Annotated in this window: 57 protein-coding genes and 1 tRNA gene (1 of these 58 running past the window's edge); 44 read left to right on the top strand and 14 right to left on the bottom strand. The window is 64.5% G+C overall.

What is annotated here, in order from left to right; genetic code table 11:
* Positions 1 to 87: 87 nt before the first annotated feature.
* A complete protein-coding gene (locus tag IF809_RS09105; protein WP_462837475.1) occupies positions 88 to 2,466 on the bottom strand; it encodes a lytic transglycosylase domain-containing protein in 2,379 nt (792 codons plus the stop codon).
* A gap of 296 nt (positions 2,467 to 2,762) precedes the next feature.
* Here IF809_RS09105 and dapA point away from each other — a divergent pair, with 296 nt between their 5' ends.
* The 4 genes from dapA (at position 2,763) to IF809_RS09125 (ending at position 5,254) form a co-directional block, all read left to right on the top strand.
* The gene (gene dapA / locus IF809_RS09110; protein ID WP_453983516.1) at positions 2,763 to 3,653 is read left to right on the top strand and encodes a 4-hydroxy-tetrahydrodipicolinate synthase; all 891 of its coding nucleotides are present in this window, start codon (positions 2,763 to 2,765) and stop codon (positions 3,651 to 3,653) included.
* A 27-nt stretch (positions 3,654 to 3,680) separates the two neighbouring features.
* Complete coding sequence (gene mscL / locus IF809_RS09115; RefSeq protein WP_453983517.1) at positions 3,681 to 4,121, top strand: large conductance mechanosensitive channel protein MscL; 441 nt, start codon at positions 3,681 to 3,683, stop codon at positions 4,119 to 4,121.
* Positions 4,122 to 4,194: 73 nt separating this feature from the next.
* Entirely contained in the window at positions 4,195 to 4,668 is a 474-nt protein-coding gene (smpB, locus tag IF809_RS09120) for an SsrA-binding protein SmpB (protein WP_024341117.1), read from the top strand.
* Between the two features lie 4 nt (positions 4,669 to 4,672).
* Positions 4,673 to 5,254, top strand: a complete 582-nt coding sequence (locus tag IF809_RS09125) for a peroxiredoxin (protein ID WP_462837419.1) — start codon at positions 4,673 to 4,675, stop codon at positions 5,252 to 5,254.
* Between the two features lie 8 nt (positions 5,255 to 5,262).
* Here the strand turns inward: IF809_RS09125 and IF809_RS09130 are convergent, their stop codons facing one another.
* On the bottom strand, positions 5,263 to 5,937 hold the full coding sequence (locus IF809_RS09130) for a uracil-DNA glycosylase (protein ID WP_453983519.1): 675 nt from the start codon (positions 5,935 to 5,937) through the stop codon (positions 5,263 to 5,265).
* The gene (locus tag IF809_RS09135; protein ID WP_018644573.1) at positions 5,918 to 6,565 is read right to left on the bottom strand and encodes a LabA-like NYN domain-containing protein; all 648 of its coding nucleotides are present in this window, start codon (positions 6,563 to 6,565) and stop codon (positions 5,918 to 5,920) included. Before IF809_RS09135 ends, IF809_RS09130 begins: the two co-directional genes overlap by 20 nt.
* Positions 6,566 to 6,894: 329 nt before the next feature.
* Here IF809_RS09135 and rpoZ point away from each other — a divergent pair, with 329 nt between their 5' ends.
* The 13 genes from rpoZ to IF809_RS09200 all read left to right on the top strand — a co-directional run bounded on the left by rpoZ (position 6,895) and on the right by IF809_RS09200 (position 20,585).
* Positions 6,895 to 7,287 carry a DNA-directed RNA polymerase subunit omega gene (rpoZ, locus tag IF809_RS09140; RefSeq protein ID WP_007603391.1) on the top strand — a complete coding sequence of 131 codons (393 nt, stop codon included), beginning with the start codon at positions 6,895 to 6,897 and terminating at the stop codon, positions 7,285 to 7,287.
* Between the two features lie 210 nt (positions 7,288 to 7,497).
* A complete protein-coding gene (locus tag IF809_RS09145) occupies positions 7,498 to 9,783 on the top strand; it encodes a RelA/SpoT family protein (protein ID WP_128966642.1) in 2,286 nt (761 codons plus the stop codon).
* Positions 9,784 to 9,827: 44 nt separating this feature from the next.
* Positions 9,828 to 10,580, top strand: a complete 753-nt coding sequence (locus IF809_RS09150; protein ID WP_128966641.1) for a pyridoxine 5'-phosphate synthase — start codon at positions 9,828 to 9,830, stop codon at positions 10,578 to 10,580.
* Positions 10,577 to 10,996: a holo-ACP synthase gene (gene acpS / locus IF809_RS09155; RefSeq protein WP_128966640.1), complete on the top strand. Its 420-nt coding sequence runs from the start codon at positions 10,577 to 10,579 to the stop codon at positions 10,994 to 10,996. The genes IF809_RS09150 and acpS overlap by 4 nt, the downstream gene beginning before the upstream one ends.
* 248 nt (positions 10,997 to 11,244) lie before the next feature.
* Positions 11,245 to 12,009: a signal peptidase I gene (gene lepB / locus IF809_RS09160; RefSeq protein WP_128966639.1), complete on the top strand. Its 765-nt coding sequence runs from the start codon at positions 11,245 to 11,247 to the stop codon at positions 12,007 to 12,009.
* Positions 12,006 to 12,905, top strand: a complete 900-nt coding sequence (gene rnc, locus IF809_RS09165; RefSeq protein WP_128966638.1) for a ribonuclease III — start codon at positions 12,006 to 12,008, stop codon at positions 12,903 to 12,905. Before lepB ends, rnc begins: the two co-directional genes overlap by 4 nt.
* Positions 12,895 to 13,821: a GTPase Era gene (era, locus tag IF809_RS09170; protein WP_462837420.1), complete on the top strand. Its 927-nt coding sequence runs from the start codon at positions 12,895 to 12,897 to the stop codon at positions 13,819 to 13,821. The genes rnc and era overlap by 11 nt, the downstream gene beginning before the upstream one ends.
* A gap of 21 nt (positions 13,822 to 13,842) precedes the next feature.
* A complete protein-coding gene (locus tag IF809_RS09175) occupies positions 13,843 to 14,223 on the top strand; it encodes a hypothetical protein (RefSeq protein WP_128966636.1) in 381 nt (126 codons plus the stop codon).
* Positions 14,224 to 14,393: 170 nt separating this feature from the next.
* Entirely contained in the window at positions 14,394 to 15,146 is a 753-nt protein-coding gene (recO, locus tag IF809_RS09180) for a DNA repair protein RecO (RefSeq protein WP_128966635.1), read from the top strand.
* A gap of 126 nt (positions 15,147 to 15,272) precedes the next feature.
* Entirely contained in the window at positions 15,273 to 15,551 is a 279-nt protein-coding gene (locus IF809_RS09185) for a hypothetical protein (protein ID WP_462837421.1), read from the top strand.
* A 60-nt stretch (positions 15,552 to 15,611) separates the two neighbouring features.
* Positions 15,612 to 17,870, top strand: coding sequence for a DNA topoisomerase IV subunit A (gene parC, locus IF809_RS09190; RefSeq protein WP_128966633.1), 2,259 nt, complete (start codon positions 15,612 to 15,614; stop codon positions 17,868 to 17,870).
* A gap of 209 nt (positions 17,871 to 18,079) precedes the next feature.
* On the top strand, positions 18,080 to 19,624 hold the full coding sequence (locus tag IF809_RS09195) for a GMC family oxidoreductase (protein WP_462837476.1): 1,545 nt from the start codon (positions 18,080 to 18,082) through the stop codon (positions 19,622 to 19,624).
* Between the two features lie 127 nt (positions 19,625 to 19,751).
* Positions 19,752 to 20,585 carry an N-acyl homoserine lactonase family protein gene (locus IF809_RS09200; RefSeq protein WP_462837422.1) on the top strand — a complete coding sequence of 278 codons (834 nt, stop codon included), beginning with the start codon at positions 19,752 to 19,754 and terminating at the stop codon, positions 20,583 to 20,585.
* Positions 20,586 to 20,592: 7 nt separating this feature from the next.
* Here IF809_RS09200 and IF809_RS09205 read toward each other — a convergent pair whose 3' ends face one another.
* Positions 20,593 to 20,784 (bottom strand): hypothetical protein, encoded by a 192-nt coding sequence (locus tag IF809_RS09205; RefSeq protein ID WP_128966632.1) that lies wholly within the window; start codon positions 20,782 to 20,784, stop codon positions 20,593 to 20,595.
* Between the two features lie 31 nt (positions 20,785 to 20,815).
* Entirely contained in the window at positions 20,816 to 21,973 is a 1,158-nt protein-coding gene (locus IF809_RS09210) for an MFS transporter (RefSeq protein WP_462837423.1), read from the bottom strand.
* 151 nt (positions 21,974 to 22,124) lie between these two features.
* Between IF809_RS09210 and IF809_RS09215 the strand changes: the two genes are divergently transcribed.
* Complete coding sequence (locus IF809_RS09215; RefSeq protein ID WP_462837424.1) at positions 22,125 to 23,384, top strand: adenylate/guanylate cyclase domain-containing protein; 1,260 nt, start codon at positions 22,125 to 22,127, stop codon at positions 23,382 to 23,384.
* A 117-nt stretch (positions 23,385 to 23,501) separates the two neighbouring features.
* On the opposite strand, the gene IF809_RS09220 is transcribed toward IF809_RS09215, so the two are convergent.
* Entirely contained in the window at positions 23,502 to 24,746 is a 1,245-nt protein-coding gene (locus tag IF809_RS09220; RefSeq protein ID WP_462837425.1) for an MFS transporter, read from the bottom strand.
* A 168-nt stretch (positions 24,747 to 24,914) separates the two neighbouring features.
* On the opposite strand from IF809_RS09220, the gene IF809_RS09225 reads away from it, so the two are divergent.
* Positions 24,915 to 26,291 (top strand): Nramp family divalent metal transporter, encoded by a 1,377-nt coding sequence (locus IF809_RS09225; protein WP_462837426.1) that lies wholly within the window; start codon positions 24,915 to 24,917, stop codon positions 26,289 to 26,291.
* A 5-nt stretch (positions 26,292 to 26,296) separates the two neighbouring features.
* Here IF809_RS09225 and IF809_RS09230 read toward each other — a convergent pair whose 3' ends face one another.
* From IF809_RS09230 to hemB, 3 genes are all read right to left on the bottom strand, one after another.
* Complete coding sequence (locus IF809_RS09230) at positions 26,297 to 27,073, bottom strand: arginyltransferase (RefSeq protein ID WP_128966627.1); 777 nt, start codon at positions 27,071 to 27,073, stop codon at positions 26,297 to 26,299.
* Positions 27,074 to 27,192: 119 nt separating this feature from the next.
* On the bottom strand, positions 27,193 to 27,732 hold the full coding sequence (locus tag IF809_RS09235) for an RDD family protein (RefSeq protein ID WP_453997408.1): 540 nt from the start codon (positions 27,730 to 27,732) through the stop codon (positions 27,193 to 27,195).
* A 125-nt stretch (positions 27,733 to 27,857) separates the two neighbouring features.
* The gene (gene hemB, locus IF809_RS09240; RefSeq protein WP_462837427.1) at positions 27,858 to 28,919 is read right to left on the bottom strand and encodes a porphobilinogen synthase; all 1,062 of its coding nucleotides are present in this window, start codon (positions 28,917 to 28,919) and stop codon (positions 27,858 to 27,860) included.
* Between the two features lie 123 nt (positions 28,920 to 29,042).
* On the opposite strand from hemB, the gene IF809_RS09245 reads away from it, so the two are divergent.
* From IF809_RS09245 to IF809_RS09305, 13 genes are all read left to right on the top strand, one after another.
* On the top strand, positions 29,043 to 29,546 hold the full coding sequence (locus IF809_RS09245) for a DUF6163 family protein (RefSeq protein ID WP_128966624.1): 504 nt from the start codon (positions 29,043 to 29,045) through the stop codon (positions 29,544 to 29,546).
* A gap of 525 nt (positions 29,547 to 30,071) precedes the next feature.
* Positions 30,072 to 30,590 carry a transcriptional regulator LdtR gene (gene ldtR, locus IF809_RS09250; protein WP_128966623.1) on the top strand — a complete coding sequence of 173 codons (519 nt, stop codon included), beginning with the start codon at positions 30,072 to 30,074 and terminating at the stop codon, positions 30,588 to 30,590.
* Positions 30,591 to 30,788: 198 nt separating this feature from the next.
* Complete coding sequence (locus IF809_RS09255; RefSeq protein WP_128966622.1) at positions 30,789 to 31,025, top strand: hypothetical protein; 237 nt, start codon at positions 30,789 to 30,791, stop codon at positions 31,023 to 31,025.
* Positions 31,026 to 31,062: 37 nt separating this feature from the next.
* A complete protein-coding gene (locus IF809_RS09260) occupies positions 31,063 to 31,284 on the top strand; it encodes a hypothetical protein (protein WP_128966621.1) in 222 nt (73 codons plus the stop codon).
* Between the two features lie 297 nt (positions 31,285 to 31,581).
* Positions 31,582 to 32,880: a serine hydroxymethyltransferase gene (gene glyA, locus IF809_RS09265; protein WP_453983537.1), complete on the top strand. Its 1,299-nt coding sequence runs from the start codon at positions 31,582 to 31,584 to the stop codon at positions 32,878 to 32,880.
* Positions 32,881 to 32,908: 28 nt separating this feature from the next.
* Positions 32,909 to 33,391, top strand: a complete 483-nt coding sequence (gene nrdR / locus IF809_RS09270) for a transcriptional regulator NrdR (protein WP_011087793.1) — start codon at positions 32,909 to 32,911, stop codon at positions 33,389 to 33,391.
* Positions 33,388 to 34,536 carry a bifunctional diaminohydroxyphosphoribosylaminopyrimidine deaminase/5-amino-6-(5-phosphoribosylamino)uracil reductase RibD gene (gene ribD, locus IF809_RS09275; RefSeq protein WP_462837428.1) on the top strand — a complete coding sequence of 383 codons (1,149 nt, stop codon included), beginning with the start codon at positions 33,388 to 33,390 and terminating at the stop codon, positions 34,534 to 34,536. The genes nrdR and ribD overlap by 4 nt, the downstream gene beginning before the upstream one ends.
* A 1-nt stretch (position 34,537) precedes the next feature.
* The gene (locus IF809_RS09280) at positions 34,538 to 35,149 is read left to right on the top strand and encodes a riboflavin synthase (protein ID WP_128966618.1); all 612 of its coding nucleotides are present in this window, start codon (positions 34,538 to 34,540) and stop codon (positions 35,147 to 35,149) included.
* A gap of 62 nt (positions 35,150 to 35,211) precedes the next feature.
* Positions 35,212 to 35,703 (top strand): 6,7-dimethyl-8-ribityllumazine synthase, encoded by a 492-nt coding sequence (gene ribH, locus IF809_RS09285; protein ID WP_128966617.1) that lies wholly within the window; start codon positions 35,212 to 35,214, stop codon positions 35,701 to 35,703.
* A 3-nt stretch (positions 35,704 to 35,706) separates the two neighbouring features.
* Positions 35,707 to 36,198 carry a transcription antitermination factor NusB gene (nusB, locus tag IF809_RS09290; protein ID WP_128966616.1) on the top strand — a complete coding sequence of 164 codons (492 nt, stop codon included), beginning with the start codon at positions 35,707 to 35,709 and terminating at the stop codon, positions 36,196 to 36,198.
* A 195-nt stretch (positions 36,199 to 36,393) separates the two neighbouring features.
* Complete coding sequence (thiL, locus tag IF809_RS09295) at positions 36,394 to 37,392, top strand: thiamine-phosphate kinase (RefSeq protein ID WP_128966615.1); 999 nt, start codon at positions 36,394 to 36,396, stop codon at positions 37,390 to 37,392.
* A gap of 114 nt (positions 37,393 to 37,506) precedes the next feature.
* Positions 37,507 to 38,115: a hypothetical protein gene (locus IF809_RS09300; RefSeq protein ID WP_128966614.1), complete on the top strand. Its 609-nt coding sequence runs from the start codon at positions 37,507 to 37,509 to the stop codon at positions 38,113 to 38,115.
* A 224-nt stretch (positions 38,116 to 38,339) separates the two neighbouring features.
* Positions 38,340 to 40,460 carry a sodium-translocating pyrophosphatase gene (locus IF809_RS09305; RefSeq protein ID WP_128966613.1) on the top strand — a complete coding sequence of 707 codons (2,121 nt, stop codon included), beginning with the start codon at positions 38,340 to 38,342 and terminating at the stop codon, positions 40,458 to 40,460.
* A 176-nt stretch (positions 40,461 to 40,636) separates the two neighbouring features.
* Here the strand turns inward: IF809_RS09305 and IF809_RS09310 are convergent, their stop codons facing one another.
* Entirely contained in the window at positions 40,637 to 41,638 is a 1,002-nt protein-coding gene (locus IF809_RS09310) for a Bug family tripartite tricarboxylate transporter substrate binding protein (protein WP_128966612.1), read from the bottom strand.
* A 115-nt stretch (positions 41,639 to 41,753) separates the two neighbouring features.
* Entirely contained in the window at positions 41,754 to 42,239 is a 486-nt protein-coding gene (locus IF809_RS09315) for an outer membrane protein assembly factor BamE (protein WP_164938729.1), read from the bottom strand.
* A gap of 98 nt (positions 42,240 to 42,337) precedes the next feature.
* Between IF809_RS09315 and IF809_RS09320 the strand changes: the two genes are divergently transcribed.
* The 7 genes from IF809_RS09320 (at position 42,338) to IF809_RS09350 (ending at position 47,087) form a co-directional block, all read left to right on the top strand.
* Positions 42,338 to 42,889: a ubiquinol-cytochrome C chaperone family protein gene (locus IF809_RS09320; protein ID WP_462837429.1), complete on the top strand. Its 552-nt coding sequence runs from the start codon at positions 42,338 to 42,340 to the stop codon at positions 42,887 to 42,889.
* Complete coding sequence (locus IF809_RS09325) at positions 42,886 to 43,467, top strand: YceD family protein (protein ID WP_128966609.1); 582 nt, start codon at positions 42,886 to 42,888, stop codon at positions 43,465 to 43,467. Before IF809_RS09320 ends, IF809_RS09325 begins: the two co-directional genes overlap by 4 nt.
* 298 nt (positions 43,468 to 43,765) lie before the next feature.
* Entirely contained in the window at positions 43,766 to 44,827 is a 1,062-nt protein-coding gene (gene plsX, locus IF809_RS09330) for a phosphate acyltransferase PlsX (RefSeq protein ID WP_128966608.1), read from the top strand.
* Positions 44,824 to 45,804 (top strand): beta-ketoacyl-ACP synthase III, encoded by a 981-nt coding sequence (locus IF809_RS09335; protein ID WP_462837430.1) that lies wholly within the window; start codon positions 44,824 to 44,826, stop codon positions 45,802 to 45,804. Before plsX ends, IF809_RS09335 begins: the two co-directional genes overlap by 4 nt.
* A gap of 134 nt (positions 45,805 to 45,938) precedes the next feature.
* Complete coding sequence (locus IF809_RS09340) at positions 45,939 to 46,280, top strand: integration host factor subunit alpha (protein ID WP_177248186.1); 342 nt, start codon at positions 45,939 to 45,941, stop codon at positions 46,278 to 46,280.
* Between the two features lie 24 nt (positions 46,281 to 46,304).
* Complete coding sequence (locus tag IF809_RS09345; protein ID WP_462837431.1) at positions 46,305 to 46,883, top strand: MerR family transcriptional regulator; 579 nt, start codon at positions 46,305 to 46,307, stop codon at positions 46,881 to 46,883.
* Between the two features lie 126 nt (positions 46,884 to 47,009).
* A tRNA-Pro gene (locus tag IF809_RS09350) sits at positions 47,010 to 47,087 on the top strand.
* Between the two features lie 98 nt (positions 47,088 to 47,185).
* Here the strand turns inward: IF809_RS09350 and IF809_RS09355 are convergent.
* Positions 47,186 to 48,100 (bottom strand): TetR/AcrR family transcriptional regulator, encoded by a 915-nt coding sequence (locus IF809_RS09355; protein ID WP_244659352.1) that lies wholly within the window; start codon positions 48,098 to 48,100, stop codon positions 47,186 to 47,188.
* Between IF809_RS09355 and IF809_RS09360 the strand changes: the two genes are divergently transcribed.
* A complete protein-coding gene (locus IF809_RS09360; protein ID WP_462837432.1) occupies positions 48,101 to 48,901 on the top strand; it encodes an alpha/beta fold hydrolase in 801 nt (266 codons plus the stop codon).
* Between the two features lie 138 nt (positions 48,902 to 49,039).
* On the opposite strand, the gene IF809_RS09365 is transcribed toward IF809_RS09360, so the two are convergent.
* Positions 49,040 to 49,279, bottom strand: coding sequence for a hypothetical protein (locus tag IF809_RS09365; protein ID WP_128966603.1), 240 nt, complete (start codon positions 49,277 to 49,279; stop codon positions 49,040 to 49,042).
* Between the two features lie 323 nt (positions 49,280 to 49,602).
* Here IF809_RS09365 and IF809_RS09370 point away from each other — a divergent pair, with 323 nt between their 5' ends.
* The 3 genes from IF809_RS09370 to IF809_RS09380 all read left to right on the top strand — a co-directional run bounded on the left by IF809_RS09370 (position 49,603) and on the right by IF809_RS09380 (position 52,983).
* Complete coding sequence (locus IF809_RS09370; RefSeq protein WP_462837433.1) at positions 49,603 to 50,511, top strand: dihydrodipicolinate synthase family protein; 909 nt, start codon at positions 49,603 to 49,605, stop codon at positions 50,509 to 50,511.
* A gap of 135 nt (positions 50,512 to 50,646) precedes the next feature.
* Positions 50,647 to 51,618: an SDR family NAD(P)-dependent oxidoreductase gene (locus tag IF809_RS09375; protein WP_128966601.1), complete on the top strand. Its 972-nt coding sequence runs from the start codon at positions 50,647 to 50,649 to the stop codon at positions 51,616 to 51,618.
* 249 nt (positions 51,619 to 51,867) lie between these two features.
* Positions 51,868 to 52,983, top strand: coding sequence for an alpha/beta hydrolase family protein (locus IF809_RS09380; RefSeq protein WP_128966600.1), 1,116 nt, complete (start codon positions 51,868 to 51,870; stop codon positions 52,981 to 52,983).
* 31 nt (positions 52,984 to 53,014) lie between these two features.
* Here IF809_RS09380 and IF809_RS09385 read toward each other — a convergent pair whose 3' ends face one another.
* On the bottom strand, positions 53,015 to 53,521 hold the full coding sequence (locus IF809_RS09385; RefSeq protein ID WP_164938728.1) for a MarR family winged helix-turn-helix transcriptional regulator: 507 nt from the start codon (positions 53,519 to 53,521) through the stop codon (positions 53,015 to 53,017).
* 409 nt (positions 53,522 to 53,930) lie between these two features.
* On the opposite strand from IF809_RS09385, the gene IF809_RS09390 reads away from it, so the two are divergent.
* Positions 53,931 to 55,433, top strand: the 5' portion of a protein-coding gene (locus IF809_RS09390) for a porin (RefSeq protein ID WP_462837434.1). 54 nt of this gene lie beyond the right edge of the window; only the first 1,503 of its 1,557 coding nucleotides appear in the window; it begins with the start codon at positions 53,931 to 53,933; the stop codon falls past the right edge of the window.

A 55,433-nucleotide genomic window follows, 5' to 3' on the forward strand; every position in this document is an offset into this window, starting at 1 on the left:
GCCTACAGCGGGTAAACGTCGTATCCCCCAATCCATGCTATTTGGGTAGACGAAGCGCAGGAGCCCCTCTCTGGAGATGTCGATGCCCTATTCCACGCTGCCGGCGCCGCGGCGCAGATCGGCTTCGATCTGAAGTCGCGTGCCGCCGCCGAAGCGGGCGCGGTAGACCTGAAGGTTCTCCATGATCCGCTGCACGTAATTGCGCGTCTCCGAGAAGGGGATCAGCTCCACCCAATCGACTGCGTCGACTTTCGGATCGCGTGGATCGCCGTAGCGGTCGATCCATTTCTTCACGCTGCCACGGCCGGCATTGTAGGCGGCGAACGTCATGATGTAGGAGCCGCGATAATCCTCGAGCAGGCCGCCGAGCTCGGCCGCGCCGAGCGTGGCGTTGTAGGACGAGTCGTTCTTCAGCCGCGATAGGTCATAGGTCGCGCCGTGCCGCTTGCAGACATAGCGCGCGGCGTCGGGCGTCACCTGCATCAGGCCATAAGCCTGCGCCGGCGAGACCACGGCCGGGTTAAACGCGCTTTCCTGCCGCGCGATGGCGTAGACGATGCTGCGCTCGACCTCGGGGCCGATCTGCGAGAACTGCGGAATGCCGTTGACGGGGTAGGCGTAGAAATCAAACGGCAGGCCGCGATTGAGCGCGGCCTTGCCGACCAGCAGCATGCCGCGCGCGTCGCTGTAGCGCTGGGTCAGCTCGCCGAGGCCGGCCAAGGCTTCGGGATCGCCGTTCTCGCCCATGTCGGCGAGCATGGGAACGGCGAGCTCGCGCTCGTCGAGCTCATAGAGCAGATGCGCGGCGCGCACGATCTCCAGCCGCTCGGCGCCGCGGCTGCGGGGCTGGCTATTCAGCTCGATCTGCGGCAGGCCGAGCTTGGCGCGCGCGAGCTGGCCGTAATAGCTGGTCGACTGCTCGGCAGCGCGGGCATAGGCATTGCGCGCTTCCTGCTGGCGACCGGCAGCCTCCGCCGCACGGCCCTGCCAATAACCGGCGCGCGCCAGCGTGGTCGGATTGACGCTGCCGACGCCGATGCGGGCGAAATGCTGCGCGGCGGCCGCGGGATCATTGAGGAAGCGCAGCGCGATCCAGCCCGCGGTGAACTCCTGCTCGGTCTTGTAGATGTCGCGCGAGGGCAGGGCCGCATCGCGCGCGATCAGATAGGCGCTGCGGAAATCCTCGGTGTCGATCATCTTGCGCGCCAGAAGGCGTCGCTCGATCCACCATTCGTCGAGATTGTAGAGCCTATTCGGGTCCTTCGGGGCGGACAGCATCAGCTGGGCGGCTTCGGGAAACTTCTCTTCGCGGCGCAGAAGCTGGATCCTGCTGAAGATGAAGCCTGGATCGCTGTGCAACTCGCCCGGCACCTGTTCGAGCAGCGCGCGCGTGTTAGGTGCCTTCCGGAAGGACGCGATGCGGGCCTTGGCGAGCGCGACATAGCCGGCGCCGAGCCGCTTTGCCGCGCGTAGCGCTGCCTCGTGCTCGCTGCCGTAAAGCAGCGTGTCCATCCGCGCCTTCTGATCGCCCGGCGTCAGCAGGGCGCCGAACTGATCGAGCGCGTTGTTCTCGGTCTCCTCGGACATGGGATCGCTGCGCCAGGCCTCGCGCACCAGCCGCTCGGCGTTGGCGCGGTCGCCGCGCGCCAGCATCGCCTTGGCGAGCGCGAAGCGGCCCTTGGCCGAAACCGGGGATTCGTTCTCGAACCACGACCAGGCGACGGAATCGTCGCGCCGATCGTCCCACATCGCGGCTTCAAGCCGCCGGCGCAGGAAGGTCTGCGACGGCCAGCTCGGATTGGCGGACAGGAAAGCGCGGTAACGCTCGACGCTCGCGCCATTATCCTCGCTGCGCAGGATGATCCATTCCGCGAGTTTTCGCGCGACCGGATCGGAAATGGAATCCGCGTAGCTGGTGGCGTCGGCCGGCTTGCGCTTGCGTACGAGTTCGATGACGTTTTCGAGCGTGTCCTTGTCGGCTTGCGACGTCGACGAGGTCGCAGCGATCGCGGCCGGTGTGACGGGCTTGCGCGGCGCGGCGTGCTGGCGGGTCGCAGGCGCCAACACGGGCGTTGCGGCCGGCCTGGCGGGGGGCGGCGCAGAGGGGCTGACGGTCGCCGTCACCGCAGGCGCGGCGTGGGACGGAGCATTGGCGGCTGGCCGGGACTTTGGCGTGGCGGCTGCCGCGGGCTTCGGCTTATCCTTTGCGGCCTCCTTGCCGGCAGGCTTCTTCGCCGCATCCTTGGCCGGGGCCGGAGCGGCTCCCTTGCTTGCGCCCTTGGTGGTTTCCTTGCCGGTTTCCTTGCCCGTGCCCTTGGCGACCTCCTTGGCCGATCCCTTTGTCGCGTCCTTTGCGGGCGGCTTCGGTGCGGGCTTCGCGGTTCCCTTGTTCGCTTGCTTCCCGGTGTCCTCGGTTGTCTCGCCGGACTTGGCCAAGGCGACGCAGCCGATCGACATCCCGGCCATCAGGCACAGGGCCAGACCGGCGGATCGCCATGCGGCACGAGGAAAGCTGGTCACGGCGGTTCGTCGCCCCGAATCAGTCAATTGGCTCAAGACCTATCTGTACAAGATCTGGCTGTATTTGATTGAATATGCGGACAAAATACCAACAGCCGCTTACCTTCGCCGGGTTTGCACCATCACCACGGCAAAATCGCGGCTTAAACGGTGCGTCACACGGAAGCGGGTCTTTTACGGGCGGAATAGACCCGATATGAAGGGGGCTTGCTCAAAGAGATAGCCGCGTACGGAGGAAGTCCATGGCAGCCAAGACGAAATTCCGGGGATCGTTCACCGCCTTGGTCACGCCGTTCAAGAACGGCTCGCTTGACGAGGCGGCGTTCCGGTCGCTGGTCAACTGGCAAATCTCCGAGGGCACTAACGGCCTGGTCCCGGTCGGCACCACCGGCGAGAGCCCAACGCTCAGCCATGACGAGCACAAGAAGGTCGTCGAATGGTGCATCGAGGAGGCCAAGGGCCGTGTGCCCGTGATCGCCGGCGCCGGCTCCAACTCGACCAAGGAAGCGATCGAACTCGCCCAGCACGCCGAGAAGGCAGGCGCGAACGCGGTTCTGGTGGTGACGCCCTACTACAACAAGCCAACCCAAGAGGGCATGTACCAGCACTTCAAGGCGATCAACGATGCGATCGGCATTCCGATCATCATCTACAACATTCCGCCACGCTCGGTGATCGACATGTCGGTCGACACCATGAAGCGGCTGTGGGAGCTGAAGAACATCGCCGGCGTCAAGGACGCCACCGCCAGCATGGTGCGCGTGTCGCAGCAGCGCGCGGCGATGGGCGAGGATTTCAACCAGCTCTCGGGCGAAGACGCCACCATCATCGGCTACATGGCGCATGGCGGCCATGGCTGCATCTCGGTGACCTCCAATGTCGCGCCGCGCCTGTGCGCGGAGTTCCACGCCGCGTGGGCGAAGGGCGACACCAAGGCGGCGCTCGCGATCCACGACAAGCTGATGCCGCTGCACAACAACCTCTTCATCGAGAGCAATCCGGCGCCGATCAAGTACGCGATGTCGCTGCTCGGCAAGATGGACGAGACGCTGCGGCTGCCGATGGTTCCGGTGTCGGAGCCGACCCGCGTGGCCGTGCGCAGCGCGATGGTTCACGCCGGCCTGGTCAACTGATGAACTAGGCAATCAGGGGAGCCGTTCATGAGCGTCGAGGAAAAAGGCACGCGGATGCTCAGGGAGTTCCGCGAGTTCGCGATGAAGGGCAATGTCGTCGACCTCGCGGTCGGCGTCATCATCGGCGCTGCCTTCGGTGCCATCGTCACGTCGCTGGTCGGCGACATCATCATGCCGATCATCGGTGCCGCGACCGGCGGCCTCGACTTCTCGAATTACTTCCTCCCCTTGTCGAAGGCGGTCACCGCCACCAACTTAGCGGATGCGAAAAAGCAAGGTGCAGTGCTTGCTTACGGCAACTTCCTGACGCTAACGATTAACTTCATCATCATCGCCTTCGTGCTGTTCCTGGTGATCCGCGCGATGAACACCTTGAAGCGCAAGGAAGAGACCAAGCCCGCGGAGCCGCCGAAGCCTTCGGAGGAGGTGGTGCTGCTGACCGAGATCCGCGATCTCCTCAAGAAGTGACGCGCGCGCTTGATCCAATCTGTTAGCGTCGCTTTGTATCTCGATTAGGTATTGCTATCAGGTTTTGAGGGTCATGGCCGATAAGAACGAACGTCCGATCAAGGTCATGGCGGAAAATCGCAAGGCCCGCTTCAACTACGCCATCGAGGATACGATCGAGGCGGGCATTGCCCTGACGGGCACCGAAGTGAAGTCGATCCGCAACGGCAAGAGCACGATTGCGGAATCCTACGCCGACTCCAAGAACGGTGAGATCTGGCTGATCAATGCCACCATTCCCGAATACCTCCAGGGCAACCGCTTCAATCATGAGCCCAAGCGGCCGCGAAAGCTGCTGCTGCACCGCCGCCAGATCAACAAGCTGATGGGTGCGGTCGACCGCGAAGGCATGACGCTGATCCCGCTCAAGCTGTATTTCAACGAGCGCGGCCGGGCCAAATTGCAGCTCGCGGTTGCAAAGGGCAAGAAGCTGCACGACAAGCGCGAGAGCGAGAAGAAGCGCGATTGGAGCCGGGAGAAGGGCCGGCTGATGCGGGCGAGGGGGTAGCGGGATGACTCAGAAGAACCTGCTCGAGGTCGATTGGAGCCAGATTCCCGCGCCCGCTGACGATGGCGGCGCCGCGCATCTGAAAGGTTCGATGCTGCCGGCGATTACCCTGATCGCGACCGATGACACCTCAGTCGATCTATCAACGCTTCGGGGGCGCACCGTGGTGTTCGCCTATCCGCGTACCGGTGAGCCCGGCAAGATCTCGCTGGTCGAGGATTGGGACATGATCCCGGGCGCGCGCGGCTGTACGCCGCAGACCTGCGCCTTCCGCGATCTGTTCGCGGAGCTCAAGGCTGCCGGTGCGTCGCAGGTGTTCGGCCTGTCGACCCAGAGCAACGAATACCAGACCGAGATGGCCTCGCGGCTGCATCTGCCGTTCCCGGTGCTGTCGGACGAGAAGCTGGCGCTCACGCGCGCGCTTAATCTGCCCACCATGGAGGTCGCGGGCCTCACGCTGATCAAGCGCCTCGCGCTCGTCATCGACGATGCCAGGATCACGCATGTGTTCTATCCGGTGTTTCCGCCTGACCGGAACGCCGGCGACGTCCTGGACTGGCTGAAGGCCAATCCGGTCAAGGGATAGAGCGGCGGCTAGTCCAGATCGGCCTTCACCTTCGCGAACACGCTGCGGAACATGTCGGGCGTCAGCACGCCGGTGTTCGTGTTGTAGCGCGAGCAGTGATAGCTGTCGTACAGCCTGAACGCGCCGGCCTGGTGCACGGCGCCGTGGCCGAAAGGCGCTTGCGAGGCCTTCAGCTTCAGCGGCTTGAGCACGCTGTCGTGCGCAATCCGGCCGAGCGCGATGATGGCGCGCAGCTTCGGCATGGTTTCGAGGTTCGCGACGAGAAACTGGCGGCAGGTGTTGATCTCGACCGGCAGCGGCTTGTTCTGTGGCGGGACGCAATGCACGGCATTGGCGATCCGGCAGTCGACCAGCTTCAAACCGTCGTCCGGCCGCGCCTGATAGCTGCCCTTGGCGAAGCCATATTCAAGCAGCGTGGCATAGAGCAGGTCGCCGGCATAGTCGCCGGTGAAGGGCCGGCCGGTGCGATTGGCCCCCTGCATGCCCGGCGCGAGACCGACGATCAGGAGACGGGCCGTGATGCCGCCAAAGGGCGCCACCGGCGCGTTGTGCCACGACGGCTCACGCGCGCGGTTCGCCTCGCGAAAGGCAACCAGGCGCGGGCAGAGCGGACAGTCGCGGTCGGGAACGAGGGTCGGGGCCTGGCGGCTCGGCCGGGCCGCCTCACTCCTCGAAGTCGTCATCGCCCCTCGGCGCCATGGTGGTCGCGCGCTGGAGGAATTGCGGGGCGTGGTGGCGTCCTTCACCACGTTCGCCGCGGTCGCGCGGGGCGGGGCGTTCGGACGGGTCGCGACCGAGCTTGGACTGCAGCTCGACCAGATCGGTGAAGACGTCGGCCTGGCGGCGCAGCTCGTCGGCGATCATCGGCGGCTGGCTTGCGATGGTGGAGACCACGGTGACCCGCACGCCGCGGCGCTGCACGGCTTCGACCAGCGAGCGGAAGTCGCCGTCGCCCGAGAACAGCACCATCTGGTCGATGTGCTCGGCGAGCTCCATGGCGTCCACGGCGAGCTCGATGTCCATGTTGCCCTTGACCTTGCGCCGGCCGGAGGCGTCGATAAATTCCTTCGTCGCCTTGGTGACGACGGTGTAGCCGTTGTAGTCGAGCCAGTCGATCAGCGGGCGGATCGAGGAATATTCCTGATCTTCGATGATCGCAGTGTAGTAGAACGCCCGCAGCAGCGTCCCGCGGCTCTGAAACTCCTTCAGAAGGCGCTTGTAATCGATATCGAAGCCGAGAGTTTTCGCCGTCGCGTAAAGATTGGCCCCGTCGATGAAGAGCGCGATCTTGTTGGTAGGAGAAGGTGACATTCAGTTTGCTCGCGTAGTGGTCGTGATTGATCGTTTATTGTTGGCACGGCCACAGTCAGCCGCGCAGTTCTAGATTGCCGCCGAAGTCCGTCGAAACCGCAAATCCGGAGAAGTCGGGGCAATCAAGGTATAGTTATGGCGGTCCTGCCTGTACCCGGCGCTGCCCACAATGGCAGCCCGGGAAACCACCCGTCCCAGCCCCAATGTGGGGGTAGCAGAGGCGTTTGGCGAGGCCAAATCACAAATTGGCCTTGCGAATTCGTCCCGTCCCCTATAACTAGCCCAGATCATCCACATATTTCGCCTCACCCACAACGGAGCGACAGTCCATGGCTCGCGTCACCGTAGAAGATTGTATCGACAAGGTCGACAACCGGTTTGACCTGGTCCTGCTGGCCGCCCACCGCGCCCGCATGATTTCATCCGGTTCACAACTAACGGTTGATCGCGATAACGACAAGAACCCTGTTGTATCTTTGCGCGAAATTGCCGAGACGACCATCTCGCCGGAAGATCTTCGCGAAGAGCTGGTGCACTCCCTCCAGAAGTTCGTCGAAGTGGACGAGCCCGAGCCGGACACCGTGCCGCTGATCGGGTCGGCGGGCGCCAGCGTCGATGCGGACGACACCGAAGTGGCCGTGGAGCGCATGACCGAAGAGGAGCTCCTGAAGGGCCTCGAAGGCCTCGCGCCGCCGGAAGAGCAGCCCGAGGAAGACGAGTAATCGGCTCACTCGCGATCGTCGACTTCTTGTGATCTTATCAAAGGCCCGAACCCCTGTTCGGGCCTTTGCTTTTGTTGACCTTTTCGTGGTTACCATAGCGTGGCCGGTTTGCGCCGCGCGCCTGTCATCGAATTGATCGGCGGCGTCCGCAATCGGAGCTTAAGATGTATACAACGGGCCGTTTCATGGTCCGTTTGAAGGCAGGACCGCATGGTGTATCGACGCCGCAGACCCACGCAGATGCAGGCCGCAACCGAATCGGTTGCCGTGGCCCCGACTGCGCCGGTCGCACGGCCAGCCAAGCCGCGCGCGCGCATGATGCGTCAATATGACCTCGTCGAGCGCGTCCGGTCCTACAATCCCAATACCAACGAAGATCTGCTGAACCGCGCCTATGTCTACGCCATGAAGGCGCACGGCTCCCAGACCCGCGCCTCGGGCGACCCGTATTTTTCGCACCCGCTGGAAGTGGCGGCGATTCTCACCGACCTGAAGCTGGACGACGCCACCATCGTCGCCGCGCTGCTGCACGATACGATCGAGGACACCGAAGCGACGCGTGCCGAAATCGATCAGCTCTTCGGTCCCGAGATCGGCGCGCTGGTCGAGGGCCTGACCAAGCTGAAGCGGCTGGAACTGGTGTCGCGCGAGGCGAAGCAGGCCGAGAACCTGCGCAAATTGTTGCTGGCCATTGCCGACGATGTCCGCGTGCTGCTGGTCAAGCTTGCCGACCGCCTGCACAACATGCGCACGCTCGACTTCGTGCCGACCGAATCGCGCCGCCGCATCGCCGAGGAGACGCTCGACATCTACGCGCCGCTGGCCGGGCGCATGGGCATGCAGGAAATGCGCGAGGAGCTGGAGGATCTGTCCTTCCGCACCCTCGATCCCGAAGCCTATGCGGTGGTGATGCAGCGGCTCGATGCGCTGGCCGAGCGCAACCGCAACCTGATCGGCGAGATCGAGGACCAGCTCTCCAACAATCTGCGCCATCGCGGTCTCGGCGCGCGCGTCTATGGCCGCCGCAAGAAGCCGTTCTCGATCTGGACCAAGATGGAGCGCAAGTCGGTCGGCTTCGAGCAATTGTCCGACATCTTCGGCTTCCGCCTCGTCGTCAACGACATCGAGGCCTGCTATCGCGCGCTCGGCATCGTCCACACCACCTGGCCGGTCGTGCCGGGGCGGTTCAAGGATTACATCTCCACGCCGAAGCAGAACGATTATCGCTCGATCCACACCACCGTGATCGGCCCCGGCAACCAGCGCGTCGAGCTCCAGATTCGCACCGAGGCGATGGACCAGATCGCCGAACGCGGCATTGCCGCGCACGTCTTCTACAAGGAGGGTGTCGGGTCGCCGACCGAATTCCTCAAGCGCGAGTCCAACGCGTTCGCCTGGCTGCGCCACACCATCGGCATTCTCTCGGAGAGCGCCAATCCCGAGGAATTCCTCGAGCACACCAAGCTCGAGCTGTTCCACGACCAGGTGTTCTGCTTCACCCCGAAAGGCAAGCTGATCGCGCTGCCGCGTCATGCCAACGTGATCGACTTCGCCTATGCCGTGCATACCGACGTCGGCAACAGCGCAGTCGGCTGCAAGATCAACGGCCAGTTCGCGCCGCTGTCATCGGAGCTTCAGAACGGCGACGAGGTCGAGGTGCTGACCTCTGATGCGCAATCGGCGCCGCCCTCGGCCTGGGAGACGCTCGCGGTCACCGGCAAGGCGCGCGCCGCGATCCGGCGTGCCACCCGCACCGCGGTCCGCGATCAATATGCCGGCCTCGGCCGGCGCATCGTCGAGCGCCTGTTCGAGCGCGCCAAGATCGAATACGCCGACGACAAGCTCAAGGGCGCGCTGCCGCGGCTTGCACGCACCTCGATCGAGGACGTCATGGCGGCGGTCGGCCGCGGCGAGATCAAGGCCTCCCACGTCGCGCGCGCGATGTATCCCGATTACAAGGAGGAGCGCGTCGCGCGTTACGGCGTCAAGAAGGGGCTCGCCGCCAAACTCAAGGAGAAGTCGTCGGAGCCGTCGCGCAGCCCGGTTGCGATTCCGATCCGTGGCATCAATTCCGACCTGCCGGTGAAGTTCGCGCCGAACGGCGGCGCCGTGCCCGGCGATCGCATCGTCGGCATCGTCACGCCGGGCGAGGGGATCACGATCTATCCGATCCAGTCGCCGGCGCTGAAGGATTTCGAAGAGGAGCCGGAGCGCTGGCTCGACGTCCGCTGGGACATCGAGGACTCCGCGCCGCAGCGCTTCCCGGCGCGCATCAAGGTCGAGAACGTCAACGAGCCCGGCGCGCTGGCTCAGATCGCAACCGTGATCGCCGAGCACGACGGCAACATCGACAACATCAGCATGCAGCGCCGCTCACCCGACTTCACCGAGACGACGATCGATCTCGAAGTCTACGATCTCAAGCATTTGAGCGCGATCCTGGCTCAGCTGCGCGCCAAGGCGGTCGTTGCCAAAGTCGAACGTGTTAATGGGTAGGCGCTGTCGTCATCGCCTGTCACTCCGGCCTCGTGAGTTCTGAAATGCCTGCATCTCCGCTCCGCCTCGGCGTCAATATCGACCACGTGGCCACCGTCCGTAATGCACGCGGTGGCCGCCATCCCGATCCGGTCCGCGCCGCGCTGCTTGCGATCGAGGCGGGCGCCGACGGCATCACGGCGCATTTGCGCGAAGACCGCCGGCACATCCGCGACGAGGACATGGCGCGGCTGAAGGCGGAGATCTCCAAGCCGCTGAATTTCGAGATGGCCGCGACCGACGACATGATGCGGATCTCGCTCGCCACCAGACCGCACGCCGTGTGCCTGGTGCCGGAGCGGCGCCAGGAGGTGACGACCGAGGGCGGGCTCGATGTCGTCGGCCAGCACAATGTGCTGGCGCCCTATATCGCGCGGCTCAGCGATGCCGGCATCCGCGTTTCGCTGTTCATCGCCGCCGACCCTGCTCAAATCGAGATGGCGGCGCAACTGCGCGCGCCGGTGATCGAGATCCACACCGGTGCCTGGTGCGACGCCGTGACCGACGGCCACACCGACAAGGCCGAGGCCGAGTGGCAGCGGATCCTTGCCGGAGTGAAGGTGGCCAAGGCCGCCGGGCTCGAGGTTCACGCCGGCCATGGGCTCGATTATGTGACGGCCGAGAAGATCGCAGCGCTGCCGGAAATCATGGAGCTCAACATCGGCTATTACATGATCGGCGAGGCGCTGTTCGTCGGTCTTGCCGAGACGGTGCGCAAGATGCGCGGCGCGATGGATCGCGGCCGGAGCCGGGCATGATCATCGGCATCGGCTCCGACCTGATCGACATCACCCGCGTCGCTAAGGTGATCGAGCGCCACGGCGAGCGCTTCCTCGATCGCATCTTCACCGCGGCCGAACGGGCCAAGGCCGAGCGCCGTGCCAAGAACGAGAAGATGGTGGTTGCGACCTACGCCAAGCGCTTCGCCGCCAAGGAGGCCTGCTCGAAGGCGCTCGGCACCGGCATCAGGCAGGGTGTGTGGTGGCGCGACATGGGGGTGGTCAATCTGCCCGGGGGCCGCCCGTCCATGCGGCTGACCGGGGGGGCTCTGGCCCGGCTGCAGGTCCTGACCCCGGAGGGATTCGAGCCGCAGATCGACCTCTCCATCACCGACGACTGGCCGCTTGCGCAAGCCTTCGTGATCATTTCTGCCGTCCCGCGGGCCAAGCCCTGACGGCGCGAGGATCGCTATATAATTTGCATTAAGAATCAATGCTTTGTGCAGTTTTGATGCGATCCTTGATTGCGTGGACTGCGACAACCGTCTAAAAGTCCGCGGACGCAAATCAGGCTGGGCGAATTCGGCTTTACGCCGGAATTGGCCCCACTATCAGAATCAGGACAATCTCCTTGGGCCGCGAACGGGTGGGCTGGACGCGGGAGGGGGGCGTTCTGTGATCGCCGGCCGGAATTGAGAGAGCAATGAGCGTGACTTCGGGAACGAAAACTGAAAGCGGCGTCGGCGAAACAGTCCGGGTCGTGATCCACGCTCTCCTGATCGCCTTGGTGATCCGCACCTTCCTGTTCCAGCCTTTCAACATCCCCTCCGGCTCGATGAAGGCCACGCTGCTGGTGGGCGACTATCTGTTCGTGTCGAAATATTCGTACGGCTATAGCCACTACTCGATCCCGTTCTCGCCGCCGCTGTTCTCGGGACGCATCTGGGGCTCGGATCCGAACCGTGGCGATATCGTCGTGTTCCGCCTGCCCAAGGACGACACCACCGACTACATCAAGCGCGTGATCGGCCTTCCCGGCGACCACATCCAGATGAAGGACGGGCTTCTTTACATCAACGACACGCCGGTCGAGCGTCAGCGCATGAGCGAGTTTGTCGGCGAAGATCCGTGCGGCTCCGAGGGCGGCGGCATCTCGCGCGTGAAGCGCTGGAAGGAAACGCTGCCGAACGGCGTCTCCTACGAGACGCTCGATTGCGCCGACAACGGCTACATGGACAACACCAACGTCTACACGGTGCCGCCTGGCCATTTCTTCATGATGGGTGACAACCGCGACAACTCCACCGACAGCCGCTTCCTCGGTCAGGTCGGCTACGTGCCGCGGGAGAACTTGATCGGCCGCGCACAGATGATCTTCTTCTCCATCGGCGAAGGCGAGCATGCCTGGATGTTCTGGCGCTGGCCGTGGTCGGTGCGCTGGAATCGCTTCTTCAAAATCGTCCGATGAAAGACGAAGCCAAGGACATCGCGACCGAACCGATCGAGGCGCAAGCCGCTCCCGAGGGCGAAGCTGCAACCAAGACGCTTGTGCCCAAGACTAATTCTGAATCCAAGGCCGCCGAAGCCAAGATTTCGGAAACCAAGGCTCCGGCCAAGAAGAAGCGGACGCGGAGCAGCAAGGCCAAAGACAAGGCCAAGGCGGCCGCGGAGGCCAGCGCGGCGCTCGAGGCGCGCATCGGCCACCGCTTCGCAGACCCCAATCTTCTGATGCAGGCGATCACGCACGTCTCGGCGCTCAAGTCCGGGCGCAAGCGCGGCGACAGCTATCAGCGGCTGGAGTTTCTCGGCGACCACGTGCTCGGGCTCGTCGTCTCCGACATGCTCTATCACGCCTTTCCGAACGCCGACGAGGGCGAACTGTCCAAGCGGCTTGCCGAGCTCGTGCGCAAGGAGAGCTGCGCCGATGTCGCCAAGTCACTCGGTCTGCTCGAGGACATCAAGCTCGGGTCGGTCGGCTCCAGTGCCGATGCCCGTCTGCGCAAGTCCATCCTCGGCGACATCTGCGAGGCGGTGATCGGCGCGATCTTTCTCGACGGCGGTCATGCGGCGGCGGACGAGTTCGTCAAGCGCAACTGGACCGAGCGGATGCACAAGCCGCGGCGTCCCTTGCGCGATCCCAAAACGGTGCTGCAGGAATGGGCGCAGGGGAAGGGACTGCCGACGCCTGTCTACCGCGAGGTCGAACGCACCGGCCCGCATCACGATCCGCAGTTCCGCGTTGCGGTGGACCTGCCGGGACTTGCGCCGGCCGAAGGCATCGGCGGCAGCAAGCGCGCGGCGGAGAAAGTGGCAGCTTCAGTGATGATCGAACGTGAAGGCGTTGGCGGCGGCAATGACGGTTGAAACGGGTGGTGAGACGACTGCCGCCACGCGCTGCGGCTTCGTTGCGCTGATCGGCGCGCCGAACGTCGGCAAGTCCACACTTGTCAATGCGCTGGTCGGGGCCAAGGTTACGATCGTCTCGCGCAAGGTGCAGACCACGCGCGCGCTGATCCGTGGCATCGTGATCGAGAACAATGCGCAGATCATCCTGGTCGACACGCCCGGTATTTTCCTGCCCAAGCGCCGGCTCGACCGTGCCATGGTTTCGACCGCCTGGAGCGGGGCGCATGACGCCGACCTCGTCTGCGTGCTGCTCGATGCCAAGACCGGAATCGACGAGGAAGCCGAGGCGATCCTGGCCAAGGCGGCCAGCGTCAATCACGACAAGATCCTGGTCATCAACAAGGTCGACCTGGTCCAGCGCGAGAAGCTCCTGGCGCTGGCGCAGGCCGCCAACGAGCGCATGAAGTTCGCAAGGACTTTCATGATCTCCGCGATCTCGGGCGACGGCGTCGACGACATCCGCACGACGCTGGCCGAGATGGTGCCGCCGGGCCCATACCTCTATCCCGAGGATCAGATGTCGGACGCGCCGATGCGGCAGCTGGCGGCCGAGATCACGCGCGAAAAGATCTATCAGAAGCTGCACCAGGAATTGCCCTACCAATCCACCGTCGAGACCGACAAGTGGGAGGAGCGCAAGGACAAGTCGGTGCGCATCGAGCAGACGATCTTCGTCGAGCGCGAGAGCCAGCGCAAGATCGTGCTCGGCAAGGGCGGTGCCACCATCAAATCGATCGGTGCGGATTCGCGGAATGAGCTGATGCAGATCCTGGACGTGCCGGTCCATCTGTTCCTGTTCGTGAAGGTGCGCGAGAACTGGGGTGACGACCCCGATCGGTACCGCGAGATGGGCCTGGAATTTCCCAGGGAATAACCAAGAAAAGATCAGTTGCCGATGAGTGTGCCCCGCAACGTCCAGCGTTTCGAAGCGCTGCTTTATGCCTCGCTGATGCTGGACGCGCTGTCCGTGGCGGTGCAGGACCGCACGCCCACGATCGAGACGACCGAGCAGATGATCATGACCGGGACCTTGCTCGCCGGCGGCATGATCCTGCTGCTGCTCTATTTCGTCTGGCTGGCCGCGCATTGGCGCAAAAACTGGCCGCGCTGGGTGCTCGCGGCGGCCTTGGTGTTGTCGGTGATCTCGCTCGGCCAAATCCTCGGCGAGCGGGGCCTCGAACTCGACAGTGCCATCGAGATCGTCTCCTGCGCGCTGACGGCGTTCGGGCTGTATTTCTCGTTTACCGGCGACGCGCAGGGCTGGTTCAACGCGTGAAACCCTCGTGTCCCGGACAAGGAGCAGCGCGTTAGCGCTGCCCGCAGAGTCGGGACCAAGGTGCGCGCGGAGAGAGGGGCCCCGGCTCGGCAACGCGCCGCTCGCGCGCCGCGTTTTGTCCGGGGCACGAGTGCGTGCGAGAGGCACTGGAATCCTGTAGTCTCACCCTCATGGAATGGACCGACGAAGGCATCGTGCTGGGCGTGCGGCGGCATGGCGAGAGCAGCGCCATCGTCGAGCTGCTGACGCGCCAGCACGGCCGGCATCTCGGTCTCGTGCGTGGGGGGGCGAGTTCGCGACTGCGGCCGCTCTTGCAGCCCGGCAACAGCGTCAGCGCGGTGTGGCGGGCGCGGCTCGACGAGCATCTCGGCACCTACGCGATCGAAGGGCTGAAGCTGCGGGCCGCGACGCTGCTGGGGTCCTCGCATGGGGTCTACGGCGTCACCCATCTGGCTTCGATTGCGCGGCTGCTTCCCGAGCGCGATCCGCACGAGGAGATATTCGCACTGCTCGAACATTCGCTCGACGATTTCGACGATATCGGCAGCGCCGCCGTGCATCTCATCCATTTCGAGCTGGCGATGCTCGCCGAGCTCGGCTTCGGGCTCGCGCTCGACAACTGCGCGGTGACCGGGGAGACCACCGATCTGATCTATGTGTCGCCGAAATCCGGCGGCGCGGTGTCGCGCGGCGCTGGTGAGCCGTGGCGCGACCGGCTGCTGCGGCTGCCGCCGTTCCTGCGCCAGGGCGAAATGCATGACGACCTCACTGACCAGGATCTTCGGGACGGTTTCCGGCTGACCGGCCTGTTCCTGCTGCGCCACGTGCTGGAGCCGCGGGGCCAGGGCCATTCCGACGCGCGAGCTGGCTTCATCAATGCCCTGATCCGGCAGCAGGCCAAGGCGGCGCTCCCCGCGCCGTAAGCGAGGGCGATCCTGTCGGTATGACGGGATCGCGGTACTGCACTGCCCCAAAACATGGGGTTCCTCCGGAACGAAATCGGGCTGTTCGCGTTGGGGCGGGCAGGTTCCACAACGGGGACAGCCCGCATGTTGATCAGGGGTTTTGCGCTCACCGCGGCGCTGCTCGCTTTTGCGCCTGATGCCATGGCTGCCGAGGCGCAACCAAGCGTGTTTCGTCGAGCCTCCTGTACTCTGGTCCGCTATTACGTGGCGAAATATTCCGCTGCGGCCGCAGAGACATGGGCGCGATCCCACGGCGCGACCGACGCCGAGATCGAGGCGGCCCGCCACTGCGTTGCCAACATGCCGGCGACATCTCCGGCCAAGGTCCAGCCGACCGTGACGGCCGGCTGGGCAGGGCAGTAGAAGCCCATAGGGAACCAATCCATCCTTGCCCGATTCGCTTCCACGGTTTAACCGGGCGGCATGGGAAAACGAATCGTTCCGCCGGAAGAACCGGCCGAAATTCACGAGGTGCCGCTGCGTGATGCGCTTGAAGAGCGCTATCTCGCTTATGCACTCTCCACCATCATGCACCGCGCGCTGCCGGACGCGCGAGACGGCTTGAAGCCGGTCCACCGGCGCATCCTCTACGGCATGCGCCTGCTCCGCCTGGACCCCGGCACGGCCTTCAAGAAATCCGCCAAGATCGTCGGCGATGTGATGGGTTCGTTCCATCCGCACGGCGACCAGGCCATCTACGACGCCATGGTGCGCCTCGCCCAGGATTTCTCCTCGCGCTATCCGCTGGTCGACGGTCAGGGCAATTTCGGCAATATCGACGGCGATAATCCCGCCGCCTACCGCTACACCGAAGCGCGCATGACCGACGTCGCGCGGCTTCTGCTCGAAGGTATCGACGAGGACGGCGTCGAGTTCCGTGCCAATTACGACGGCCAGTCGAAGGAGCCGGTCGTGCTGCCCGGCGGCTTCCCCAACCTGCTCGCCAATGGCGCGCAGGGCATCGCGGTCGGCATGGCGACCTCGATCCCGCCGCACAACGCCGCCGAACTGTGCGACGCCGCGCTGCATCTGATCGAGAAGCCCGACGCGAAGTCCAAGGCGCTCCTGAAGTGGGTGAAGGGCCCGGATTTCCCGACCGGCGGCATCTGCGTCGATTCCAAGCAGGCCATCGCCGAAGCCTACACCACCGGCCGCGGCTCGTTCCGTGTCCGCGCCAAGTGGCAGCAGGAGGAGGGGGCGCGCGGCACCTGGGTGGTCGTCGTCACCGAGATTCCCTATCTGGTGCAGAAGTCACGGATGGTCGAGAAGATCGCCGAGCTGCTTGACCAGAAGAAGCTGCCGCTGGTAGGCGAGGTCCGCGACGAATCCGCCGAGGACGTTCGCCTCGTCATTGAGCCGAAGTCGAAGAACGTCGATCCCGCCTTGATGATGGAATCCCTGTTCCGGCTCACCGAGCTCGAGAGCAAGATTCCGCTGAATCTCAACGTGCTGATCAAGGGCCGCATTCCCAAGGTCGTGGGGCTCGCGGAGTGCCTGCGCGAATGGCTCGACCATTTGCGCGACGTGCTGATCCGCCGCAGCAATTTCCGCAAGGCGCAGATCGAGCACCGGCTCGAAATCCTCGGCGGCCTGCTGATCGCCTATCTGAACATCGACAAGGTGATCAAGATCATTCGCACCGAGGACGAGCCGAAGCCGGCCTTGATCAAGGCGTTCAAGCTCACCGAAGTGCAGGCTGAAGCCATTCTCAACATGCGGCTGCGCAGCTTGCGCAAGCTCGAGGAGATGGAGATCCGCACCGAGGATGCCGACCTGCGCAAGGAGCTGAAGGGCATCGAAGGGCTGCTCGGCTCCGAGGCCCAGCAATGGAAGAAGGTCGGCGAGCAGGTCGGGAAGGTCCGTGACATGTTCGGGCCGAAGACCCCGCTGGGCAAGCGCCGCACCACCTTTGCGGACGCCCCCGAGCACGATCTCGCCGCGATGGAGGAAGCTCTCGTCGAGCGCGAGCCGGTGACGGTCGTCGTCTCCGACAAGGGCTGGATCCGCACCATGAAGGGTCATGTCGAGGATCTCTCGGGCCTCGCCTTCAAGCAGGACGACAAGCTCGGTTTCGCCTTCTTTGCCGAGACCACCTCGAAGCTCCTGCTGTTCGCCACCAACGGCAAATTCTATTCGCTGGATGTTGCGAAGCTGCCGGGCGGCCGCGGCCATGGCGAGCCGATCCGCCTGTTCATCGACCTCGAGCAGGAGGCGGCACCCGTTGCGCTGTTCGTCCACAAGGGCGGTCGCAAATTCCTGGTCGCGAGCCACGAAGGCCAGGGCTTTGTCGTCAACGAGGACGATTGCGTCGGCACCACCAAGAAGGGCAAGCAGGTCCTCAACGTCGATATGCCGAACGAGGCGCGCGCGGTCACTGAGGTGATCGGCGACACCGTCGCTGTGATCGGTGAGAACCGCAAAATGCTGATCTTCCCGCTTGACCAGGTGCCGGAGATGGCGCGCGGCCGCGGTGTACGCCTGCAGAAATACAAGGACGGCGGTCTTTCCGACGTCGCCGTGTTCGACGCCAAGGCGGGCCTGTCCTGGAAGGACTCCGCGGGGCGCGAGTTCTCGGCGACCATGAAGGAGCTTGCGGAATGGCAAGGCACCCGTGCCGACGCCGGTCGCCTGCCGCCGAAGGGTTTTCCGAAGTCGAACAAGTTCGGCAAGGTGATTGGGTAGGGCGAGCTTGTGTCCCGGACGCGCTGCAGCGTGCAACGCTGCTGCGCAGAGCCGGGGCACAGGTGAATAGCACGCACCCATTCCCACACTGTCATCGCGAGCGCAGCGACCGGCTGCGACAGCGCCGCTCTCCAATTCGCATTCCACCGCCCATCACGGTCTGATACCGTTCGCGACGCCGGTGTTCTGGAATGTCGAGAATTAGCGCGATGTACGATGTCATTGTTGTCGGCGGCGGCTCGGCCGGCGCTGCCGTTGCGGCAAGGCTTTCTGAGGATCCGGCACGGCGCGTCCTGCTTCTCGAAGCGGGCCTCGATTGGCGCGCCGATGAAGCGCCCTGGGAAGTGCGGACGCCGAACCCGATCCCGATCATCCACAAGCGCGAGTACCAGGAGAAATGGCAATGGCCTGATCTCCTGTCGCGCCGGGTGGCCGGGCAGGAGCCGCGCTTCTACTGGCGCGGCAAGGGGCTCGGCGGCTCGTCGATGATGAACGGCCAGATCGCCATCCGCGGCGTGGCCCACGCGTTCGATGAATGGGCCGCCAATGGCTGCACCGGCTGGTCGGCCAAGGAGGTGATGCCGCTGTTCTCCGTGATCGAGGACGATCTGGAGTTCGGCGACGCCGAGGGCCATGGCCGCGGCGGACCGTTGCCGGTTTATCGCGCGCCGCCGGAGACGTGGGGGCCGATCGATCGCGGCCTGCGCGATGCAGCGCTCGCGAGTGGCTATCCCTGGTGCGCCGACCTCAACGGTCTTAATGGCGAGGGCGTTGCCTGTTATCCCATCAACAGCCGCGGCGGCCGCCGCATCAGCACCAATGAGGCTTATCTCGAACCTGCGCGCGGCCGCGCCAATCTCGAGATCCGAGGCCGGACGCTGGTCGACCGCGTGCTAATCCGCGACGGCCGGGCGACCGGCGTTCGCGTTCACGCTGAGGGGCAGGGTACGATCGAGATCGGCGCACGTCAGATCGTGCTGTGCGCCGGCGCGATCCACAGCCCGGCGATCCTGCTGCGCTCGGGCATCGGACCGGCCGAGGAGCTGAAGGCGATGGGCATTGCGGTCGAGCGCGACCTGCCGGTCGGCCGCCACTTCTTCGATCACCCGCTGTTTCGCGCAACGATCCAGCTGCACGAAAATATGCGCCCCACTGATCCGGACACCCGCCACACCAATTGCTGCGTCACTTATTCCTCGGGTCTCGCCGATGGCGGCAAGCGCGACATGATCCTGATCGCGTTCAACCATCGCGGCATCGGCATGCCCGGGGCGATCGGCGCAGGTCTGTTCAACGCCTATTCGCGCGGCACGCTCAAGCTGGCGTCCAGCGACCCGTTCATCGATCCTATCGTCGAGGAGAACATGCTCGCCGACCCCCGCGACATGCTGCGGATGATGGATGCGGTGAAGCGCCTCGCCGTGATCACCTCGCAGTCCGCGCTGTCAGGTATCGCCGACTGGATCCGGCTCGCCGACACCGATCTGACATTGCCGGAGGCCGCTCGCCTGCCGGATGACGAGCTGGATGCGCTGCTGCGCCGTGAAACCGGCGATATCCAGCACGCCGCCGGCAGCTGCCGCATGACCGGCATCAACGATGTCGACGGCGTCGTCAATCCTGATGGCACGGTGAAAGGTATCTCGGGTCTGCGCGTCGCCGATGCCTCGATCATGCCGTCCGACTGCCGGGCGAACACCCACTTCACGACGGTGGTGATTGGGGAAGCGATCGCGCGGATGATGATACGGTAAGCCTAGCTCAGCACCGGTGTCAGAAAGCTCTGGTGCTGCGGCCTATAGTGAACGAAGCGGAATTCCGCGGCGGGATCGGGGTTGATCTTCGATCGCACCAACAATGCGCTGCCAGGAGGGACCAAGGATGACGCCCAAGATCATGTCCAGGATCACGCTTGCTCTGGCCATCGCCGCACTCGCGCTGTCGGCCCGCGCCGCATCCGCGCAGACGGGGGTCGAAAAGCTCTACATCCTCAACTGCGGCGAGGGGGTCGCCGGCGACATCTCGCGCTGGTCGCCCGGCGTGAATGAAGGCAAGTCGATGGACTTCGTCGACACCTGCTATCTCATCAAGCACAGCCAGGGCTGGTTCCTGTGGGACACCGGCATTCCCGACGCCGTCGCAGGGATGCCGAACGGGCTCGTGCCGGCCGATTCCAAGGCCGTCACCTGGCGGCGTCCGAAAACGCTCGCCGCGCAGCTCGAGCAGATCGGCGTGAAACCCGCCGACGTCAAGGCGATGGGCGTCTCGCACACGCATCCCGATCACATCGGCAATGTCGAGATGTTCCCGCAGGCAACGCTCTATGTGCAGAAGGCCGAATATGACTGGCCGGGCGCCAACAACGAGCCGCGCTTCAAGCCCTCGCATCCGGTCGAGCTGCTCGCGGGCGACAAGGACGTGTTCGGTGACGGCAGCATCACCATCCTCTCGACGCCCGGCCATACGCCGGGACACCAGTCGTTGATGGTGAGACTGCCGAAGACCGGCGTGGTGGTGCTGTCGGGCGATGCCGCCCATTTCAGGGATAATTACGACAACCGCCGCGTCCCCACGATGAATGTCAGCAAGGACCAGTCGCTCGCCTCGATGCAGAAGATTGCCGACGTCGTTTCGAAGGAAAAGGGGCAGCTCTGGATCAACCACGACAAGGCGCAGCGCGACACCCAGAAGATGTCGCCGGAGTTTTACGACTGAGGCGGGATCAGCTTCTTGGTGCGGTGACCGCCGGTGGGCTCGGGTCCGGTGTCTTCTTCGGCTTCAGCGTGCCGGCATAGAACGAGAGCAGCCACACCAGCAGCACGGCGAGGAGATAGACGCCCCAGGCCTGCGGTGGCGTCATGGCCCAGCGCAGGAGGCCTTTGAAGGTGCGGGGCGGACTGTTGTCGTCGGTCATGCTGCGCTTGTGCGCGAAAGCGGTGGCCCGGTCAATCCGGCCGTGACTTGGCGCGGATCAGAAACAGCGCCGCCAGCGCCGACAGGCTCAGCGCCGACGAGACCATCAGCACCTTGGCGCCCATCACATCGATCAGCAGGCCGAATGCCAGCGGCGATATCGCCTGCGCCATCCTTGCCGGCGCGCCGATGATGCCGAGGCGATAGCCGAAATCCTTGGGGCCGAAGATCGCGAGTGGCAGCGTCCCGCGCGCGATCGTCAAAATGCCGTTGCCGGAGCCGTGCAGCAGGGCAAAGGCGCTCGCGGCCGGCGCGCCGAAGATGGCGACGACGGCAGCTCCGATCGGGTGGGTGAGGCAGGCGAGCCGGGTCGACAAGAGCGGATGAAAGCGGCTGAGTACGCTCGCTTCGAGAATGCGCGCGATCACCTGCGCCGGGCCGATCAGGGCGCCGGCCGCGATCGCTTCGACATGCGTTGCCCCTGTTGCCTCGAGGATGCGGGGGAAATGCACGGCCATGGCGCCGGTGACGGTCCAGACCGCTGCGAAGACGAAGGCGAGCAGCACCATCGTGCGGTCGAGCGGCAAATGCGGCTTCTCGGCCGCAGCCGCGGCCTGCTTGGCGCCCTTGATCGCCGGCAGCATGAAGAAGTTGAGGGGCAGGCCGATCAGGATATTGGCCGCGGCCCAGGCGAAACACGTCTCGCGCCAGCCGATATGGGCGAGCCCCCAGGCGGTGAGGGGCCAGCCCACGGTCGAGGCAAAGCCCGCCATCAGCGTGATGCCGGTGATCGAGCCGCGCGCCTCGGTGCCGTAGATTCGGCCGAGTGCGGCGAAAGCGGCATCATAGAGTCCCATGGCCATGCCGATGCCGAGCACGAGCCAGGCGAATGCCATCACCACGATCGACTGTGAGAAGCCGAGCAGGACGAGGCCCGCCGCGATGGTCAGGTTCGAGGCCGACAGCACCTGCCGTCCGCCGACGAGATCGATCTGCCGGCCGATGCGTGGCCCCAGCATCGCGGAGATCACCAGCGAAGCCGAGAATGCGCCGAAGACCCAGTTCGAGGAGACGCCGAGGTCGTGCGCCATGGGATCGGCGAGCAGGGCCGGCAGATAGTAGCTCGACGCCCAGGCCAGGGTCTGCGTCGTGCCGAGCGCCAGGATGATCGGAAGCTGGCGCTGGGTCATATCCCAATGTTTCTCGTCTGCAGTGTCATCGGTTCCATTTGCAGCCGGCAACGCCGGCACGTCAACAGCGTCCCGGACATGTTCGATCTGCTTGCGGATGAAGCTTGGTCTGCGGCCTTCCGCTCGTCATGAATGCACGCCATAATAGCGCATGCAAATAACCTCCCGCCTCGCGCTGATGAACTGGCTGGCCGGCCAGGGGCTCACCGGTCTTCCCGAACCCGATCTGCTCCGGGGATTTTGCGAGCGCTGCCGCGCCGAGGGGCTGGAACTCTCGCGCGGGCTCGTGGTCATCGATACGCTGCATCCGATCTACGAGGGCCGAGCCTTTCGCTGGAGCGATACGCCGACCAACGAGAGCGACGTCGTCGAATACGGCTCGACGGCTGAAGGCGATGCCGCCAAGAACTGGCGGCGCTCGGTGTTCTATCATCTGCTCGAGCATGGCCACGACGAGATGGTGCTCGATCTTGCCGATGCGCCCTCGCTCGATTTCTCGCAGATCGGCGACCTCGCCGAAAACGGTCACCGCCATTTCCTGGCGTTCGTGCACCGCTTCGGTGAGACCGGCGCGCTCGGACAGATGGACTGCCTCTACTCCTACTGGACGACGCGGCGTGACGACGGCTTTGCCGAAGCCGAGCTCGCCGCGCTGCGCGATCTCGTGCCGGTGCTGGGACTCGCGATCAAATCGGCGCAGCAGGTCGACATCGTGCGGACGCTGGGACGGGTCTATCTCGGACGCGATGCCTCCGAGCAGGTTCTGCGCGGGCGCATCTCGCGCGGCGTCACCGAACGCATCAATGCCGTGCTCTGGTATTCGGATCTGCGCGGCTCGACCGGGATCAGCGAGAGCATCGGGCCGGACGAGATCATCCCGTTCCTCAACGACTATGCGCAGGCCGTGATCGACGCGATCCACGAAGCCGGCGGCGACGTGCTGAAGCTGATCGGCGACGGCGTGCTCGCGATGTTCACGGCTGCGGACATGGCGGATGCGCGGCGCGCCGCGCTGCGAGCCGAGCACCTGTTCCGCCAGAATGTCGCGGCGCTGAATGCACGCCGCGCGGCGGAGGGCCGTCCGACCACATCGGCCTATATCGGGCTGCATGTCGGCGAGGTCCTTTACGGCAATATCGGCAGCGAGGACCGGCTCGATTTCACAGTGGTGGGGCCGACCGTGAACGAGGTCAGCCGCATCGCCTCGATGAGCCGCTCGGTCGATCGCGAAGTGCTGGCGTCGGCGGAATTCTACAAGGGCCTGGACGCCGCCGGTCGCCGCTATCTCGTCTCCACCGGCCGTTACGCGTTGCGCGGCATCGGCCGCGCGCAGGATCTCTACACGCTCGACCCCGAGGTCGATGCGAGCGAGCCCGTGACCGGGAGCTACGAGCGGTATCTGGCGAATTAAGCACTGGTGTCGCCGCCCACGCGGTCATTGCGAGCGCAGCGAAGCAATCCAGATGATCTCCGCGGAAGGATTCTGGATTGCTTCGTCGCGAAGGGCTCCTCGCAATGACGCCTGTGGCTAGCACCGTGCCGCCACTTCATCCCCCACCATCGCCGGCTGCCGGTCCAGCGCCACCGCCGGTGACAGCCAGATCACCAGCGCCTGCACGCCGAACACGGCCGCCGCGAGATAGAGGCACGCTTCCGCGCTCCAGATGCCGCCGACGATCGCACCCAGTGCCGAGCCGAGCGGGCGGGCGCCGTAGCTCATGATGTTGATGGCGGAGACCCGGCCGAGCAGACGCGGGGGCGTCACCGACTGGCGCAAGGTCGTGGTCGAGATCACCCAGAGGATCGGGCCGACGCCGAGCAGGAAGAAGCTCAAGGCAGCAAGCCACGGCGAGGGCACCAGCACCGTCAGCGCCATCACCAGGGCCGCGACGAAGCCGGTGATCGGGCCGAGGCCAACGACCGTGCCGAACGCAATGCGTTGCATCACGCGCGTTGCGAACAGCGCGCCGATCACCATGCCGACACCGTACATCGTCAACACCGTGCCGACGCCCGCGGCGGTCAGACCGAGATGGCGCACTGCATAGGGCACGAACACCGCGATCTGCAGGAACCAGCCGGTGTTGAAGATAAACTGGGTGATGAACACCGGCCGCAGCAGCGGATGGTGAAACACGAAACCGGCGCCCTCGCGGATGTCCTGGAACGGATGACGGCGCGGCATCGGCGCACGGGTCGGTTCGTAGAGACCGGAGAGCAGGATCACGGCGATCGCCGAGAGCGTGGCGGCAAAGCCGAAGGCCGGGCTCGCACCCCACCATCCCACCAGCGCGCCGCCGAGCGCAGGACCGCTTGCGAAGGCGATGGTGCGGGCCAGCTCGATCCGCGCATTCGCAGCCGGCAGCAGCTCTGCGCTCACCAGCGAGGGCACCAGCGCGGGCGCGGCCACGCTGTAGACCACAGTGCCGCATGCCGCGGCAAAGCCGAGTAGCGCCAGCAGCGGCAGATTGAGCGCGCCGAGCGCGAGCAGGAGAACGATCGCAGCCAGCGCCGCCGCGCGTAGCGCCTCGGCGCCTGCCATCAGCGCGCGGCGCGAGATGCGGTCGGCGAGCAGGCCGGCGGGGATGGCGAACAGGACGAAGGGCAAGGTGAGGGCGGTCTGGAGCAGGCCGGTCTGGCCCTCGGCCACACCCAGCGTCAGCACCGCGACGATGGGCGCTGCGGCCAGGGCGATCTGCTCGGCCGATTGAGCCGCGAGGTTGGACCAGGCGAGGCGATTGAAGGTGTCAGGGAGACGGGACGGATTTGACATGGCGCATTTCCTGCAAAGTCTTGATGGCGCCAGTATCGGAGACCCGGGACGGCCAAACCCACCCGCTTCCCGACAGGGCCGGGTCGATGGCGCGATGACGGGAACCGATGCGGCTAGATGCAGTTGCAAATGAGTTGCAATAAAAGCCTATCCCGGTATTCTGCCAGCATGGATGCTAGATCGCCCGATCTGACCCAGGATCTCACTCGCGGCCTGACCCAGGACTCGGCCGGCTGGCGCGATGATGCGCCCGCGACCAAGAGCCTGGCCGAGGTGAACGCCACGGTGCCCCTCCCGACGGCAGGGACGTGGTGGCGGCGGCTGCTGGCCTTCATCGGCCCGGGCTACATGGTCTCGGTCGGCTACATGGACCCCGGCAATTGGGCGACCGACCTCGCCGGCGGGTCGAGGTTCGGCTACACGCTGCTCGCGGTCATCCTGCTCTCGAACCTCATGGCGATCCTGCTGCAGTCCTTGGCGGCGCGGCTCGGCATCGTCACCGACCGCGATCTCGCGCAGGCCTGCCGCGCGACTTATTCGCCCGCCGTCAACTTTCTGCTCTGGCTCGCTTGCGAGGCGGCGATCATCGCCTGCGATCTCGCCGAGGTGATCGGCACCGCGATCGCGCTGAAGCTTCTGTTTGGCATTCCCCTGATCGGCGGTGCGCTGATCGCAGCGCTGGATGCGTTCCTGCTGCTGGTCCTGATGAACCGCGGCTTCCGCCTCCTCGAAGCCTTCGTGATGGCGCTGCTTTCGGTGATCGCGATCTGCTTTGCGGTCCAGATCGTCGCTGCTGCGCCGCCGATCGCGGACGTGCTGCGCGGCTTTGCGCCGAAGAGCGAGATCTTCACCAATCCCGAGATGCTCTACATCGCGATCGGCATCATCGGCGCGACCGTGATGCCGCATAATCTCTATCTGCATTCGTCGATCGTGCAGACGCGCGCCTATGCGCGCGACGACGAAGGCCGTCGCGAAGCGATCAAATGGGCGACGACGGATTCCACGATAGCGCTGATGCTGGCGCTGTTCATCAACGCCGCGATCCTGGTGGTGGCGGCCGCGACCTTCCACACCAGCGGCCATTCCGACGTCGCCGAGATCGGCCAGGCGTTCGAGCTGCTCTCGCCCTTGCTCGGTCTCGGTATCGCCTCGACACTGTTCGCGGTCGCGCTGCTCGCCTCGGGCCTGAACTCGACCGTGACCGCGACGCTCGCCGGCCAGATCGTGATGGAAGGCTTTCTCGATCTGCGCCTGCCGAGCTGGGCGCGCCGCCTGCTGACGCGCGGCATCGCTATCGTCCCTGTCATCGTCGTCACCGCAATCTACGGCGAGCGCGGCACGGCGGATTTGCTGGTGTTCAGCCAGGTCGTGCTGTCGATGCAGCTTCCCTTCGCCGTGATCCCGCTGGTCCGCTTCGTCTCGGATCGCCGCAAGATGGGCCAGTTCGCGATTCCCGCGTCGGTCGCCGCGATCGCGTGGATCGTCGCGGGTGTAATCGTGGTTCTGAACGTGAAGCTGCTGGTGGATGTACTGTTGGGGTGAGCGCGTTAATCCTGCGGCTCGGACGCCGCATCGCCTTGTGCGTCGATGCGCAGCCAGCCTGAGGGGGCGAGGCGCTGCTGCGGCAGGAAGCGGGCCTTGTAGTCCATCTTCTTCGACCCTTCGATCCAGTAGCCGAGATAGACGTAAGGCAAGCCTTGCCGCCGCGCCCGCGCGATGTGGTCGAGGATCATGAAGGTGCCCATCGAGCGGCTGACCTGGTTCGGCTCGAAGAACGAATAGACCATCGACAGGCCGTCGCTCAGCACGTCGGTCAGCGCGACCGCGATCAGCTCTTCGCCGCGGCCGGTGAGGCCGCTGTCGGGACCCCGCTTGCGGTACTCGATGATGCGGGTCTCGACGTGGCTGTCCTCCACCATCATGGCGTAGTCGAGCACGGTCATGTCGGCCATGCCGCCGTGGCGGTGACGGGCGTCGAGATAGGCGCGGAAGATGGAATATTGTTCGGAGGTCGGCACCGCGCTGCGCTGCTCGCCGATGATGTCGGCGTTGCGCGCCATCACCTTGCGGAAGTTGCGGGAGGGGCGGAACTCGTTGGCGATGACCCGGACGGAGACACAGGCGCGGCACTGGTCGCAGGCCGGCCGGTAAGCGATCGACTGGCTGCGGCGGAACCCGCCATGGGTCAGGAGGTCATTGAGATCACCGGCGCGGTCACCCACGAGGTGCGTAAACACCTTGCGCTCATGCCGGCCCGGCAGATACGGGCAAGGGGAGGGCGCCGTGAGGTAAAATTGTGGGGTGTCGCGCGAGTGCTGGGTCAAGGGACGTCGTGGGCCTCCGAAGTGGCTGTCAGCATCGCGCTCCAGAAGCCCTTGGTCAATCGGTCTGCTCGGCGGGTCAGCTCAGTCAGCTTAGTCGATCCTGGTTGATAGGCTCTTGCTCACCAGGTCCTCGCGGTCTGAGCCACGGGCGCCCGGACGGAATTGTTGATCACGACCGTTCCCAGCACGAAATCATGCAGCAGGCGCCGGCGACCATTGAACAGGCCGATCAGCACGACGAAGGGCGTCAGGAACGAGACGGTCACCCAGAACAGCACGGCATGGGTCGCGCCGAGGACAAAGTAGCCGGGCGCGCCGTACCAGGTGCGCAGCTCCAGGTCCATGATCCGCATCCCGACCGTCGCCGATGAGGGACCGCCGATGCAGGCGCCGTAATAGACGATGGCCCAGATCACGGAGGCCGGCCAGGCCAGCCAGAACAGCGCCCAGCCGATGCCGAGCGTCACCACGCCGAACAGGGCAATGAAGATGTAGCCGAGGATGACGGGCACGGAGATCACGATCATGTCGATCAGGAACGCGAACACCCGCCGCGTCGCGACACCGCGGAACAGTTCCGGATGCTGATAGGGATCATAGGCGTGCGGCTGCGCAGCACCGTCATTGCGCCAGGCATTGCCCGAATCCGAATACGACATGTCCGTTCTCCCAGGGGAAACTCCCGTGGCAGGACATGGGAACAGGCTCGTCCCCTGCCAAGGGCGCAGCCGGATTAACAAGCCGAAATATTCCGGCGATTCGGGGGCGGAAAGACCGCGCGGGATTACCCCAGCGCGCGCAGCTTCTCCGCGGCCTTCGGCGCGAAATAGCTAAGCACGCCGTCGGCGCCGGCGCGCTTGAAGGCGAGCAGGCTCTCCATCATCGCGCGGTCACCATCGAGCCAGCCGTTGCCGGCGGCGGCAGCGATCATCGCGTACTCGCCGGAGACCTGGTAGGCGAAGGTCGGCATCGCAAACGTGTCTTTCACACGGCGCACCACGTCGAGATAGGGCAGGCCGGGCTTGACCATCACCATGTCGGCGCCTTCCGCGATGTCGAGCTCGACTTCGCGCAGTGCTTCGTCGCTGTTGGCGCTGTCCATCTGATAGGTGCGCTTGTCGCCGGTGAGTGTCTTGGCCGAGCCGATGGCGTCGCGGAACGGGCCGTAGAAGGCCGAGGCGTATTTTGCGGCATATGCCATGATCTGCACGTCGAGCAGGCCGGCGCGGTCCAATCCTTCGCGGATCGCGGCAACGCGGCCGTCCATCATGTCCGAGGGCGCGATGATGTCGCAGCCGGCTTCGGCCTGCACCAGCGCCTGCCGCACCAGCACCGCGACCGTCTCGTCGTTCAGGATCTTGCCGTCGGAGATCAGACCGTCATGGCCATGGCTGGTGAAGGGGTCGAGCGCGACGTCGCAGAGGACCCCGATGTCAGGGAATTCCTTCTTGATCGCGCGCACCGCCTGGCAGACGAGATTGTTCGGGTTGGTCGCTTCCGAGCCCTCCTCGTCGCGCAGGGACGGATGGGTATAGGGAAACAGCGCGATGCAGGGGATCGTGAGCTTCATGGCGCGCTCGGCCTCGCGGACCGCCTGGTCGACGCTGAGGCGCTCGACGCCGGGCATCGAGGCGACCGGCTCGCGCTTGTTGTCGCCGTCGATCAGGAACAGCGGCCAGATCAGATCATCGGTGGTGAGCACGTTCTCGCGCACCATGCGCCTGGCCCATTCGGCCTTGCGGTTGCGGCGGGGGCGAACGGTCAGATCGAGGGCATGAGGCACCGCTGTACCCGTCCCGCGCGCGACCTCGCGCAGTTCGATCGGACGTCCGTATTTGATCGCCATCACTCTTCTCCCGGCTGGAATTATTCTTATACCAGCTCGCATGGTTCCCGTCACCGCGGCTTGACCTCCCGCAAGGTGATGGCAGCCGATTGATTTTGCGAGGCGAAACAGCCAGAAGGGGCTATGTCCGAGATCTCCACCCGCGATGCGGCCCGCGACAGCGCCAATGCCAGGGACGCCGTCAGAGACAATGCGCGAGACAGCGCGATGTCGGTGGCGGCGATCTCGTCGGAGCGCACCGAGTCCGATGACAACGTCTGGACCCGCCGGCTGGTGCTGTTCCTGCGGGTGATGGCGTTGCTGTCGATCCTCAAGGGCCTCTATCACTGGGCACAGGTGACGGGCTTCGTCGGCGGCGAGGACGATGCCTTCGAGAACCAGTCGATGGCCTGGCAGGCCTCGACCATTTACTTCGCGGTCATCGAGCTCGTCGCTGCGGTCGGCCTCTGGCTCGCCACGCCCTGGGGCGCGGTGGTGTGGCTCACGACCGTGGTCTCGATGGCCGTGATCGAGCTGATGTTTCCGGGCATCTATGGCGGCAGCCTGGTCGTCGTGGGCGTCGAGGCCTTCATGCTCGCCGCTTATCTGGCGCTCGCCTGGATGGCCGCGCGCGAACGGCCGCCGTAGCCGACGTCTCCGTTATCAAAGAATACTCTCGCGCCGCGGACGCGATGCAGCGCGCCGCACTTGCGGCGTGATGCGTCGCAGAGCCGGGCCCATCTCTCCGCGGTCGCGTTTTTGGCTTCTTGGTCCCGGCTCTGCCTTCGCTTCGCTTGTCCGGGACACGAGAGGACGTGCGCTCTCGTGGTGACTTGGTTGACCGCTGGTTGCCTAAAATTCGAGGTAAGTTTTCGTTGACCTAGCGGTTTCCGCCACAGCTCTTACGCGTGCGTTTCGAAATGGGGCGGGGCTGTGCTGGAATGTGACAGCAGCGGCGGACGGAGGGTGAACAGGACCTTGCGACGGTCAACAGAGGCTTTCGAAAAGTGCTTGTGGCACAGGCTTAATCCGCAATTCACTGTCTTAAATTCATGATCTCTTTATTCTCTTATTTAAGCCGATCTTCAAACGCCCCCCTTAAGTTGCACCTATCAGACGGGACACAAGTTTCGTCGAATAAGTGTCGATAAAAACGACAACAGGGGAAGTGTCATGATGAAAGCCGTCGCAACTGCGGCAGATACCGCAGAGCGCGTTTCCGGCCCGCAGGGTTCGGTGCAGTCGCTCTATCTGGAAGCATTGACTCTGGTGGAGCGGCTGCATCGCCGGCTCCTCGACGTGATCAAGGACGAGTTCGATCGTCGTGGCCGCGCCGACATCAATTCCGTGCAGGCGCTCCTGCTCTACAACATCGGCGACAAGGAGCTGACCGCGGGCGAACTGCGCACGCGCGGTTACTATCTCGGCTCCAACGTCTCCTACAATCTGAAGAAGCTCGTCGAGCTCGGCTTCCTCGACCATCAGCGTTCGCGCGTTGACCGCCGCTCGGTGCGCATTCGTCTGACGCCGCAGGGCCAGGAAGTCCGCCGCATAGTCGACGCGCTCTACCAGAAGCACGTCAAGACGGTGGAGCAGGTCGGCGGCATCTCGGGCGAGGAGTTCTCGACCCTCAACAAGTCGCTGCACCGCCTCGAGCGATTCTGGACCGACCAGATCCTGTATCGCCTCTGAGTTCCAAGGGATTAAAGCCAAGCCGGCCCCAAACAAGACCGGCAGGCCTCCTGACGTGCCTGACTTCCCCCAAGCGCGCCGGCCCGGCTTTGCCTGGACCGGTGCGTTTTGACGTCCTTTCGCGCTTGCGAAATAATTGGCCTGATCGGCGGAACCGGTCGCTCGCGTCGCAGTTGTCTTCCTGGATCGGAGGACGCCATGCTGGTCGAGCGCGGGTTGCAGGCAATGAACGTCGAGCTCGTGAGCGATGCCTATGCCATCGCTGCGAATTACCTGCGCCGTTCCGGTGCGATCCCCGACACGCTCGTCACCAACGAACGCCTGCTCGAGATCATCATCAAGCTGCTCCAGCACGGCGAATTCAACAAAATCAGGCTCGCCAACAAGGCGATCGCGCGATTTGAAGCGCAGGGCGAGGCCAGAGCGGTTGCCTGATCAAGACTCCCAAAATCTAGGACAGCCAGAGGGTGCCATGGAAGCCGCCATCGACCGCATCATGAAGACCTATGACCTGCTCGCCAATCGCACGGCGGCGGCGAGCGAGGAGGCGCGGGAAAAGGTGACGCAGTACATCAACACCCTGGTGGAAGCCGGCGAGAAGGACACCCATAGGCTAACGGTCTGCGGCCTGACTTATCTGCGCCAGCTCGACGGCAGCATTGACCCGGTGAAGGCGGGGTATACCGGGCTGTAGACGGGCTGGCCTGCAGGTCAGCAGTCCGGACCAATTGCCATTCCCGAGGGCCAGCGCCCCATTTGCAGGGATTTGACGCCTGACCGTCCAATCCGCGCCTCGATACCGGGGTCTCCCGCAAGCTCGCGGGGCCTCGAGGTCCCGGCAGTCTCCACCATATCTGGCATAATTCCCCCGCCTGACCCGCAAATGCTTGGCCGGGGCGGGGGGATGTGGTAGATCGCGCTCGCCGCTTCCGATCGCCACACCAGACCCCCGTAGCCCGCCAAAAGGCTGCGGCGGTGGAGATATTCCACGATGACGTCAGCCAAGACCGCCAACGCGCCCGATTCGTTCTTCACCGCCTCGCTCGAGCAGGCCGACCCGGAAATCGCTGCCGCCATCAAGGGCGAGCTCGGCCGGCAGCGCCACGAAGTGGAGCTGATCGCCTCCGAGAACATCGTCAGCCGGGCCGTGCTGGAAGCGCAGGGTTCGGTGATGACCAACAAATACGCGGAAGGTTATCCGGGCGCGCGCTACTATGGCGGTTGTGAGTGGGTGGACGTCGCCGAGAACCTTGCGATCGACCGCGCCAAGAAGCTGTTCGGCGCCAACTTCGCCAACGTGCAGCCGAACTCCGGCAGCCAGATGAACCAGGCGGTGTTTCTGGCGCTGCTGCAGCCCGGCGACACCTTCATGGGCCTCGACCTTGCGGCCGGCGGCCATCTCACCCATGGCTCGCCCGTCAACATGAGCGGCAAGTGGTTCAAGGCCGCGCACTACACGGTGCGCCGCGAGGACCAGATCATCGACATGGACGCCGTCGCCAAGCAGGCCGAAGAAGTGAAGCCGAAGCTGATCGTCGCGGGTGGCTCGGCCTATTCGCGCGCCTGGGACTTCAAGCGCTTCCGCGAGATCGCGGATAGCGTCGGCGCGTATCTGCTGGTCGATATGGCGCATTTCGCGGGCCTCGTTGCCGGCGGCGTGCATGCATCGCCCGTGCCGTACGCTCACGTCACCACGACCACCACACACAAGTCGTTGCGCGGTCCGCGTGGCGGCCTGATGCTGTGGAATGACGAGGCGCTGACCAAGAAGTTCAACTCGGCGATCTTCCCGGGCCTGCAGGGTGGCCCCCTGATGCATGTGATCGCGGCGAAGGCGGTGGCCTTCGGCGAGGCGCTGCGTCCGGACTTCAAGGTCTATGCGAAGAACGTGGTCGAGAACGCCAAGGCGCTGGCCGAGGCGATGAAGAGCCACGGTTTCGACATCGTCTCCGGCGGCACCGATAACCATCTGATGCTCGTTGACCTCCGGCCGAAAGGCCTGAAGGGCAACGCCTCGGAAAAGGCGTTGGTGCGCGCTGCCATCACCTGCAACAAGAACGGTATTCCCTTCGACCCCGAGTCCCCGTTTGTCACCTCAGGCATTCGTCTGGGCACGCCGGCGGCGACGACCCGCGGCTTTGGCGTCGCTGAATTCCAGCAGGTCGGCGGCATGATCGCCGAGGTTCTCAATGCGATCGCGCAGTCCTCTGACGGCAAGGCGCCGCTGGTGGAAGCCGCGATCAAGGAACGGGTCAAGGCGCTCACCGACCGGTTCCCGATCTATCAGTAAGGCCAAGAAAACGGGTTAAGGTCAACGGATGCGCTGCCCGAACTGCAACAGTCTCGATACGCAGGTGAAGGACTCGCGTCCGACCGAGGACTCGTCCGTGATCCGCAGGCGGCGCGTGTGCGTCGCCTGCAATTTCCGCTTCACCACCTTCGAGCGCGTGCAGCTGCGCGAGCTCACGGTGATCAAGCGCAACGGCCGCCGCGTGCCGTTCGACCGCGACAAGCTGATGCGCTCGGTGCAGATTTCGCTTCGCAAGCGCCAGGTCGAGCCAGAGCGGGTCGAGAAGATGGTCTCCACCATCGTGCGCGAGCTCGAGACCGGGGGCGAGGCCGAGATCTCTTCCGAGGTGATCGGTGAGACCGTGATGGAGCATCTGCGCACGCTCGATGACGTTGCTTATGTGCGCTTCGCCTCCGTCTATCGCAATTTCCGCGAGGCCAAGGATTTCGCCGACGTGCTCGGCGAGCTCTCCGGTGAGGAGGAAGCGCGGCTCGCCGCGATCCGCAAATGATCTTCCGTATCCTGGAGGATCAGTTCGCAGCAAAGATCCGGGAGTCCAAGGACGCCGATCGCCGCTTCATGCAGCTGGCGCTGGCGCTCGGCCGGCGCGGGCAGGGACGCACCTGGCCCAATCCGGCCGTGGGCGCCGTTGTCGTCAAGGACGGTGTCATCCTCGGCCGCGGCTGGACGCAAGCCGGCGGACGACCTCACGCCGAGCCTGAAGCATTGCGGCGCGCAGGCGAGGCGGCGCGCGGCGCCACGCTCTACGTCACGCTCGAACCATGCTCGCATTTCGGCAAGTCACCGCCTTGCGCCGATGCGGTGATCGCGGCCGGCATCAAGCGCGTGGTGGCGGCGATCGAGGATCCCAATCCTGATGTGGCGGGGCAGGGCCACGCCCGGTTGCGTGCTGCCGGCATCACAGTGGATGTAGGTCTATGCGCCGCGGAAGCGGCGTTCGACCATGCGGGTCATTTCCGCCGGATCAGGGACAAGCGTCCGCATGTGATCCTGAAGCTTGCGGTCTCGCCCGACGGCAAGATCGGGGCTGAAGGTGGCAAGCCGCTGGCGATCACCGGCGAGGCCGTGCGCGACCGGGTGCATCTGTTGCGCGCCTCGAGCGATGCCATCCTGGTCGGGATCGGCACGGTGCTGGCGGACGATCCGCAGCTCAATTGCCGCCTGCCGGGCATGGCGGCGCGCTCGCCGGTGCGCGTGGTGCTCGACCAGAGCCTGCGCATTCCGGCTTCGAGCCGGCTGGTGCGCTCCGCGCGCGAGACGCCGCTTTGGGTGATGGCGTCCGAGCTTGCGGAAGCGGCCGCTGCGACCCGGCTGGGCGCGGCCGGTGCGCAAATCATGCGCATGCCGTCGAATGGTGCAGCCGGGCTCGATCTTCCGGCCGTGCTGCATGCATTGGCCGACAAGGGCATCACGCGGCTGATGGTTGAGGGCGGCAGCCATGTCGCGGCCTCGTTCGTGGCCGCCGACCTCGTCGACGAGATCTGGCTGTTCCGCGGGGCGGAAGAGGTGGGCCCTGATGGCGTCGATGCGCTCGATGCATTGCCCCTGTCGAAAATCACGCAGTCGCCGGCCTACAAGGTTCATGCTAGCGAGACATTCGGCCCCGATACTCTCACCATCTACGAGCGCGCGTAACATGTTCACCGGCATTGTCACCGATATCGGCGAGATCGTCAGCTTCACGCCAACGGCGCAGGGCCAGCTGCACCGCCTGCGCATCGCGTGCAGCTACGATCAGAGCACCATCGCCGATGGGGCCTCGATCGCGTGCAACGGCGTCTGCCTGACGGTCGTCGCCTCCGGCGTCGCAGGCGGCAAAACCTGGTTCGAGGTCGATACCGCTGCCGAGACGCTGGCACTCACGACGGCCAAGTCCTGGAAGCTGGGCACGCGGCTCAACCTCGAGCGTGCTCTCAAGATCGGTGATGAACTCGGTGGCCATATCGTCGCCGGCCATGCCGACGGCATCGCCACCATCGTCAGCCGCGAGGACCTGCCCGAGATGGCGCGGTTCAAGCTCTCGACCACGCGCGAGCTGGCGAGGTTCATCGCCACGAAAGGCTCGATCACGCTCGACGGCGTCTCACTGACGATCAATACGGTTGAGGATGTGACCTTTTCGGTCCTGATCATCCCGCATACGCTTGATGTGACCACGATCGGTGGCTGGAAGGCGGGCAGTGAGGTCAATATCGAGGTCGATCTGATGGCGCGCTATGCGGCGCGGCTGACGGAAATGACGGTTTAAAACTTGGCTTCCACGCCCGCGGCGACTACATAACGCGCCTACCCAGTAAACGGATTGAGACGATGGCAGACGCGCGGCGCGCACCCCTGAAGGACCAGACCGACATTTCCGGCGCGCGTGCGCTCGTCGTCGAGGCAAGGTTCTATGACGATCTCCAGGACGCACTGTTGGACGGCGCTGTCGCCGAGCTGAAAGCGGCCGGGCTGACGCATGACGTCATCACGGTTCCCGGAGCGCTGGAGATTCCGGCGGCGGTGGCGATCGCGGTCGACGCAGCCGCGGCGAACGGCAAGCCCTATGATGCGGTGATCGCGCTCGGCTGCGTCATCCGCGGCGACACCATTCATTTCGAGATCGTCTCGCAGGAATCCTCCCGCGCGCTGATGGACCTCGCCGTGGCGCGCAAGCTGCCGCTCGGCAACGGCATCCTTACCGTCAACAACGAGGACCAAGCCTGGGCGCGGGCGCGCTCAAGCGAGCTCAACAAGGGCGGCGATGCCGCGCGCGCCGCGCTTGCGATGCTGCGCATCAAGCGCCGCCTGGCCCGGACCTGAGCCATGTCTGATCCAAAGAAACCGGGCGCTCCCGAGAAGAAGGCGAACCGGCGCGGCGCGGCGCGGCTCGCGGCCGTCCAGGCGCTGTACCAGATGGATATCGCCGGCGCGGGCATCAACGACATCTTTGCCGAGTTCGAAAGCCACTGGCTCGGCAACGAGGTCGAGGGCGACACCTATTTGCCGGCGGAAGCCGCGTTCTTCCGCGACGTCGTCTCCGGCGTTGTGCGCGACCAGAAAAAGCTCGATCCGCTGATCGACGAAGCGCTGTCGAAGGGCTGGCCGTTGAAGCGGATCGAAGCGATCCTGCGCGCCGTGCTGCGGGCAGGGGCCTATGAGCTCCAGCATCGCAAGGACGTGCCGGGCCGCGTCGTGGTGTCCGAATATGTCGACGTTGCCAACGCCTTCGTCGACCGCGAGGAGACCGGCATGGTCAACGCCGTGCTCGACCAGATCGGCCGCCAGTTTCGCGGTGACGAGTTCGGGCGGGGGTAGTTTATCCGCGAGGGCGGTGAAGTCATGCAATGCTGCTGCCCCATGCTGCGCTGTCATCACCCGCGAAAGCGGGTGATCCAGTACGCCGCGGCCCATCGGTTTCACACGACTGTCTCTGGAATACTGGATCGCCCGGTCCTAGTGCGCAATTGCGCACTGGCCGGGCGATGACAGCGGAGAGTAAGGCCGACATCGATGACCGCTCCGACCAATCTTTCCGGCGAAGACTCCCTCATCGCGCGCTACTTCAAGCCGCTGGCAACCGATCCAGGCGCCTTCGGGCTGGTCGACGATGCCGCGGTCCTGTCCGCGTCCGGCGAGGACATCGTCGTCACCACGGACGCCGTGGTTGAGGGCGTGCATTATCTTGCCTCCGATCCCCCAGATACCGTGGCGCGCAAGGCGTTGCGGGTGAACCTGTCCGATCTCGCCGCGAAGGGCGCGGCTCCGGCCGGCTTCGTGCTGACGCTGGCGTTGCGCAGCAAGGAGGATGCCTGGCTCAGGCCGTTCGCGGATGCACTCGGTGAGGACGCAAAGACTTTCGCCTGTCCGCTGCTTGGCGGCGACACGGTGTCGACGCCGGGGCCGCAGATGATTTCGATCACCGCCTTCGGCCGGGTGCCGAAGGGGCGGATGGTCGGCCGTACCGGCGCGCGGCCGGGCGATATTGTCCTGGTGACGGGCACGATCGGCGATGCCGCGCTCGGACTCGACGTGCTGACCGGCGGCGCAGCGGCTACGGCGCTCGCGTCCGATATCGCCGCAAAAGACGCTCTCATCTCGCGCTATCGGATCCCGCAGCCGCGCAACATGCTGGCGCAGGCCGTGCGCGACCATGCAACGGCCGCGATGGACGTCTCCGATGGGCTCGCCGGCGATCTGACCAAACTCTGTGCTGCATCCGGCGTCTCGGCCATTGTCAATGTGGAGACTGTGCCACTCTCCGCCGCGGCGGCGGGCCTGATCGTGCGCAAGGCCATTTGCGTTGAGACGCTGCTTGCCGGGGGCGACGATTACGAGGTGCTGTGTACGGTCCCGCCTGCACAGAGCGATGCGCTGATTGCCGCGGGTCGGGCGGCAGGTCTGGCCGTCACGGCGATCGGCACCATCGTCGCCGGCCACGAGCGGCCACGCTTCCTGGACGGGCAGGGGCAGGAGCTCGCCTTGAAGCGGCTGTCCTATAGCCATTTCTGAAGCCAGCTTGCCTTCGACCCTGACTGTCCCTGATACCTGACGGCGCAACCCTCGCGACAGCCAAACGCTGTATCCGTATCCATTGATGCAAAACCAGCCAATGGATTTGATTCGATGACGGCCATCGTCGCAGGTTCGAGCGAGGCGCCGGCAGCCGCCGCGCGCGAATGCGGAGGCTGCACGCTCTGCTGCAAAGTGTACAATGTGGTCGCATTCGGCAAGCCCGCCGGCAAATGGTGCTCGCATTGCCGGCCCGGCCGGGGCTGCACGATCCACGACCATCTGCCCAGCGAGTGCGCGGCGTTCGATTGTCTCTGGAAAACGATGCCGGCGCTGCCCATGCACTGGAAGCCCGATCTGGCGAAGATGGTGCTTACCGTGCATCCCCAGACAAACAATATCCAGGTCGTAGTCGATCCCGGCCTGCCGTCGGCCTGGACCCGGCAGCCTTATCACGGCCAGTTGCGGTTGCTGTCGAAGAGCAACATGGCAAAAGGCCATCTGGTGATCGTGTTCGTCAGCGAACTGGCGACGCTGATCCTGCCTGACCAGGATGTCCCGCTTGGCGTCCTCACGCTCGACCAGGTCGTTTCGGTGTCACTGGAAACCAGTGCGAGCGGCAGCGTCTACGAGGTCAAGATCTTCAACCGGCGCACAACGGCCGGCGGACAGACCCTGGAATTGGCCTCTTCCTCCCGGCATGCCGTGAGGGCGGCGGCTTGAGGCAGCCGAGGCCGTCCCCTCGGGATTAGGTCTAAATACCTGCCGAGATCGGCTTTTTCGGCCTGATCCGGCGTTGCACCCTCAATTTGATTTTGGCAAGCTTGCGAACGACTGGAGCCGCCTCTTCGGGAAAGGGGCGGCTTTGTTCAAAATCAAGGCGCTGCACCGCGAGACGGACAACAAAGGCGCTGGGGATACATCAAGGATCTGAGGCAAAAAATCACATGACAGCATTATGGTTGATAGTGCTCTGCGGAGTGCTTTCCGTCGTCTACGCGATTTGGGCGACGTCTTCGGTGTTGGGCGCGGATGCGGGGTCGCCGCGCATGCAGGAAATTGCAGGAGCGGTGCGCGAGGGCGCACAGGCTTATCTGCGCCGGCAATACACCACGATCGGTATCGTCGGCATCGTCATCTTCGTGCTGCTTGCCTATTTCCTCGGGCTCTATGTCGCGATCGGTTTCGCCATCGGCGCCATCCTGTCGGGGGCGGCCGGCTTCATCGGCATGAACGTCTCGGTCCGTGCCAATGTGCGCACCGCCCAGGCCGCGACGACCTCGCTCGCCGGCGGCCTCGAACTCGCCTTCAAGGCGGGCGCGATCACCGGCCTGCTGGTGGCCGGTCTCGCCCTGTTGGGCGTGACGCTCTATTTCGGCTTCCTGGTCCACTCGCTGAATCTCCCGCCCGATAGCCGCACCGTGGTCGACGCCATGGTGGCGCTCGGCTTCGGCGCCTCGCTGATCTCGATCTTCGCCCGTCTCGGCGGCGGCATCTTCACCAAGGGTGCCGATGTTGGCGGCGACCTCGTCGGCAAGGTCGAAGCGGGCATCCCGGAGGACGATCCGCGCAACCCGGCGACGATTGCCGATAACGTCGGCGACAACGTCGGTGACTGCGCCGGCATGGCGGCCGACCTGTTCGAGACCTACGCGGTGACGGCGGTCGCCACCATGGTGCTGGCGGCGATCTTCTTCGCCAAGACGCCGATCCTCGCCAACATGATGACGCTGCCGCTCGCCATCGGCGGCATCTGCATCATCACCTCGATCATCGGCACGTTCTTCGTGAAGCTCGGGCCGAGCCAGTCGATCATGGGCGCCCTCTATAAAGGCCTGATCGCAACCGGCATTCTGTCGCTGATCGGCATTGCCGTGGTGATCTACTACCTGATCGGCTTCGGCAAGCTCGAGGGCGTCGACTACACCGGCATGGCGCTGTTCGAATGCGGCGTGGTCGGCCTCGTCGTTACCGCGCTGATCATCTGGATCACCGAATACTACACCGGCACCGACTATCGTCCGGTGAAGTCGATCGCCCAGGCCTCGGTGACCGGCCACGGCACCAACGTGATCCAGGGACTTGCCGTCTCGATGGAGGCGACGGCGCTGCCCGCGATCGTCATCATCGCCGGCATCCTGATCACCTACAGCCTTGCCGGCCTGTTCGGCATCGCGATCGCGACCGCCACCATGCTGGCGCTGGCCGGCATGATCGTGGCGCTCGACGCGTTCGGTCCGGTGACCGACAACGCCGGCGGCATCGCCGAAATGGCGGGCCTGCCGAAGGAAGTACGCAAGTCGACCGACGCGCTCGACGCGGTCGGCAACACCACCAAGGCGGTGACGAAGGGATACGCGATCGGCTCCGCCGGTCTCGGTGCCCTCGTGCTGTTCGCGGCCTACAACCAGGACCTCAAGTTCTTCGTTGGAGACAGCGCGCATCACGCCTACTTCGCCGGCGTCAATCCGGACTTCTCGCTGAACAATCCCTACGTCGTGGTGGGCCTGCTGTTCGGCGGTCTCTTGCCGTACCTGTTCGGTGCGATGGGTATGACCGCGGTGGGCCGTGCGGCCGGCGCGATCGTCGAGGAGGTCCGGCGTCAGTTCCGCGAGAAGCCGGGCATCATGCAGGGCACCGACAAGCCCGACTACGGCAAGGCGGTCGACCTGCTCACGCGAGCGGCGATCAAGGAGATGATCATCCCCTCGCTGCTGCCGGTGCTGTCGCCGATCGTCGTCTACTTCGTGATCTACGCGATCGCGGGCGGAGGCGTTGCCGGCAAGTCGGCGGCGTTCTCCGCTGTCGGCGCCATGCTGCTCGGCGTGATCGTGACGGGCCTGTTCGTCGCGATCTCCATGACCTCGGGCGGCGGCGCCTGGGACAACGCCAAGAAGTACATCGAGGACGGCCACTTCGGCGGCAAGGGCAGTGATGCCCACAAGTCCGCGGTGACCGGCGACACCGTCGGTGATCCCTACAAGGATACGGCGGGCCCCGCGGTGAATCCGATGATCAAGATCACCAACATCGTGGCGTTGCTGCTGCTGGCGATTCTGGCACACTGAGTCGGCGCAAACGACACAAGACAAGACCCCGCGGCGTAAGCCGCGGGGTCTTCGTTTGGTAGACCGCAGACTCTCGCCGCGTCATTGCGAGGAGCTCTTGCGACGAAGCAACCCAGGGTCTTTCCGCTGTAGCAGTCTGGATTGCTTCGCTTCGCTCGCAATGAGGGGAGCGGCGCCTACTGCACGTCCATCTGCAAGCCTTCCTTCTGGATGATGCCGGCGAATTTCTTCGTCTCGGCGTCCACGAACTCGGCGAATTGCTGTGGCGTGCCGTAATCGGCGCGGGCGCCCATGGCGGAGATCTGCTTCTTGATGTCGTCGCGCTCCAGCATCGCCTTGACCTGGAGATTGAGCGCCTCGAGCACCGGGGCAGGGACGCCCTTCGGCAGGAACACCGAGAACCAGGACGACACGTCGAAATTCGCAAGCTCCGGCGCGCTCTCGCGCATGGTCGGCAGGTTCGGTGCGAGCTCGCTGCGCTCGGTGGTGGTGACGCAGAGGCCGTTGAGCGTGCCGTTCTGCACCTGCGGCAAGCTCGGGTAGAGATTGTCGAACAGGATCTGGATGTCGCCGGCGAGCGCGGCCTGGAGCGCGGGGCCGGCACCGCGGAACGGGATGTGCGTCATCTTCAGCCCGGTGAGCTGGAGAAACCAGGCGCCGGTGAGGTGCGGGCTCTGGCCGACGCCTGATGAGGCGTAGCTCAGCTTGTCCGGATTGGCTTTCAGATAGGCGATCAGTTCGGCGACGGACTTGATGCCGGTCTTCGGATGCGCCGACACGATGTTCGGGATCCGGATCATGTTGGTCACAGGCTGGAGCTGGTCCGGCTTGTAGGTGAGGTTCTTGAAGATGCTGTAGGCGATCGCGTTCGGACCGGGATTGCCGATCAGGATGGTGTGGCCGTCGGCCTTGGAGCGAACGACCTCGGCGGTGCCGATCGTTCCGCCGCCACCCGAGCGGTTCTCCACGACCGCAGTCTGGCCCCAGGCGGACTGCAGATGGGCAGCAAGCAGGCGGCCCATCACATCCGTCGAGCCGCCGGCTGCGGCCGGCACGATGATGCGGATGTTCTCGGTCGGCTTCCAGTCCGCAAGGCTCGATCGCGGCAGGATGGCTGCAGCCGACAGACCAGCGGCACCGGCGAGCAGGCGACGGCGGGACAAACTTTTGTTGGGCACGAATCCACTCCCGGCTTTGTTTTGCAGAGAGCGTAGGGAACCGAGCGTGCAACGGCAAGTCGCACACGCCCGCACGTGTTGCGCAAAGAGCGGCGCGACGCCGCAGGCTGAAGACTCAGTTAAAGCTGAGCAGCTTGAACAGCGGCGCGAGGTAGCTCATCTCCTGACCCGACGTCGGCGTGGTGCGGCTGATGGAGTCGAAGATCTTGCCGTCCTGCAGGCCGTAATTCGCAAGCCGGCGCACACGCCGGTTCTTGTCGAAATAGATCGCGATCACGCGCTGGTCGACCACCTTCTGATTCATAAACGCAACCATGCGCTCGGAGCGCTGCGAAATGTAATAGAACACCTCGCCGTCCAGCGTCGCGACGGTGGAGGGCGTGCCCATCACGATCAGCACCTGATCCTGGCTCGCGCCGATCGGAATCTGCTCCAGCGCGCCGGGCGGCAGGATGTAGCCCTTCTGGAACTGCTCGCCGGCGCAGCCTGCAAGGGCAGCACCGACCAGGGTCACGGCCGCGAGCATGCGCAGGCCGCGCCAAGCCGCATGAAGGCCGCGCCGCCGAGTTGCGCGCAGGCTGGTCTGGTTCGTTATGGTCATAGCGGAACTGATTCCGTCCCCTTGCGTCGCGCGAGGCGCTGAAGTACCGGGCGGAGGCTCTGAATGCAACTCGCGCGCGCCCGCTTGCGGAAACCACAATGCTTTGGCCGTTCAATCACTTCAGGAAACCCCGGCTAGCCCCGGCCGGCACCATTGAGGCCATCTATGGCATGATCGTGACGCAGGCGCGAGAACCCATATTTTACCGGGAGTTGGGCGTACCGGATACGGTTAATGGGCGTTTCGATCTGTTGCTCCTGCACCTCTGGCTGTTGCTGCGGCGGCTGCGGACGGTTCAAGGCGGGGCTGGGCTGTCGCAAGCGCTGTTCGACCGCTTCTGCGAGGACATGGACGACAATCTGCGCGAGATGGGCGTGGGCGACCAGACAGTCCCGAAACGGATGCGGGCGTTCGGCGAGGCCTTTTACGGCCGCGTCCAGGCCTACGACCAGGCCATCGATAAAGGCACTGAGGCGCTGGCGCAGGCGATCTGCAAGAATATCTTGAATGGGGCAGGGATGGATCACGCACAGCGGCTGGCCGTCTATGCAGAGGCCGCGAATGCGGATCTCGACCGGACCGGCGATCCGGCGCTGCTGCTCGGATCCTTCAAATTTCCCGCACAGCTTCGGGAGGGCGAGATGTCATGAATCGACCGATGACCGGATCCCAACCCGATCCCTGGCGCTCGCCCGTGGCGGTAGCGCAGATTCCCGATACCGGCCTGCACCGCGCGCTTGAAGCATCGGGGGCCGAGCGCCAGGCCATGGCCGATCTCGCGGGCCTACGCGACATCCTGTCGGCCCATGCCGACTTCGACGTCGTGCCGAAGAGCGGTGGCCGGGTCCAGGTCACCGGCCGCGTCCGGGCTAGGGTCGGCCAGATCTGCGTCGTCACGCTCGATCCGATCGAGAGCGAGATCGACGAGGAGGTCGACCTGACCTTTGCGCCCGAGGCCGAAACGCGGCGGCTGGAGGACCTGATCGAGCAAGGCCAGGACGGCGAGGACCCGCCGGAGGTCGCCGATCCCCCGGAGGCCATCGTCAACGGGATCATCGATCTCGGGCGGATCGCGACCGATGCGCTGTTCCTCGCGATCGATCCGTATCCTCGCAAGCCTGGCGCCGTGTTCGAAGCCGAAGTCATCGCGCCCGACCCCGAGGACCATCCGTTCGCAGCGCTGAAGGCGCTTCAGGACAACAAGCAGGGTAAGAAGAAGGGCAAATAGCTGGGCATTCCCCGTAAGACCGCTTTGCCAGGGGAGGCGAAGTGTTTACGGGGCTGGTTTCAGATATTTTATTATCTTCTTGATATATAATAGTTATTGCGAGTTTTGGCGGCCTGCCGCGGGATCGCCCTTAGTCCAAAAGGCTGGGGGCAAGAGGTTGTTTCGGGATAACAAAACGCTATTGTCCGCCCCGGTCCGGGTGCGGCGTGGCGCTTGGCCGGTCGCCATGTCCGTGGCGTACCCATTTTTTGCGGCCCGCTCGTTCAAGACCGCACCAGACCAGGTTTCCGGGACTTCTATGCCAAGCAAGGTTCGCATCGCGCTGGACGCCATGGGGGGCGATGACGGTGCTGCCGTGGTCATTCCAGGCGCCGCCATCTCGCTTCGGAGGCACCGCGATACCGAATTCCTGCTGGTCGGGGACCGCGCCAAGATCGAGCCCGAGCTCGACCGGCACCCCGAGCTCAAGGCCGCTGCGAAGATCATCCATACCGACGTCGCCGTCAGCGGCTCGGACAAGCCGAGTCAGGCCCTGCGGCGCGGCCGCAAGACGTCCTCGATGTGGCTTGCCATCGACGCTGTGAAAAAGGGCGAGGCCGACGTCGCGGTCTCCGCCGGCAATACCGGCGCGCTGATGGCGATGGCCCGGTTCCATCTACGCACGCTGCCGGGCATTGACCGTCCGGCCATCAGCGCGATCTGGCCGACCCGGCGCGGCGAGTCCGTCGTGCTCGATCTCGGCGCCACCATCGGCGGCGATGCGCGCCATCTGGTTGCGCTTGCGATCATGGGCGCGGCCATGATGAGCGTGGTGTTCGACAAGAAACGCCCCACCGTCGGCCTGCTCAACATCGGTACCGAGGAAATCAAGGGACATGAGGAGATCCGCGAGGCCGGCGAAATCCTGCGCGCGATGAACCTGCCCGAACTCGAATATATCGGCTTCGTCGAGGGCGACGGCATCGGCAAGGGCGTGGCCGATGTGATCGTGACCGAAGGGTATAGCGGCAACATCGCGCTCAAGGCTGCCGAAGGAACCGCGCGTCAGATGGCGGACTTACTCCGCAACGAAATCCAGCGCAGCTGGCTGTCCAAGGTCGGTTATGTCTTTGCCCGCAAGGCCTTCCAGGCCCTCCGTGACAAGATGGATCCGAACAAGTCGAACGGCGGCGTGTTGCTGGGACTTAACGGGCTTGTCGTCAAAAGCCACGGCGGAATCAACGCCGAAGGCTTTGCCTATGCGATCGATGTTGGCTATGAGATGGCTCACTACGATCTCCTGAACAAGATCAATCAGATGCTCAACCGCGAGGGTGGTGCACTCAATTCCGTGCAATCCGCGCAGGAGGCTGTTTCGTGACTCAAATTCGTTCGGTCGTGCTCGGCTGCGGCTCTTACCTGCCGGAGCAGGTGGTGACCAACGCCCAATTGGCGGCGCGTATCGACACGTCCGACGAGTGGATCGTGCAGCGAACCGGCATTCGCGAACGGCACATTGCCTCCGAAGGCGAATTCACCTCCCATCTGGCGATCAATGCGGCGCAGGCCGCGCTCTCGGACGCCGGCGTGGACGCGCAGTCGATCGAACTGATCGTGCTGGCGACCTCGACGCCGGACAACACCTTTCCAGCGACCGCAGTCGCCGTGCAGAATGCGCTCGGCATCAATCACGGCGCGGCGTTCGATCTCCAGGCGGTGTGCTCCGGCTTCGTGTTCGCGCTCGCAACCGCCGACAATTTCCTGCGCACCGGCGCCTACAAGCGCGCGCTGGTGATCGGGGCCGAGACCTTCTCGCGCATCCTCGACTGGAACGACCGCGGCACCTGCGTGCTGTTCGGCGACGGCGCGGGCGCGGTCGTGCTGGAGGCGCAGGAGCAGCCGGGCAATGCCGCGACCGACCGCGGCGTCGTCACCACGCATCTGCGCTCCGACGGCCGGCACAAGGCAAAGCTGTTCGTCGATGGCGGGCCGTCCTCGACCCAGACCGTCGGCCATCTGCGCATGGAGGGCCGGGAGGTCTTCAAGCATGCGGTCGGCATGATCACCGACGTGATCGTCGATGCCTTCCAGGCGACCGGCCTCAATGCCGACAGCATCGACTGGTTCGTGCCGCACCAAGCCAACAAGCGAATCATCGACGCATCCGCCCACAAGCTCCATATCGCGCCGGAGAAGGTGGTGCTGACGGTCGACCGTCATGGCAACACCTCGGCCGCCTCGATCCCGCTGGCGCTGGCCGTGGCGCGCAAGGACGGCCGCATCAAGCGCGGCGACATGGTTCTGCTGGAAGCCATGGGCGGCGGCTTCACCTGGGGCTCCGCGCTGGTGCGGTGGTAAAGCCACATCAGATAAAATTTTGCCGGAATTAGCTCGGATTATCGATGCGTCTGCATTGATGAGCGCTGTTGACCGCCGTATCGTAAGCTCATAATTTCAGACAACAATTGTTCGCCGTGATGTGGGGCAGGGCGATGACCGAGACCAGCAAAACCGTAACGCGAGTTGATCTGTGCGAAGCCGTCTACCAAAAGGTGGGCCTGTCGCGCACGGAATCGTCCGCCTTCGTGGAACTCGTGCTGAAGGAGATCACCGACTGCCTTGAGAAGGGCGAGACGGTGAAGCTGTCCTCGTTCGGGTCCTTCATGGTCCGCAAGAAGGGCCAGCGCATCGGCCGCAACCCGAAGACTGGCACCGAGGTGCCGATCTCGCCGCGGCGGGTGATGGTGTTCAAGCCCTCGGCGATCCTGAAGCAGCGGATCAACGCGCAGCACCGCACCAATGGTGACGCCACCAAGGCTCCTCAAGAGGCCTAACAGCCCTCCGGAAAGGATTGGCATTTGGACAAGGCGCCGGATGCGTTCCGAACCATCAGCGAAGTAGCGCAGGAGCTCGACATTCCGCAGCACGTGCTGCGGTTCTGGGAGACCCGCTTCTCGCAGATCAAGCCGATGAAGCGCAGCGGCGGCCGTCGCTATTACCGCCCCGACGACGTCGACCTGCTCAAGGGCATCCGCAGGCTGCTCTACGGGGAGGGCTATACCATCCGCGGGGTGCAGCGGATCCTGAAGGAGCACGGCGTCAAATCGGTGCAGGGCCTGGCCGACGGCGCGGCTGCGGTCTCGTTCGGGGCGATCGAGGACGCCATCGGCGCCAGCCTGATGGAGCCTGAGGACGAAGCCCCCATCAAGGGCGTCACTGACACCGACGATGACGACTACCAGGGCGACGAAGAGGAAGGCATCGACTTCCGCTTCACGGAGGTCGACGACGAGGAGATCCTCACCACCTTCCGCAAGGGCGGCGCTGCCGCCGCGCCCCCCGGCCCCAGCGCGCTGGATCGGGAACGGCTCGGACGGGTGCTCGCCGACCTCGTCGCCTGCAAGGAGATGCTGGATCAAGCGCTGAAGGACGGGTAGGGCTGCATTCGGCCCGGCTCTGCCGGTGGTTCCGATGACGATCGGCTCCGAGCCGGTCTCGAGGGCCATCAAAATGGTGCGGCTCGCCTTGCGCATCGCGCCGATCCTAGCTAATGGAACGACGTTCGGAGCGTGGCGCAGCCCGGTTAGCGCACTAGTCTGGGAGACTAGGGGTCGGAGGTTCAAATCCTCTCGCTCCGACCATTTTTTCAGATCATTTGTCGGGTGGATTGACGGTCAGTGCGGAGCCCGCGTCAGCCAGTGCCGCATGCGTGGCGGTCAGGGCGAGGGTCCATCGCCAGCTACCTCAAATACCCCACCACCATCCTCGTCGTCTCCTCCACCAGCACCTTCACCATCTTCTCCGGCAACACCTCTGCCTGGTTCAGCACCACATTGTGCGCCACGGCTTCGATTGTGCTGACGCAGATGAAGGTTGCGATGTCGAGATCGATCTTGCGCAGTTCCTTGCAATGCTTCTCGAAATAGGCGCGCACCAGGCTGTGGACCTCGCGGATGAAGGCTTCGCTGTCGAGCTTTCCGGCGCGGGGGATCTGCTCGGCGAGGACGCGCTGCAGTTTCGGGTTGATGCGGTGGGTTTCGATCGCGACGCTGACGAGGCGGCGCACGGCTTTCTCGATCGGCATGTCCGCGATTTCGCGGAGTGTGGTGCGGACGATGGCCATGATCTCCTCCTGGTGGCGGTGGATCACGGCGGCGACGAGCGCCTCCTTGCCCGGAAAATATTGATAGAGCGAGCCGACGCTGACGCCGGCGACCTCGGCGATGCGGTTGGTGCTCGTCTTTTCAAAACCCTCCCGGACCAGAATGCGAGCAGTCGCCTCGATCAGCGCGTCGACCGTGGCGCGGGATCGTTCCTGCGAGGCATTTTTCCGAGGTGTTGTAGGCGGTTTGCTGGCCACGGCCTTGTGATCTAATGCGAGTAGGAAAAGCGAGTGAATGCTCGCATTATATTGGCAAGTGGCGACGGATCGGCAAGCCTCTTTGTCGCCGTGTCCAAGGAGCCGGATGGGGATGTGGCCATGAGCGTTGCCAGGATCGTGTCGGCCCTGCAGTTTTGCCCGGGCAGCTGCATCTTCGGTCCACCGGCCCGGCACGATCCTGCGCCGAGCTTGCAGAGCCAAGTCTTCAACCTGCTGCTCCGGTTGCTTCCCTACAAGCAGCAGCTTGGGTCGGCCGAGGCCGTGCAGGCTCATGTGCAGAGGCTTGCCTTGCAGCCGGCCTCGTTCGAGCCGGTGGGGCTCGGCCGCGGCGTCGAGGCGATCCTGACCAAGATGGGTGGTTGGCCGGTCTATTACACCGCGCCGTCCTCGGGGCATGAGGGCTGCAACCACGTCATGTTCCTGCATGGCGGCGGCTACATCAACGAGATCGCGCCGGCGCATTGGCGCTTTGTCGGCCAGATGACGCGCAAGGCCGGAATCGTCTGCGTCGTGCCGATCTATCCGCTTGCGCCGCGCGCCACCGCCAAAGAGGTCGTGCCAAAGACGGCTGAGCTGTTGCGCATGCTGCTGGAGGACGCAGGGTCTGCAAAGGTCACGGTGGTCGGCAACTCGGCCGGCGCGGGTCTCGCGCTTGCTGCGTGCCAATGGCTGCGCGATCACGGCCATCGGCAGCCGAGCAGGCTGGTATTGATTTCGCCCGGGGTTGACGCGTCTGTGAGCCGCCCTGAGCAAGCGGATCTTGCAGCGCGCGATCCGATCCAGGACATTCCCGGGATTGTCGAAGCGGGAAGGCTCTATGCCGGCGAGCTTGATGTCGGCCATCCCTTCGTCAGCCCGCTCAACGGTGCCTTTCGTTCGCTTGCGCCGATGACGATCTTCTCCGGCACGCGCGATCTGTTTTACCCTGACAGCGCCGATCTCGCCGTGCGCGTGCGGGCGGCAGGCGTGCCGGTCGAGCTGCATCTGTGGCGGGATCAGCCGCACAATTACGCGATGATGCCGACGCCGGAGGGCCGGCGCGCGCGTGCGATGATTTTGCGGGCGGTGGCTTGAACAGAGAACGTGACTGAAATCACAATGGGCGCCACGGGCGAGACGTTGGCGCAGGCAGACTTTGGTGCTGATCGTGTCGCACGGAAGGGCAAGAGCGGCCCCCGGGCGTTTCCTCGGTATCAGTAGTTTTGCGGGGTCCTAGGCATGGCCCTTGATCTCGTAATGACCCGGCACGCATTTGAAGCGCTCGAGGCGCCAGTTGGCGTGATAGATCGGGTGCTCGCCCATCCACTTTGCAAGCGGGGCCTGGGCACCGACCGCGCACGCCATCATCGACATATCGGGCGTCATGTTGCTGTCGGTCACGATTTCCTCGACACAGCTGCCCGAGGCAGCAGCGCCAAGCCGGCAGAGCACGGCAACGACGGTTATGAACATTCCAGTCACCTCATTGGTAGTTTCGACCACGAGGGGGATGCAAGCCGAGTGCCACAGCCTGTGCCTGATACGACACGCTGGCTGGGCCTGCTCGCCCCAGCGTCCCCATTTGACGATTCGGATTGTAAAAAAATTGCCCATAAACCGAAGCCGGGGAACTACGGGGAACCCGCAGAGAAGAGAGCAGAGATGAGCGATTGTGGGGGCAGTGCCGCGTCAGCCGCCCTTCACAGCAACGGCCGAGCCGATAGGCTTTGCGGCGTGCGGAATACCCGTCAAAAGAGCGGGACCGTGACACGACAATGGAAACGCGAGGGCAGACGATGAAGGCACGACCATCCGGCGTGATCCCGCCGATGACGACCCCGTTCCGGAAAGATGGCGAGATCGACTATCAGCTCATAGCGCCGCAAGTCGACTGGATGATCGGCGCCGGCGCGCATGGCGTTGCCGCCGGCGGCTCGACCGGCGAGGGCCACACGCTCGACCACGAGGAATATCGCGATCTGATGGCGGCGACGGTGGAGGCGGTGAAGGGGCGCATTCCCGTCATCGCCGGCATCATCGTCGATTCCACGCGCGATGCGATCCGCCGCGGCAAGCTCGTGCGCGACATGAATGTCGCAGCGCTCCAGGTGACGCCGGTGCATTACCTGTTCAAGCCGGATGACGATGCGATGGTCGCGCATTTCCGCGCCATGGCCGACGAGACCGGCATGCCCATCATCATCTACAACGTAGTCCCGTGGTCGTATTTGTCGCCGGCGTTGCTGACGCGGATCATGGCCGAAGTACCGCTGGTCATCGGCGTGAAGCAGAGCGCGGGCGATCTCAAGCTGTTCGCGGATCTCATGATGATGGCGCCCGACAAGCTGATCTTCAGCGCGGTCGATGCCCTGATGTATCCCTCCTACACGCTGGGCGCCCATGGCTCGATCGCCGCGATCCTGACCGCCGCGCCGCACGCCTCCGTGGCGCTGTGGGATGCGGTGAAGGCAGGCGATCATCCGCGCGCGCTCGAATTGCACAAGAAGCTGCTGACGCTGTGGAACGCCATCATTGCCGACAATCTGCCGGCCTGTACGCGTTACGCGCAGACGCTCCAGGGCCTGCCCATGACCTATCCGCGCGCACCGATGCCGGAGGCGTCACCTGCGCAGCAGGCGGCGACTCGCAAGGCGCTGGAAGCGCTTGGCGCGCTCGACGGGCGGCAGATCGAGGCGGCCGAATAGTCCGCACGCCGAAATAACCGATGTGAACCGGCAGCGCCGATCCGCTTTTACCTGCGGGTGCGGCGCTGCTACATTTTGCGCGCGTCGCGCCAACGACGAAGAAACAGACCGACAAGGGGAGGGGCCGAAAGTCCCATGAAGGCATTTGCTGGAAAGATCGCCGTCATCACCGGTGGCGGCACGGGCATGGGGCGTGAGCTCGCCCGGCAGCTCGTTGCCGAGGGCTGCAACGTCGCGATGTGCGACGTCTCGGAAGCCGCCATGGCCGAAACCAAGCGACTGTGCGAGACCGAGAAGCTACCGCAGGGCCTGCGCGTCACGACGCATGTCGCCGACGTGTCGATCGAGGATCATCTCAAGCGTTTTCGCGACGAGCTCTCCGAGCAGCAGAAGGCGGACAAGATCCATCTGCTATTCAACAACGCCGGCATCGGCGGCGGTGGCAGCCTGTTCACCAACACGCGCGAGCAATGGGAGCGCACCTTCAACATCTGCTGGGGCGGGGTCTATCTCGGCGTCCGCACCTTCCTGCCGATGCTGGTTGCGGCGGACGAAGCCCACATCATCAACACCGCCAGCGTCAACGGCTTCTGGGCCTCGATCGGCATGAACCAGGCGCACACCGCCTACAGCTCGGCGAAGTTCGCCGTGAAAGGATTTACCGAAGCGCTGATCAACGATCTCCGTCTGCACGCGCCGCATGTCAAATGTTCGGTGGTGATGCCCGGCCATATCGGCACCTCGATCGTCTCCAACTCACGCAAGGTGCAGAGCGCCGACGGATCGGAGCGTCTCAACGCCGACGAAGTCGTTCTGACGCGCAAGCGGATGGTCGCCGCCGGGGTGCCAGATGCTGACAAAATGTCGGACGAGGACATTCAGGCGGTCTTCGCCGAGCGGGCCCGCAGCTTTCTCGAGGATGCGCCGACCACGGCCGCGCAAGCCGCCAAAATCATCCTTGACGGCGTGAAAGCCGAGCGGTGGCGCATCCTGGTGGGTGAAGACGCAAAGCGCCTCGACGAGCGCGTCCGCGCGACGCCGGAGCAGGTCTACGACCGCGCCTTCTACGAAAGCTTTACCCAGGAAGTCGGCTGGCGGCTTGGCTGAGACCGGCCGCGATCGCGCGCCTATATAGGAATGACGATCATCATCGCAAGAGGCGCGGCAGCCAGTTGTCTCGGCGTCGCGGTGATCTTTACCTTCTTATGACGAAGCGGAATGTCACGCATGCGGCGATATTCCCGCGTTCAAGCGATGGTGATCTCAAACATGCCTCATTTGAAGCAGGCCAGCTTGGTTGGCGAACCAAAATAGTCTAGTCAAACAGAGGTAACGCCACGATCGAGCGTAGCTCCGATGATACCCGCATGCCTCTCCGATGATTTCATCCTCTGCCCGGAGAGAGAGGATATCTCCGCTGAATTCACCCGGCTGCTCACCGCGGCCCAGGAGGGCGGCGCCACCATCGCCGAATGCCTGATGATCGCTCGCCAGCTGAAGCGCGGCGACGAGCAGTCCTGGCATCGCGAGTGGAAGAAGCTGGCGCAGGCCAACCGGCATCGGGCCGAGGCGGCCTTCGCCCAAGGACATCTGGTGACCGCGCAGCGCAACTGGCTGCGCGCCATGAACTACTACGGCGCGGCCGCGATGCCGCTCGATCCGGCCGACGAGCGACGCTGGGTTGCGGTGCTCGCGATGCAGGAATGCGCCCGCAATTACCTCTCGGCGCGCGCTCCGGCCGGCGAGGTCGTGACGATCCCGTGGGTCGAAGGACACGCGCTGCAGGGTTACTTCCTGCCCGCGCCCGCGACGAACGGTCGCGCGCCGACCGTGATCTGCATCGGCGAACCCGGACATCGCAAAGAGGAGTTCCTGGTCAAGCTCGCTCCGCATGCGCGCGAGCGGGGCTTTGCGATGCTGGCGCTCGATCTGCTCGGCGACGAGCGCGACGATTACGCCGACATGCTGTTGCAGCGAGGCGATCTCGAGAGCTCGATCGGCAGCGTGATGGATTACCTGGAGCTACGCAGCGACGTCGATTTCGATCGCGTCGCGATCGTGGCGGACGGGTGGGGCTCTTCGTTCGTGGCGCGTTCTGTATTGCAGGAGCCGCGCCTGGCCGCGGCTGTCTGCGACGGGGGCTTGTGGGACCTGCACGAGCGCTCGTTCTTTGCCAGCCGTTTTGCGATGAGCGATCTCAGCATCGTGCCGGTGCCGCATGCGCCGCTGATGGCCTCCAGTGCCGAATGTCCGGTGCTGATCACCATCGGCGAGGACGGCTGGCTCAAGGCCGACCGGGCGCAGCAGATCGTGCAGAAATCCCGGCTCGGCAGCTCGGACATCGTGCTGAAAGTGTTCACCGCCGAGGAGACTGGCGCCGCACAAGCGCATGCCGACAATCCCAGCCTTGCCAACGAATACATCTTCGACTGGCTCGAATCGCGACTCGGTGCCGCTGGCCGGCGGATCTGAGCGCGATCTGCGGCCCGGGAGACGGGACGCCTCAGAAGTCGAGGGATATCCTGACGCAGGCCTTTTCAAGCCGGGTCTTCAGCATCGCGAGCTTGGCGGTGAATTCGGTCAGCTCGTTCTCGTCGAACTCCTGGAAGACGAATTCGCGAATTGTCTTGTACTGCTCGTTGAGGCTGGCGATGTGCTTTTGAGTCTTCTCGACCAGCGACAGTCGCACCACGCGCGCGTCGGTCGGTGAGGGGCGGCGGCGCAGCAGTCCCTTCTTTTCGAGAAGCTTGGACTGTGTGGTGACGAACGACGGATCGACGTGGAGGAGTTTCGAGACCACGTTGACGGGAACGCCGTCGTCCTTGTCGAGGTCGGAAATCGCCATCAGGATCAGCCATTGCGGCCCGCTGATGCCCAGCGTTCTCGCCCAGAACTGACGCAGCTCCTCCAGATACATGTTGATCGACGATATCTCCCAGGTGAAGCGCCTGATGATATCGAGATTGCCGACGGAGCGGAGGCGCGCCCCTTCTTTCCTCGTCGCTGACACAGCGTCACTCCCGCAGGCTGAATTTCTGTCTGGCCGGTGTTCGCGACGGCCATAGTCCACGCAAGTCTGCCCTGACGCAAGTGCAGAGCAGGATTATTTTGTCACGGAAATTACAAATATGAGCAGGTCAGGATTCGCGCACGTGCAGTGTGTTGCGCCGCAGACACAGAGTTTCCAAAACCATAAAGCTGATCTAATAAAGTATTTTGATTAATGGAATAGCGCAGTCATAGTAGCCCATGGCGGTGGGGGGTTCTCGATCGTCCCGTTGCAGGTGGTTCGCTCACGTCCCTCGCGTCGAATGCGGGTGTGTCCGGAAGCGCGAAGCGGCCGAGCGGATTTGAAGAGACGGGGATCTGGGGGGCCTCATGGTCCGGTCTCCGCAAAATGAGCAGCTTGGAGGTTTTAAATGAAAGTGGTGAAGAGCCTTTTGCTCGGCACTGCGGCGGGTCTGATCGCCGTCGGTGGAGCTCAGGCGGCTGATCTTCCGGTCAAGGCCAAGGCGGTCGAATACGTGAAGATCTGCTCGCTGTACGGTGCGGGTTTCTACTACATCCCGGGCACCGATACCTGCATCAAGCTCGGCGGCTATCTGCGTGCGGAAGTCGCGCTCAATGCCGGCGGCAATTACAGTGCCCAGTACAACGGCGTGTTCGCGGCGAACAACCGCCTGAACAACTACTACTCGCTGCGCGCTCGTGAGGATCTCAACATCGACACGCGCACCGCGACCGAATACGGCGTAGTCCGCACCTATTTCGACGCGGTCTTCACCTGGACCACCGGCAACTATGTCGGCACCGGCTCGGGAACGGGCGCGACCCAGTACAGCAGCACGCTCGGTCTCAACGCGGCCGGCACCGGCCTCGTCGGTTCGGGCGGCGGCTCCGTCAACGGTACCGACGGCGCGATCTCGGGCGGTTCGCTCGGCGTCTACTACGCCTTCATCCAGTTCGCCGGCTTCACCCTCGGTAAGGCGGTGTCGCAGTTCGACGCGCCCTGGATCAACTATCCCGGCAACAACTTCGACCAGCTGGTCGGCGGCAGCGGCACCACCAACGGCGTTCCGCAGGCCACCTACACCGCCGATTTCGGTCAGGGCGTGTCGGGCACGATCTCGGTTCAGGACCAGACGCAGATCTTCCAGACCAACCTCTGGAACGTCGCAGGGATGTCGACCACCGGCGTGCTCGGCGGCGCCTATGGGTCCAGCGATTTCGGCGGCACGCGAGCCCCCGACATCGTCGGCAACATCCGCGTCGATCAGGCCTGGGGTCTGTTCCAGGCGTCGGTCGCCGCCCACGACAATCATGTCGGCTATTATGGCGCGACCGAGACGACCGGTCACCCCGAAGACAAGTGGGGCTGGGCGGTCCAGCTCGCTCTGTCGATCAAGAACATCCCGACCGGTGCCGGCGACGTGATCAACGTGCAGGGCGTCTACACCGAGGGTGCGAGCCGCTACAACTTCCAGGAGCTGGCCGCGACCAGCTACTCGATGTTCGGCAGCTCGAACGCGGCCTATCAGAGCATCGGCTTCGCCGGCGTGTCTGACGCGGTGTTCGCGCCGGGCGGCAGCCTCGAGCTGACCAAGACCTATGGTTTCCGTGGTGCCTACACCCACAACTGGAATCCGTACTGGAACACGGGACTGTACGGCGCGTGGGCGGCTGTGAACTACAGCGGCACGGCCAAGGGCCTGATCTGCGGCAGCGCCGCGTTCGCGACCCTGACCGGCACCTGCAACCCGGACTTCAATATCGGCCAGGTCGGTGTCATCACTCGCTGGACGCCGGTCAAGAACCTGACCTTCTCGGCTGACTTCACCTACAGCCACCTCGACCAGAAGTACTCGGGCACGATCACGACGCCGGCGCTGACCTCGGTTGGCAAGCCCGCCGCGACCTACGAG

It is taken from the genome of Bradyrhizobium sp. UFLA06-24 (assembly GCF_054967145.1).

Excerpts from the sequence above, each read along its gene's own strand:
- ribD (WP_462837428.1), top strand. The coding sequence starts at position 33,388 with ATGATCTTCCGTATCCTGGAGGATCAGTTCGCAGCAAAGATCCGGGAG.
- IF809_RS09355 (WP_244659352.1), bottom strand. The coding sequence starts at position 48,100 with ATGAGCCTGCACGGCCTCGGCCGACCCAAGCTGCTGCTTGTAGGGAAG.
- IF809_RS09210 (WP_462837423.1), bottom strand. The coding sequence starts at position 21,973 with ATGACCCAGCGCCAGCTTCCGATCATCCTGGCGCTCGGCACGACGCAG.
- IF809_RS09200 (WP_462837422.1), top strand. The coding sequence starts at position 19,752 with ATGACGCCCAAGATCATGTCCAGGATCACGCTTGCTCTGGCCATCGCC.
- IF809_RS09195 (WP_462837476.1), top strand. The coding sequence starts at position 18,080 with ATGTACGATGTCATTGTTGTCGGCGGCGGCTCGGCCGGCGCTGCCGTT.
- IF809_RS09220 (WP_462837425.1), bottom strand. The coding sequence starts at position 24,746 with ATGTCAAATCCGTCCCGTCTCCCTGACACCTTCAATCGCCTCGCCTGG.
- IF809_RS09205 (WP_128966632.1), bottom strand. The coding sequence starts at position 20,784 with ATGACCGACGACAACAGTCCGCCCCGCACCTTCAAAGGCCTCCTGCGC.
- IF809_RS09105 (WP_462837475.1), bottom strand. The coding sequence starts at position 2,466 with ATGGCCGGGATGTCGATCGGCTGCGTCGCCTTGGCCAAGTCCGGCGAG.
- parC (WP_128966633.1), top strand. The coding sequence starts at position 15,612 with ATGGGAAAACGAATCGTTCCGCCGGAAGAACCGGCCGAAATTCACGAG.
- mscL (WP_453983517.1), top strand. The coding sequence starts at position 3,681 with ATGAGCGTCGAGGAAAAAGGCACGCGGATGCTCAGGGAGTTCCGCGAG.
- hemB (WP_462837427.1), bottom strand. The coding sequence starts at position 28,919 with ATGGCGATCAAATACGGACGTCCGATCGAACTGCGCGAGGTCGCGCGC.
- IF809_RS09175 (WP_128966636.1), top strand. The coding sequence starts at position 13,843 with ATGAGTGTGCCCCGCAACGTCCAGCGTTTCGAAGCGCTGCTTTATGCC.
- IF809_RS09260 (WP_128966621.1), top strand. The coding sequence starts at position 31,063 with ATGGAAGCCGCCATCGACCGCATCATGAAGACCTATGACCTGCTCGCC.
- smpB (WP_024341117.1), top strand. The coding sequence starts at position 4,195 with ATGGCCGATAAGAACGAACGTCCGATCAAGGTCATGGCGGAAAATCGC.
- IF809_RS09280 (WP_128966618.1), top strand. The coding sequence starts at position 34,538 with ATGTTCACCGGCATTGTCACCGATATCGGCGAGATCGTCAGCTTCACG.
- IF809_RS09320 (WP_462837429.1), top strand. The coding sequence starts at position 42,338 with ATGCTTTGGCCGTTCAATCACTTCAGGAAACCCCGGCTAGCCCCGGCC.
- IF809_RS09215 (WP_462837424.1), top strand. The coding sequence starts at position 22,125 with ATGCAAATAACCTCCCGCCTCGCGCTGATGAACTGGCTGGCCGGCCAG.
- plsX (WP_128966608.1), top strand. The coding sequence starts at position 43,766 with ATGCCAAGCAAGGTTCGCATCGCGCTGGACGCCATGGGGGGCGATGAC.
- IF809_RS09305 (WP_128966613.1), top strand. The coding sequence starts at position 38,340 with ATGACAGCATTATGGTTGATAGTGCTCTGCGGAGTGCTTTCCGTCGTC.
- rpoZ (WP_007603391.1), top strand. The coding sequence starts at position 6,895 with ATGGCTCGCGTCACCGTAGAAGATTGTATCGACAAGGTCGACAACCGG.
- IF809_RS09340 (WP_177248186.1), top strand. The coding sequence starts at position 45,939 with ATGACCGAGACCAGCAAAACCGTAACGCGAGTTGATCTGTGCGAAGCC.
- acpS (WP_128966640.1), top strand. The coding sequence starts at position 10,577 with ATGATCATCGGCATCGGCTCCGACCTGATCGACATCACCCGCGTCGCT.
- thiL (WP_128966615.1), top strand. The coding sequence starts at position 36,394 with ATGACCGCTCCGACCAATCTTTCCGGCGAAGACTCCCTCATCGCGCGC.
- IF809_RS09185 (WP_462837421.1), top strand. The coding sequence starts at position 15,273 with ATGTTGATCAGGGGTTTTGCGCTCACCGCGGCGCTGCTCGCTTTTGCG.
- IF809_RS09315 (WP_164938729.1), bottom strand. The coding sequence starts at position 42,239 with ATGACCATAACGAACCAGACCAGCCTGCGCGCAACTCGGCGGCGCGGC.
- nrdR (WP_011087793.1), top strand. The coding sequence starts at position 32,909 with ATGCGCTGCCCGAACTGCAACAGTCTCGATACGCAGGTGAAGGACTCG.
- rnc (WP_128966638.1), top strand. The coding sequence starts at position 12,006 with ATGAAAGACGAAGCCAAGGACATCGCGACCGAACCGATCGAGGCGCAA.
- IF809_RS09130 (WP_453983519.1), bottom strand. The coding sequence starts at position 5,937 with ATGACGACTTCGAGGAGTGAGGCGGCCCGGCCGAGCCGCCAGGCCCCG.
- IF809_RS09225 (WP_462837426.1), top strand. The coding sequence starts at position 24,915 with ATGGATGCTAGATCGCCCGATCTGACCCAGGATCTCACTCGCGGCCTG.
- IF809_RS09325 (WP_128966609.1), top strand. The coding sequence starts at position 42,886 with ATGAATCGACCGATGACCGGATCCCAACCCGATCCCTGGCGCTCGCCC.
- IF809_RS09375 (WP_128966601.1), top strand. The coding sequence starts at position 50,647 with ATGAAGGCATTTGCTGGAAAGATCGCCGTCATCACCGGTGGCGGCACG.
- recO (WP_128966635.1), top strand. The coding sequence starts at position 14,394 with ATGGAATGGACCGACGAAGGCATCGTGCTGGGCGTGCGGCGGCATGGC.
- IF809_RS09125 (WP_462837419.1), top strand. The coding sequence starts at position 4,673 with ATGACTCAGAAGAACCTGCTCGAGGTCGATTGGAGCCAGATTCCCGCG.
- IF809_RS09380 (WP_128966600.1), top strand. The coding sequence starts at position 51,868 with ATGATACCCGCATGCCTCTCCGATGATTTCATCCTCTGCCCGGAGAGA.
- IF809_RS09235 (WP_453997408.1), bottom strand. The coding sequence starts at position 27,732 with ATGTCGTATTCGGATTCGGGCAATGCCTGGCGCAATGACGGTGCTGCG.
- IF809_RS09245 (WP_128966624.1), top strand. The coding sequence starts at position 29,043 with ATGTCCGAGATCTCCACCCGCGATGCGGCCCGCGACAGCGCCAATGCC.
- glyA (WP_453983537.1), top strand. The coding sequence starts at position 31,582 with ATGACGTCAGCCAAGACCGCCAACGCGCCCGATTCGTTCTTCACCGCC.
- lepB (WP_128966639.1), top strand. The coding sequence starts at position 11,245 with ATGAGCGTGACTTCGGGAACGAAAACTGAAAGCGGCGTCGGCGAAACA.
- ribH (WP_128966617.1), top strand. The coding sequence starts at position 35,212 with ATGGCAGACGCGCGGCGCGCACCCCTGAAGGACCAGACCGACATTTCC.
- IF809_RS09255 (WP_128966622.1), top strand. The coding sequence starts at position 30,789 with ATGCTGGTCGAGCGCGGGTTGCAGGCAATGAACGTCGAGCTCGTGAGC.
- IF809_RS09145 (WP_128966642.1), top strand. The coding sequence starts at position 7,498 with ATGGTGTATCGACGCCGCAGACCCACGCAGATGCAGGCCGCAACCGAA.
- dapA (WP_453983516.1), top strand. The coding sequence starts at position 2,763 with ATGGCAGCCAAGACGAAATTCCGGGGATCGTTCACCGCCTTGGTCACG.
- IF809_RS09365 (WP_128966603.1), bottom strand. The coding sequence starts at position 49,279 with ATGTTCATAACCGTCGTTGCCGTGCTCTGCCGGCTTGGCGCTGCTGCC.
- ldtR (WP_128966623.1), top strand. The coding sequence starts at position 30,072 with ATGATGAAAGCCGTCGCAACTGCGGCAGATACCGCAGAGCGCGTTTCC.
- era (WP_462837420.1), top strand. The coding sequence starts at position 12,895 with ATGACGGTTGAAACGGGTGGTGAGACGACTGCCGCCACGCGCTGCGGC.
- IF809_RS09150 (WP_128966641.1), top strand. The coding sequence starts at position 9,828 with ATGCCTGCATCTCCGCTCCGCCTCGGCGTCAATATCGACCACGTGGCC.
- IF809_RS09370 (WP_462837433.1), top strand. The coding sequence starts at position 49,603 with ATGAAGGCACGACCATCCGGCGTGATCCCGCCGATGACGACCCCGTTC.
- IF809_RS09135 (WP_018644573.1), bottom strand. The coding sequence starts at position 6,565 with ATGTCACCTTCTCCTACCAACAAGATCGCGCTCTTCATCGACGGGGCC.
- IF809_RS09300 (WP_128966614.1), top strand. The coding sequence starts at position 37,507 with ATGACGGCCATCGTCGCAGGTTCGAGCGAGGCGCCGGCAGCCGCCGCG.
- nusB (WP_128966616.1), top strand. The coding sequence starts at position 35,707 with ATGTCTGATCCAAAGAAACCGGGCGCTCCCGAGAAGAAGGCGAACCGG.